Here is a 56,013-nt window from a genome sequence, read left to right on the forward strand (position 1 = left end):
ATCGGCATGCAGGATCGACGCCTCGGCCCGCGCGTCCATGCTCATGACCGCAGTATCGCGCCCGGGTCCGACAAGTGACCGTGGCGACATTGCGCAGAACTGACTTCTGAGTAAGGTTACTTCAAAGTCAGTTGCTGAGAGCCTCCCCGAGGAGTCGCACATGAGTACCTACCTGATCACGGGCGCCACCGGTTTCCTGGGCCGCCGGATCGTCCCCCTGCTGCTGGAGCGCGAGCCCGAGGCGGAGGTGCACCTGCTCGTGCGCCCGTCCTCTGCGTCCAAGCTGGACGAATGGCGCGCCCGATGGGGCGAGGACCGCGTCCGCCCGCTGCTCGGCGACCTCGGCGCGCCCGGCCTGGGCCTCGCCGCGGAGCCCGAGGGTGTCGACGCCGTCCTGCACCTGGGTGCGGTCTACGACATGGGCGCGAGCGCGGAGGCGAACGACCGGGTCAACGTCGAAGGCACCCGCGCCGTCATCGATCTGGCGCGCCGCGCCGGCGCCGAGCTGCATCACGTCTCCTCCGTCGCCGTCGCGGGGGACTACCGGGGAAGCTTCGGCGAGAACGACTTCGACCTCGGGCAGGGCTTCCCCTCGCCGTACCACCGCACCAAGTTCGAGTCCGAGAAGCTGGTCCGCGAGGCCGAGGACCTGCGCTGGCGCGTCTACCGGCCCGCCATCGTGGTCGGGGACTCGCGCACCGGCGAGATGGACAAGATCGACGGGCCGTACTACTTCTTCCCGACCTTCGACGCCCTGCGGCGCGTCCCGTCGATGATCCCGATGGTGTTGCCGGACACCGGTGATACGAACGTCGTCCCGGTCGACTACGTCGCCGCGGCGCTGGTCGCGCTCCTGCTCCGGCCGGACGGAACGGGTCGGACGTACCACCTGGTGAACCCGGAACCGCAGAGCGTGCTGGAGCTGTACCGGGCCATCGCCCGGCCCGCGGGCGCGCCCCGCGCGGTGGGCAGGGTGCCGCGTCGCGTGGTGGACCCCGCCCTGCGCGCGAGCGGTGCGGGCAAGGTGGGCGTCCTGCGCGACACCGCCCTCAAGCAGGCCGGCATCCCGCCGAAGGCCTTCGAGAACCTCGGCTTCACGGCGACCTACACCTCGCAGCCCACGCAGCGGGCGCTGCAGGGCACCGGGATCGAGGTCCCGCCGCTGAAGGACTACGGGCCCCGGCTCTTCCAGTACTGGCGCGAGCAGCTCGACCCCGCGCGGCTCCGCCGCCGCGACCCGATCGCCGGGCGCCATGTGGTCATCACCGGCGCCTCGTCGGGCATCGGCCGGCAGACGGCGATCGAGCTCGGCGAGCGGGGCGCGCGCGTGATCCTGCTGGCGCGCAACGCCGCCGAACTCGAGGCCACGGCGGAGCAGGTGCGGGCGAGCGGCGGAGAGGCCGCCACGTACGTGTGCGACGTGACCGACGGCGACGTCGTCGACGCGACCGTGGCCCGGGTCCTCGCGGACCACGGCCACGTCGACTACCTGATCAACAACGCGGGCCGGTCGATCCGGCGGTCCGTCAAGGCCTCCACCGGCCGGATGCACGACTTCGAGCGCACCATGGACGTGAACTACTTCGGCGCCGTGCGGATGATCCTCGCGCTGCTCCCGCACATGCGGGAGCGGGGCTTCGGCCACGTCGTGAACATCTCCAGCATCGGCGTTCTCGCGCGGGGGCCGCGGTTCTCGGCGTACGTCGCGAGCAAGGCGGCCCTCGACGCGTTCACCGACATCGCGGCCACCGAGACCCTGTCGGATCACGTCACCTTCACCAACGTCCACATGCCGCTGGTCCGGACCGAGATGATCGCGCCGACCGAGGCCTACGACGATGCGCACGTCATCAGCCCGGAGAAGGCGGCCCGGATCATCATCCGCGCCATGCGCGAGCGGCCCACACGGGTGAACACGCCGCTCGGCGTCGTCGGCGCGCTGGGCCGCACCTTCACCCCGCGGATCACCCGGCGGATGCTCCACCAGGACTACCTCACGACGCGCGACTCGGCCGCGGCGAAGGGCGCGTCTGCGTAGGTGCGGAGCGGGCGTTGCGCTCAGCTCGACTCGAACGCTCGCGCCCGACACGGCTCCGGTGTTCACTGGAGCGGTGGGATGGGTGGCGGTGGTGCGGCGTGTCGGTATCGGGGTACTGACCCTGCTGTTGGCGTCCATCGTCATTTTCTCGGTGCTGCACGCGGTTCCGGGTGATCCCGCGGTGGCACTCGCCGGTGCGGACGCGTCGCCGGCGACCCTGGAGGCGCTCCGCCACGAGCTGGGCCTCGACCGGCCGCTGGTCGTGCAGTACCTGCAGTGGCTCGGCGGGGCGCTCACGGGTGACCTCGGTCGGTCCTACGTCATCGGGGGCAGGATCGACGCGCTCCTCGCCGACGGCCTGCGCAACACCGCTGCCCTGGGGCTCACGGCCCTGGTGATCGCGGTCGTGGCCGCCGCAGCGCTGTCGTTCGTCGCCGTCGCCTCGCGCAGGACGTGGGTGCGGTCGGCGATCGCCGGGTTCGAGGTGATCGGGATCGCGGTACCGCCCTTCGTGACCGGCGTCCTCCTCGTCGAGTTCTTCGCCGTCGTATGGCCGGTGCTGCCCGCGGGCGGCACGCCGCCGCGCGGCTACACCGACGACGTGGGGATCACGCTCCAGTACCTGCTGCTGCCCGCCGTCTGCCTCGCGATCCCGGTGGCCTCGACCCTCACCCGGTTCTTCTCCGAGGCGCTCCGCACCGAGTGGGCACGGCCCTACGTGCTGACCGCGCGCGCCGCGGGCGTCCCGGCGGGCCGGATCCTGGTGCGGGGAGCGGCCCGCAACGCGCTGCCCTCGGTGGTCACGGTGTTCGGCATCCAGGCCGGCCAGCTGCTCGGTTCGGCGGTGTTGGTCGAGGCGATCTTCGCGTGGCCCGGTCTGGGGCAACTCCTCGGGCAGGGCATCGCGGCGCGCGACTATCCGGTGGTGCAGGCGGTGCTTCTGCTCGCGGTCACCGTGTTCGTCGTCATCGCGCTGCTCACCGACGCCGCGTACCGCCTCCTCGACCCCACCCGGAGGCCGGCATGACGCGCTCGCGCACCCTGCTCGCCGGGGCCGCACTGCTCCTTCTCCTCGGGCTTCTCGGCGTCGCCGCACCGCTGCTGGCGCCCGAGGATCCCCTCCGGCAGATCCCCGGAGCGAACCTGCTGCCTCCCGGAGCCGGCCACCCGCTGGGCACCGACGATCTGAACCGGGACGTCCTCAGTCGCGTGCTGTACGGGATCCGGACCAGTCTGCTCGTGATCTTCACCGCGGTTCCGATCGCCGCGCTGATCGGCGTCGGGCTGGGCGTCGCGAGCACCGCCCATCGGGCGATCGACACCGTCCTCGCCCGCGCCTCCGACGTCGTCCTGGCCTTCCCCGCGCTGATCCTCGCGATCCTGCTCACTGCGCTGCGGGGCCCGGGCATCGTCACCGTCGTGCTCGCGATCGCCGTCGCCGAGGCACCGGTCTTCCTCCGGCTGACCCGCGCCGAGATCCTGCGTCTGCGGGGAACCGCCTACGTCGAGGCGGCCCGGGTCGCCGGCGCGTCGCCGGGCACCGTCCTCGCCAAACACGTGCTGCCCAACGCGCTCGAGCCGCTCGCAGTCCAGGTGGCGCTCGCCCTCTCCCTCGGCGTCTTCGTCGAGTCCGGGCTGAGCTTCGTGGGGGTCGGGGTGCGCCCGCCGACGCCGTCCCTGGGTTCGGTGCTGGCGGGAGCGGTGAACAACTGGGACGCCAACGCCGCGTACGCCTGGGGGCCGCTGGTCGCGATCGTCGCCCTCTCTCTCGCCCTGTTGCTCATCGCCCGAGGATTCGCGGGGGCCCGCCGATGACCGCGCCGCTGACCATCTCCGGTCTCACGGTCACCGGCCCCGACGGTCGGGTACTCGTCGACGGCCTCGACCTGACCGTCTCGGCGGCCTCCGTCACGGCCCTGGTCGGCGAGTCCGGTTCAGGCAAGACGCTCACGGGCCTCGCGATCCTCGGCCTCCTGCCCGCGGGGCTCTCCGCCACGGGCAGCATCGAGCTCAGTGGGGAGCAGGTGATCGGGCGCAGCGAGCGCGAACTGCGACCACTGCGTGGGACGCGCGCGGCACTGGTCTTCCAGGAACCGCAGTCGGCACTCAATCCGTCGCAGCGGATCTGGCGGCAGATCCTCCAGGTCCTGCGCGCCCATAGGCGGGTGGGGCGCGCCGACGGTCGGCGCCGGGCGATCGAATTGCTCACCGACGTCGGCATCCCCGATCCGGAAGTCCGCGCTGACTGGTACCCGCACCAGCTCTCCGGCGGGCAGAAGCAGCGCGTGGTCATCGCCCTCGCCCTCGCCGCCGAGCCCGCGCTCCTCATCGCCGACGAGCCGACGACCGCGCTCGACGTCACCGTCCAGGCGCAGATCCTTGCGCTGCTCCGCGACCTGCGCGACCGGAAGGGCCTTGCGGTCCTGCTCATCTCGCACAACCTGGGAGTCGTCGCCGACCTCGCCGACGCCGTGACCGTCGTCCGCGCGGGCGAGACCGTCGAGGCCGCGCCGGTCGACGAGATCTTCGCGCACCCGCGGGCCGCGTACACCCGGGAGTTGCTCGCCGCCGTCCCGCGTCTCCCCACCGCGTCCGGGCCCGCGCGGGAAGCCCCGTCGCCGGAGCCGGTCGTGCGTGTCGAGGGACTTCGCGTGGTGTTCGACGGTGCGCCCGCGCTCGACGGCGTCGATCTCACGGTGGGTCGCGGTGAAGTGGTGGGGCTCGTCGGCGAATCGGGCTCGGGGAAGACGACGCTGGGGCGCGTCCTCGTCGGCCTTCAGGGCGCCGATGCGGGCCTCGTCGACGTGCGCGCGACGAAACTCGGGCTCGTCCATCAGGACCCGTACGCCGCGCTCGACCCGCGCTGGGACGTCGGCCGGATCGTGGTGGAGCCGCTGCACATCGCCGGTCAGCGCGACAACCGGATCCTGCGGGAACGCGCCGCCGACCTGATCGACGCCGTCCGGCTCCCGGCGGACGTGCTGCGTCGGCGACCCGCCGAACTGAGCGGAGGTCAGCGGCAGCGCATGGCCCTCGCGCGCGCCCTGGCGGGTTCGCCCGACCTCGTAGTGGCGGACGAGCCGACCAGTGCACTGGACGTGTCCGTGCAGGCGGGCGTCCTGGACCTGTTCCGGGAACTGCACGCGGAGTTCGGTTTCGCCGCGGTGTTCATCACCCATGATCTCGCCGTGGTGGGCGAGGTCGCGGATCGGGCGGTGGTGCTGCGACACGGCCGCGTCGTCGAGGAGGGACCGGCGAGGTCCCTGCTGGCGGCGCCTCGATCGGAGTACGCGCAGCAACTCGTGGCCGCGGTGCCGGTGCCCGACCCGGAGGTCCAACGGGCGCGGCGGGAGGAGCGGCGATGAACGGCGTCACGCGGCGATCGGTTCTGCTGGGGGCGTTGGGGATCGGCGCGGCGGGCGCGCTGTCGGGGTGCACGTCCGCCGTCCAGCAGGCGCGGGACGCGAACGCCGCGCCCGGCGACGCCGGCGGCACACTGGTGCTCGGCTCGTTGGCCGACATCGACCCGAAGTCGATCTACAGCCAGTCGGTCACGACGATGGCGATCGGCCTCCTGGTGTGGGACACCCTGATCCGGTACGACCGGAGCACGCGCACACCCCGCCCCGCGGTGGCCCGGTCATGGAACGCCGCACCCGACGGCCGGAGCCTGACCCTGCGCCTGCGGGACGACGTCCGCTTCCACACCGGTCGCCCGCTCACGTCGAAGGACGTCGCGTACGCCGTGTCGGTCTACGCATCCGACGCCGCGGGTTCCCAATTGCAGTCGGCGGCGAAAGCGGTGACTGCGGTCGACACCCCGGATCCGTTCACCGCCGTCCTGCGGTTCGCCGCCCCCGTGCCGAACGTCTTCGACCTGCTGGAGTTCATGCTGCTCGTCGATTCCGAATCGGCCGCGGAGCTGCGTGCGGGGACGAGCTTGGTGGGCACCGGGCCGTTCCGGTTCGACGGCCGCGAGGTGGCGGCGAGCGCCCGCTTCCGCCGCTTCGACGGGTACTGGCGAGGGCCCGCTCGCCTCGACGGCGTGACGCTGCGCGTGGTCCGCGACGCCGGTGCGCTCCTCACGTCGATCCGGGCGGGACAGTCCGATCTCGTTCTCGACGCCGCGCCGCGGGCGCTGCGGCAGTTCCGGGACCAGTCACTGTACCGGATCACGACCGGTGACGTCCACGACGCCGCGTACTACGTGGGCGCCAACGTCGCCGCGCCCGCCCTGGCGGACAAGCAGGTGCGGCAGGCGATCTCGTACGCCGTCGACCGGGACCGGATCGCCGCGGAGGTGTTCGCGGGCGCGGCCCTGCCGAGCTCGGCGCCGTGGGCCGCGAGCTCGCCCGGGTACGACGGTGCGGCCGCGTCCCACTACCGGAAGGATCATGAGCGGGCCCGCGTGCTGCTCGCTGCGGCCGGCGGTCCCCGACGCCTGGCCCTGAGCTACCCGACCGGATTGGCCGCGGCACCGGCGATCGCGGCGATCGTGCAGAACGACCTGGCGGAGGTCGGGGTCACCGTCGACCTGGATCCCCGGGAGCAGGCCGCCTTCTCGCCCTTCCTCAAGTCCGGGAAGCACGAATTGTGGGTGGGCCCGCACGGCTTCGGCCAGTCCGACCCGCTGACCCTGGCGAGCGGCGCCGCCCCCTTCAAGCCGAAGGGCAACCTGTCGGGGTTCTCCGCGCCCGAGTACACGGGCCTCGTCGCGCGGCTGGCGGAGGAGGGGCCGAGCCGGCCGGCGGTGCTGCGGGAGTACACGGACTACCTGCTCGATCAGCAGTTCGTCATCGACCTCGTGGTCTCGCCCGCCACCTACGTCTCACCCGCACGGGTCAAGGGCCTGGACTGGAACCTCTACAAGTACATCGACCTGCACGGCGTCACGATCCGCTGATCACAGCCAGCGGTAGCGCACCTCGGGGCGTCCGCGGCCGCCGTACTCCGTGACCCGCTCGCACAACCGGTCGTCCGCGAGGCGCTCGAGGTAGCGCCAGGCGGTCACGCGCGACATCCCCGTGCGGGCGGCCACGTCGGCGGCGCCGAGCGGTTCGTCGGCGTGGCGCAGCGCGCCCGTCACGGCCTCCAGGGTCGACGGTGCCAGCCCCTTCGGGGCCGTCGTCGCCGCGGGCGCCTCGCGCAGCGCGGCGAAGGCGGCGTCCACCTCCCGCTGGCCCACGTCGCCGCCGCCCAGTGCGTCGCGGAAAGACAGGTAGCGGCGCAGCCGGTCCGCGAAGGCGGCGAAGGTGAAGGGCTTGATGAGGTACAGAATCGCGCCGCTCGCCATCGCGCCGCGCACGGTCTCCATGTCACGGGCCGAGGTGATCACCATGACGTCGGGCCGCGGCCGGACGGAGGCGAGGTCCGCCGCGAGGTCGAGGCCGCTGCGATCGGGAAGCCCCACGTCGGCGAGGACCAGGTCCACGGGCGGGCCGGCGACGGCGGACCGTCGGACCTCGCCGAGTGCGGCGGCGGCCGTGCCGGCGACCCCGGCGACCTCGAAACCGTCCATGCGCCGGACGTATTCGGCGTGCGCGCGGGCGATCTGAGGCTCGTCGTCGACCACCAGCACTCGGATCGTCATCGCTCTCCCTCCGGTAGGCGCACCGTCACCGTCGACGGCGCGCGCTCCGCCTCGATCGTGCCACCCGCCTGCCGCACCACCTGATCGACCAGGGCGAGGCCGAGCCCGCCGCCGTGCAGGCGGCCGCTGCGGTCCTTGGTCGAGTAGCCGCGTGTCCGGGCGAGGGCGAACTCGTCGGCGGACATGCCGGGGCCGCTGTCGGCGACCCGCAGCTCCCACGCACCGCCGGGGCTCGCCGCCGAGAGTTCCACCCAGCCACCCGGTCCGGCGGCGTCGACCGCGTTGTCCACGAGGTTGCCGAGGAGGGTGAGCAGCTGCGCGTCGGGGAGCGGCGCGCGGGCGAGGTCGGTGCCCTCCGCCACGGTGAGCTCGACGTCGAGCGCCGACGCCGCGGCCGTCTTCGCCACGAGCAGCGCGACCGCCGACGGGGCCGGATCGCCCGCGAGCCGGTCGATGAGCTCCTGGGAGGCGGACCGATCGGCCACGGCCAGGTCCGCCGCCGCCTCGTCCTCGCCGAGCTCGATCATGGTCACCACGGAGTGCAGCCGGTTGGCGTGCTCGTGCGCCTGGGCGCTCAGCGCGTCGGCGAGGGAGCGGGCCGTGTCGAGTTCGCCGAGGACCGTTTGCAGTTCGGTGCGGTCGCGGACCGTGAGGACGGTGCCGATCGGGCCGGTCGGGCCGGTGACGGGTCGGCGATTCACCAGGAGCACGCGGTTGCCGGTCACGTGCAGCTCGTCGTCGAGGTCGGCGGCGCCGCGCAGCGACGCCGGCAGGTCGGCCTGCCCGACGTCGCCGTCCGGCAGCTCGAGGAGGCGGCGCGCCTCGTCGTTGACCACCCGCGCGGGGCCGTCGGGCGCGTCGGCGTCGAAGACGAGCAGGCCCTCGGAGAGCGTGTGCAGCACCGCGTCGTGGTGCTCGTACAGGCCGCGCAGGTCGTGCGCGGAGAGGCCGAGGGTCTGGCGGCGCAGCCGCCGCTGCGCGACCGCGGAGAGCGCGACCAACACGAACAGCGCGCCAACGACGACCGCGAGGATGCGGGGCAGCGCGTCGCGCACCTGGTCCCCGAGCCGGGCCCGGGTCACCCCGGCGGAGACCAGTCCGACCAGCGCGCCGGAGGCGTCGTGGACGGGCGTGACGGTGCGGATCGACGGGCCGAGGCTGCCCGCGTAGGTCTCCGTGAAGGTCTCGCCCGCGAGCGCCCGGTCGATGGTGCCGGTGAACTTCCCGCCGATCAGCTCGGGATCGGCGTGGCTCAGGCGCGTGCGGTCGGGCCGCATCACCACGACGAAATCGAGGCCGCCGAGCGCCCCGACGTTCTCCGCCACGGGTTGCATCATCGCCGCCCCATCGGGTGCGGCGAGCGCCGCCACCGTCGACGGGGAGGCCGCGAGCGCGACCGCGGCGGCCCGGGTCTGGGCCCGGGCGGTGCGGTCACCGTCGTCCCGCGCCTGGGTCACGACCAGCCACGACGCGCCCGCGGCGATCGTCAGCAGGATCGCCACCTGCGCCAGGAAGGACTGGGCGGCGACGCTGCGGGTTCTGTTCCTCACGATGAAGACGTTTACACAATGAACACAAGCTGTGCTGCAAGTCACACTTCTCGCAGTATCGATTCAGGCCGATTCAGGCCCATCGATCAAGGAGGACGCCGTGGCGGCTCAAGGAAAACGCGACCGGACGCACTGGCTCTACATCGCGGTGATCATCGCCGTGGTGGCCGGCGTGATCGTGGGCCTGGTGGCCCCCGAGTTCGGCAAGGGGCTCAAACCCCTCGGCGACCTCTTCGTCAGCCTGATCAAGATGATGATCAGCCCGGTGATCTTCTGCACCATCGTGCTCGGCATCGGTTCCGTGCGGGCCGCGGCCAGCGTCGGCAAGATCGGCGGCCTCGCGCTCGGCTACTTCATCGGCATGTCGACCTTCGCGCTCGGCATCGGCATCGTCGTCGGCAATCTGCTCAAGCCGGGCACCGGCCTCGGCATCCACGCCGACCCGGCCGTCGGCGCGAAGTACGCGGACCAGGCGCACGCCGCCGGCGGCACCTGGGGCTTCATCCAGGGCATCGTGCCCGAGACGCTGTTCTCGGCGCTCACCGCCGGCAGCGTGCTGCAGGCGCTCTTCGTGGCGCTTCTGGTGGGCTTCGCGCTGCAGGCCATGGGCCCCGCGGGCGAGCCAGTGGTGCGCGCGATCGGCGTGCTGCAGAAGCTGGTCTTCCGCGTGCTCGTGATGGTGCTGTGGCTCGCTCCCGTGGGCGCCTTCGGGGCGATGGCGGCCGTGGTCGGGGCGACGGGCTTCGACGCCGTCATCCAGCTCGGCTGGCTGATGCTCGCCTTCTACATCACCTGCGCGCTGTTCGTCTTCGTGGTGCTCGGGACGCTGCTGCGCCTCGTGACGGGCCTCTCGGTGTTCAAGCTCGCCCGCTACCTGGGCCGCGAGTACCTGCTCATCGTCGCGACGTCGTCGAGCGAGTCGGCCCTGCCCCGGCTCATCGCCAAGATGGAGCACGCGGGCGTCGAGAAGACCACCGTCGGCATCGTGGTGCCCACCGGCTACTCGTTCAACCTCGACGGCACCGCGATCTACCTGACCATGGCCTCGCTGTTCATCGCCGACGCGATGGGCTCGCCGCTGAGCTACGCGGAGCAGTTCTCGCTGCTGCTGTTCATGATGATCGCCTCGAAGGGCGCCGCCGGCGTCACCGGCGCCGGCCTCGCGACCCTGGCCGGCGGCCTGCAGAGCCACCGCCCGGAGCTGCTCGGCGGCGTCAGCGTCATCGTCGGCATCGACCGGTTCATGTCGGAGGCCCGCGCGCTCACCAACTTCTCCGGCAATGCGATCGCCACGCTGCTGATCGGCAAGTGGACGTCCACCGTCGACCTGGCGCAGACCCAGCGTGTGCTCGACAAGCAGGACCCGTTCGACGAGGCGACGATGGTCGACGACCACGGCACCGAGGCCCCGCCCGCCCCGGACGCGAAGGTGGCCGCCGCGCACTGACACAACGCCTGAATTGAACGACGTATTGGAGAGTCCGACCTGCGGGTTCGCTCTCCAAAACGTCGTTCAATTGCGTCAGCGGGCGAAGCGCGCGCGGACCGCATCCTCCGTGAGCCCGTAGTCTTCGAGGGAGTAGGTGTGGTTGGGGCGGCGGGCGCCGGAGCGGCTGGCGTCGTGCATCGCCGACATCGCCTGCCGCGCATCGTCGGTCAGCCCCAGCCCGAACCCGTCGTAGATGTTCCCGACGGTGCCGAGCGGGTCGGCGACCAGGTCGCGGTAGTCCACGTCCACGAATTGATCGCCGCGGCCGGCGGCGGTGTGCCGGGCGCGGGCCTCGTCGAAGGCGTCGAGCCCGCGCGCCCAGGTGTCGAGCTGGTCGGCGCCGATGGTCGCGCCGGTGAAGGCCGTCGACCAGCCCTCGGTCGCGTGCTGCGCCAGCGAGCAGACGGAGGCGATGATCGTCTCGGCCGGGCGGTGGCACTGCACGATCAGCGCGTCGGGGTACACCTCGAGGACCGCGTCCAGCGCGAACAGGTGGCTCGGGTTCTTGAGCACCCACCGCTTGCCGGGGTCGTTCATCCCGATCAGCTGCAGGTTCCGCTTGTGCCGGCGGTACGCGGGCGTCCAGTCCTGCTCCGCCAGCCAGGCCGCATACGATGGCACGTGGGCGAGGCACTCGTAGGAGACGGAGTGCACGGACTGGCGCAGCAGCTGCCAGCACTCCTCGACCTCCGACGCCGACATGTAGTGCAGCCCCATGAATTCGGGGTGCTCGGTGTGGTGCTGTGCGTACTGCTCGTCGAGGAGCTTGTAGACGGGGTTCTCCGCCCAGGTCGCGCGCGGGGGCCGCGGCTGCGGGACCTCCGCCAGCCACATCTGCAGGCCCTGATTGCCGGGGTCCGCGTCGAGCAGGCGGTGCAGGGCCGTCGTGCCGGAGCGGGGGAGGCCGGTGACGAACATCGGCCGCTCGACGGCGACGTCGGCGTGGCCGGGGTTCGCCGCGAACGCCGCCTCGCTGATGAGGCGCGCGGACAGCGCGCCCCGGAGGAAGACGCGCGAGAGCTTCGAGCCGAGCTCGGTGAGCGCCGCCTCGTCGCGGTAGGAGTCCAGTAGGACCTGCAGGGCCTCGCGATAGCCGTCCGACGGGGCGCCGAAGTCGCTCAGCCCGGTGCGGCGCATCGCGGACTCGTGCAGATCGTCGACCGTGCCGACGGAGGTGGTGATCTCAGACATGGAACTCTCCGCAGTTGACGTCGAGCGTCTGGCCGGTGATGCCGGACGCACGGGGTGAGGCGAGGAACAGGACGGCCGAGGCCACCTCGTCCTCGGTGGGCAGGCGCCGCAGGTCGGAGTTCTTCGCCGCGTCGGCGTAGTCCTCCTCGACCGTGACGCCCTTGGTGCTGGCGCGGTACTCGAAGTAGGCCTTGAGCGTGTCGCCCCAGATCCAGCCCGGCACCACGGAATTGATCCGGATGCCCTCGGGGCCGAGCTCGGTGGCGAGCGACTGCGCGAGCGCGAGCTGCGCCGTCTTCCCGGCCTTGTAGCCGCCGTAGCGCAGGTCGGAGTGGCGGACCACCATCGAGTTCACGTTGACCACGGCGCCGCCGCCGTCCGCGGCGGCCAGGGCCTCGCGGAAGGCGAGCACGGTGCGCAGCGCGCCGAGCGCCATGAGGTCGACGCTCTGCAGGATGTGCGCGGGATCGGTCTTCACCAGACGCTGCATCGACGGGTACGTGAACGCGTTGTTGACCACCGCGTCGACCCGGCCGAAGCGCTCCTGGACCTGCGTCGCCAGCGCGGCGAGCGAGTCCTCGTCGGTGATGTCGGCGGGGATCGCGACGGCACCGTCGATCTCGGCGGCCATCGCTTCGAGGCGTTCCGCTGTCCGCGCGACGAGCACGACCTGCGCGGCCTCGTCCGCGAACCGTCGGGCGAGCACGGCGCCGAGGGCCGGCCCCGCCCCCGCGATGACGACGACCCTGCCGTCCAGTCCCAGTCCGGCCATCAGCCGACCATCCTTTCGCCGATGAGCCGCGCGCGCTCCGCGATGCGGGCGCGCCACGCGGCGCCCTCGATGCGGTTGGCCGCGTGGTGGGGGAGGTGCTGCGCGACCTCCGCGAGCGGGACCACCTGTGCGGTGGGGCCGTCGGCGGCGGTGAGCGGGGAAGCGGTGCGCTGCCAGCGGAACTGGAGGTAGCCCCGACGGTGCCCGAGCGTCTCGATCCAGTTGGTAACGCCGGGATCGTTGTTCGACACCACGATCCGGATCATGCCGTCCGGGTCGACCTGTGCCTGAGACCCGTTGAGCGAGGTCTGGTGGTGGATGTAGTCGAGGGAGATGTACCAGAGGCTGCCGAGTTGGAAGCCCAGGTACGGCGCGTCGCCGCGGGGGACCGTGATGATCAGCGCCTGGTCGTCGGCGAGGTCGTAGTGCCCGACCGAGGAGAACTGGGTGGCGAGGCCGCCGGGCGTGAGCCGCGGCGCCGTCAGTGTGTTCACCGGGAGCGGGTCGTAGAACCACTTGGGGAACTGCAGCCAGGTCTTCACGCGGTTCACCAGCTGCTTGCCCGCGGCGGCGTAGCGCTTGGCCATGAGCTCGGGGGTGATCGGGGGCGGGGCGGTACCCGCGGTATCGGCGCGCGCGATGGCGAAGGTGCTGCGCTCCGCCGACCAGTCGTCGAAGACCTCGCGGATCACCAACTGCGCCTTGCCGGCCGGGAGCCGGTAGTAGGAGCCGGGGACGGGCTCGCCCGGGCCGAAGCGGACCTCGAACCGGCCTTCGGCGTCGACGGTCAGCTCGCGGTCGTCGAAGGCGACGGTGCTGGCCGGCACGTTGTCGTCGGTGTACTCGCCGCCGCCCAGCACCTGGAAGCTGACGTCGCACGGGGTGCCGCGGCGGCCGGTGACCACGTACTCGTGCGCGCCGTCGACCCGCGCGCCGAAGTACAGCGTGTCCGGGTTGTCGAGGCCCATCTTCGTGAACGGCCCCGTGCCGCTGAGCAGGAACGGGTGGTCCTTGTCGAAGTGGAAGGCGCCGTGCATGCAGGCCGCCACGCCCTGCGCGAGGTACTGCAGCCCCTCCAGCAGGTCGGCCTCGGTCTCGATGTGCGGTGCCGCGGCGACGAGGCCCTCGGCCTCGGTGATCGCCGCGACGAGCGGATCGCTGTACATCCCACCTCCGATAGTGGTACAAATGTGGACCAATGCGGTAGAACCTGTTCCAGACCGTAGGCGCAGGTGTCGGCGAGTGTCAAGGAGTGGCGATGACGGACTCGGTGGAATCGGCGGAGCGGGCCGTGGCGGCGGGGCGGACCTCGCCGCCCACCGAGCGCGTGGTGGCGGTGCTCGACTTCCTCTCGCGGCACGAGCGGGAGCGGTTCGGCATCTCGGAGCTCGCGCGGCGGGTGGGCCTGAGCAAGCCGACCTGCCTCGGGATCGCCGCCACGCTGGTCGAATCGGGATATCTGATCCGGGACGACCGGGACAAGACCTACCGTCTCGGGCCGGCGCTGATTCCCCTCGGGCGGGCCGCCCGCACCTCGTTGCGGGCCGACCCCGCGGGCGGCGACGTGCTCGCCGGGCTGTGGGAGGCCTTCGGGCACCCGGTCTCGCTGTCGGGCGTCGTCGGCGACCGGGTGACGGTGCTCGACGTGGCCGTCGACCCGGGGCGCCCGGCGATGGTCAAGGTCGGCGACAGCTACCCGTTCACTCCGCCGATCGGGCTCATGTACGTGCTCTGGGACCGCACCGGCCGGCTCGAGCGGTGGCTCGCGCGTGATCACGTCCGCGCCGACGGCGACCGGCTCGCCCGCGTCATCGAGACCTGCCGCGCCGACGGCTACCTCGTCGAGCTGCTCACCCCCGCGGGGCAGCAGCTGTACCGGCTCATGGCCGGCGTACCCGGCGACATCCCCGCGGAGCTGCGGGCTCTGATCGGGGAGGTGGTCGCGGGTATCGGCGACCGTGTTCACCTGCGGGGCGAGTCGGAAGGCGGTGGCGCGGCGCAGAACGTCAGTGTGATCTCGGCGCCGGTCTTCGACGGCGACGGCGCGCAGGCGATGGTCGCGAGCATCTATGTGAGCGCCGAGCTCGACGAACGGGGGATCGCGGAGCGGGCGGCCGCGCTCGTCGCCGCCGCCGACCGGATCACCGTCCGGATCGGGGGCAGCAAGCCGCGGCGCTGAGGTGTTGACAGTCGGCGAGAACAGGTTCTAATCTTCGGAACAAGAATGAACCGCAATGGTCCAAATATGAACCGGAGGTTGGAGTGGTGGAGACGACGGTCGCCGCGGATCATCTGCGGCTCCTCGAGGCGGAGGCGGTGTACGTCTTCCGTGAGGTGGCGGCCACCTTCGAGCGGCCCGTGCTGCTGTTCTCGGGTGGCAAGGATTCGGTGGTCATGGTGCACCTCGCCGCCAAGGCCTTCTGGCCCGCGGCGATCCCGTTCCCGGTGCTGCACATCGATACCGGGCACAACTTCGACGAGGTCCTCGCCTTCCGCGACGAACTCGCCGCCGAGCGCGGCCTCCGGCTGGTCGTCGGCAGCGTGCAGGACGACATCGACTCCGGCGCCGTCGTCGAGCCCACCGGCCCGGGCGCCACCCGCAACCGGCTGCAGACCGCGACGCTGCTGCGCACCCTCGGCGAGCACCGCTTCGACGCCGCCTTCGGCGGGGCGCGCCGCGACGAGGACAAGGCCCGCGCCAAGGAGCGGATTTTCAGCTTCCGAGACCGCTTCGGCCAGTGGGACCCCCGCGCGCAGCGCCCCGAGCTGTGGAACATCTTCAACGGCCTGCACCAGAAGGGTGAGCACATCCGCGTGTTCCCGCTCTCGAACTGGACCGAGCTCGACATCTGGCAGTACATCGCCGCCGAGGCGATCGCCCTGCCGGCGCTGTACTACGCGCACGAGCGCGAGGTGATCGAGCGCGACGGGATGCTGCTGTCCACCGGGCCGCTCGTCGCGCCCCTGCCCGGCGAGACGCCCGAGCGCCGGACCGTGCGGTTCCGCACCGTCGGCGACGCGACCTGCACCGGCGCGGTGGAATCGGACGCCACCACCCCCGAGGCCGTCGTGGCCGAGGTCGCCACCACTCGGATCACCGAGCGCGGCGCGACCCGCGCCGACGACCGGATCTCGGAGGCGGGCATGGAGGACAGGAAGAAGGAGGGGTACTTCTGATGGAGATCCTGCGCATCGCGACGGCCGGCAGCGTGGACGACGGCAAGTCGACGCTCATCGGACGGCTGCTCTTCGAATCCAAATCCGTGCTGGAGGACCAGCTCAGCGCGGTCGCCGCCACCACCGCCGCCCGGGGAGACGAGGGCGTCGACCTGGCGCTGCTCACCGACGGCCTGCGGGCCGAGCGGGAACAGGGCATCACGATCGACGTCGCCCACCGCTACTTCGCCACCGCCACGCGGAAGTTCATCCTCGCCGACACCCCCGGGCACGAGCAGTACACCCGCAACATGGTCACCGGGGCGTCGACGGCCGACGTCGCGCTGATCCTCGTCGACGCCCGGCACGGCCTCACCCGGCAGTCCCGCCGGCACACCTTCCTCACCTCGCTCCTCGGCGTCGAGCACATCGTGCTGTGCGTCAACAAGATGGACCTGGTCGACTTCGATCGCGCCCGGTTCGACGCCATCCGCGCCGAGTTCGCCGAGTTCGCGGCCAAGCTCGAGGTGCACGACGTGGAGGCCATCCCGGTCTCCGCGCTGCTCGGCGACAACATCACCGAGCGCTCGGCGAACACCCCCTGGTACGACGGCCCGTCGCTGCTCTACCACCTGGAGAACGTGCACGTGGTGAGCGACCGCAACCTCATCGACGCGCGCCTGCCCGTCCAGTACGTGATCCGGCCCCGCGACAGCGACTTCCGGGGCGTAGCCGGCACCGTCGCCTCCGGGGCGTTCGCGGTCGGCGACGAGGTGGTCGCGCTCCCGTCGGGCTTCACCACGACGGTGGCCGAGCTCTACCGGCCCGGCGGCGCGAAGGCCGACCGGCTGGAGACGGGGGAGGCCGCGTGCGTCCGGCTCGCGGACCACCTGGACGTGGGCCGCGGCGACGTGCTGTGCCGGCCCGCGAACCGCCCGCAGTCCGCCACGGACCTCGACACGACGCTCTGCTGGTTCTCCGACACCGCGAAGCTCACCGTCGGCGCCGAGTACCGGATGCTGCACGCCCACACCGCCGAGCCCGTGCGGGTGGAGGCGCTGGACTACCGGCTGGACACCAGCACCCTGCACCGCGATCAGGACGCCGCCGAGCTCGGGCTCAACGACATCGGCCGGGTGCAGCTCACCGCGCGCCGCCCCGTCCTTTTCGACCCGTACCGGCGCAACCGGACCACCGGCAGCTTCGTGCTGGTGCATCCGCAGACCAACGAGACCGTCGCCGCGGGGATGATCACCGGCCCCACCCTCAAGTCGACCGCTGTCGTCTGGCACGGCGCGGCCGTGCGGCGCGAGGACCGCGCGACGCGGGGCGGCACCGTCTGGCTGACGGGGCTCTCCGCGTCGGGCAAGTCGACGGTGGCGTGCGAGCTCGAGCGCCTGCTGGTGGCGCGCGGCGTGCCCGCGTACCGGCTCGACGGCGACAACCTGCGGCACGGCCTCAACGCCGACCTCGGCTTCTCCGCCGCCGACCGGGCCGAGAACGTGCGGCGCGTGGGCGCCGTCGCGCAGCTGCTCGCCGACGCCGGGACGGTGGCGATCGCCTCCCTGATCAGCCCGTACCGCGAGGATCGGGACCGGATCCGCGCGCAGCACGAGGAGGCGGGCCTGCCCTTCGTGGAGGTGTTCGTGGACACCCCCGTCGAGCTGTGCGAACAGCGCGACCCCAAGGGCATGTACGCCAAGGCGAGGGCCGGCGAGATCCCCGAGTTCACCGGGATCAGCGCGCCCTACGAGGCGCCGGAACGGCCCGAGCTGGTGCTGCGGCCCGAGGACGGGGAGCCCGCGGAACAGGCGCTGGTGGTGCTGGATCGCTGGCTGAAACTCCGGCCGTGAATCACCCGTCTAAACTGGGCTGGTGCACGTAGACACGGTCTCCCACGCCGCCTCCACGCCCGATGTCGACCAGCCGTACCGCGAGCTCGGACTCAAGGACGACGAGTACCAGCGGATCCGCGAGATCCTGGGCCGCCGACCCACCGACGCCGAGCTCGCCATGTACTCGGTGATGTGGTCCGAGCACTGCTCCTACAAGAGCTCCAAGGTGCACCTGCGGTACTTCGGCGAGACCACCACCGACGAGATGCGGTCGACGATGCTCGCGGGCATCGGCGAGAACGCGGGCGTCGTGGACATCGGCGACGGCTGGGCGGTGACCTTCAAGGTCGAGTCGCACAACCACCCGTCCTACGTGGAGCCCTACCAGGGCGCGGCCACCGGCGTGGGCGGCATCGTCCGCGACATCATGGCGATGGGCGCCCGCCCGATCGCCGTGATGGACCAGCTGCGCTTCGGCCCGGCCGACGCCCCCGACACCCGGCGCGTGCTCGACGGCGTCGTGCGCGGCGTCGGCGGCTACGGCAACTCCCTGGGCCTGCCGAACGTGGGCGGCGAGACCGTCTTCGACGCCTCCTACGCGGGTAACCCGCTGGTGAACGCGCTGTGCGCCGGCGTGCTGCGCACCGAGGACCTGCACCTGGCCTTCGCCTCGGGCAAGGGCAACAAGATCATCCTGTTCGGCGCCCGCACCGGCCTCGACGGCATCGGCGGCGTCTCCGTGCTCGCCTCCGAGAGCTTCGACGCCGACGAGAAGCCCAAGAAGCTGCCGTCGGTGCAGGTGGGCGACCCGTTCATGGAGAAGGTGCTCATCGAGTGCTGCCTGGACCTGTACCGCGAGAAGCTGGTGGTCGGCATCCAGGACCTCGGCGGCGCCGGCCTGTCCTGCGCCACCTCCGAGCTGGCGGCCGCCGGCGACGGCGGCATGTACGTCGACCTCGACCAGGTGGCCTGCCGCGCCCAGGGCATGAGCGCCGCGGAGATCCTCTCCTCCGAGTCGCAGGAGCGCATGTGCGCCGTGGTGACCCCGGAGAACGTCGACGCCTTCATGGCCGTCTGCGCCAAGTGGGACGTGCTCGCCACCGTCATCGGCGAGGTCACCGACGGCGAGCACCTCGTCATCGACTGGCACGGCGAGACCGTCGTCGACGCCCCCGCGCGCACGATCGCCCACGACGGCCCCGTCTACACCCGGCCCGTCGAGCGGCCCGCGTTCATGGACGCGCTCATCGCCGACACCACGTCGGGCCTGCGCCGCCCCGCCTCCGACGACGAGCTGCGCGCCACCGCGCTCAAGCTGCTGGCCTCGCCCGCGCTGTGCTCGCGCAAGTTCATCACCGAGCAGTACGACCGGTACGTCCGCGGCAACACCGTGCTCGCCGAGCACGCCGACGGCGGCGTCATCCGGATCGACGAGAGCACCCAGCGCGGCATCGCACTGTCGACCGACGCCTCGGGCCGCTACACCTACCTCGACCCGTACGAGGGCGGCCGGCTCGCGCTCGCCGAGGCCTACCGCAACGTCGCGGTCACCGGCGCCACCCCGAAGGCCGTCACCGACTGCCTGAACTTCGGCTCGCCGGAGGACCCGGGCGTGATGTGGCAGTTCCAGCAGGCGGTGCACGGCATCGCCGACGGCTGCGTCGAGCTCGGCATCCCCGTGACCGGCGGCAACGTCAGCTTCTACAACCAGACCGGCAGCACCGCGATCCTCCCGACCCCGGTGATCGGCGTGCTGGGCGTGATCGACGACGTGCGGCGCCGCATCCCGACCGGCCTCGGCACCGAGCCCGGCGAGACCCTCTACCTCCTGGGCGACACCCACGACGAGTTCGACGGCTCCATCTGGGCGCAGGTCGAGCACGATCACCTCGGCGGCGTGCCGCCGCGCGTGGACCTGGGCCGCGAGAAGCTGCTCGCCGACGTGCTCACCGCCGCGTCCCGCGACGGCCTCGTGTCCGCCGCGCACGACCTGTCCGAGGGCGGCCTGTGGCAGGCCGTCGCCGAGGCCGCGCTGGCCGGCGAGACGGGCTGCCGCCTGCTGCTGCCCGAGGGCTCCGACGCGTTCGTGCAGCTGTTCTCGGAGTCGACGGGCCGCGTCCTCGTCGCCGTCCCGCGCACCGAGGAGACCCGGTTCGCCGCGATGTGCGCGGCCCGCGAGCTCCCGGCCGTCCGCATCGGCGTGGTCGACCAGGGCAGCGACTCCGTCGAGGTCCAGGGCCGGTTCAGCGTGACGCTGGCCGACCTGCGCGCCGCGCACGAGGGCACGCTGCCCGCGCTGTTCGCCTGATGGCGGCACCGTCGGACGAGAACACCGCCGCGCCCGCCGAGGAGGGGCTGCACGCAGGGCTCCGCGCCCGGCACCTGATCATGATGAGCCTCGGCTCCGCGATCGGCGCCGGGCTCTTCGTCGGCGCTGGCAAGGGGATCGCGCTGGCCGGACCGGCGGTGCTCATCGCCTACGCCGTGGCGGGGCTCGTCGTCATCGCCGTGATGCGGATGCTCGGCGAGATGGTCGCCGCCGACCCGAACCCCGGCGCCTTCTCCTACTACGCCGGGCGTGCCCTCGGGCCCGGCGCCGGCTTCGCCGTGGGCTGGCTGTGGTGGGTGCAGCTGTGCCTGGTGGTGGCCGCGGAGGCCGTCGCCGCGGCGGCCATCCTCAACGGACTGCTGCCCGGCGGGCCGCCGGTGTGGGTGTGGGCGCTGGTCTTCATGGTCGCGCTGACCGCGCTGAACCTGGCCGGGGTCCGCGGCTTCGGCGAGTTCGAGTTCTGGTTCTCGCTGATCAAGGTCGTCTTCGTCGCGCTCTTCCTGGTCATCGGCGTCGGCTACCTGCTCGGCTGGACGTCGGCGCCCTCGCCCGGGCTGGGCAACCTCACCGATTTCGCGCCGCACGGCATCAGCGGCGTCGTCGCCGCCCTGCTGGTGGTGGCCTTCGCCTTCGGCGGGATCGAGATCGTCGCCGTCGCCGCGGCCGAGACCCGGGACCCGGAGCGCACCGTCGGGCGGGCCATCCGCGCCACGGTCTGGCGGATCCTGGTCTTCTACGTCGGCAGCGTCGCCGTGATCCTGCTCGCGCTGCCCTGGGACGACCCGGCCGTCGCGAAGGAGCCCTTCGTCGCCGTGCTCCAGGCCGCGGGGCTGCCCGCGGTGGGCACCACGCTCGGCGTGGTCATCGTGGTGGCGCTGCTCAGCTCGCTCAACGCGAACCTGTACGGCAGCTCGCGGATGCTCTACTCGCTCGCCGAGCGGAGGATGGCGCCCGCCGGCTTCGGGCGCGCGAACCCGTCGGGCGTGCCCGTCCTCGCGGTGCTCGCGAGCTCGGTCATCGGCTTCCTCGCCGTGCCCGCGACGTACATCTGGGGCTCCGAGGTGCTGGACCGGCTGCTCGCCGTCGTCGGGTCGACGCTCATCGTCACCTGGCTCGCCACCATCGCCTCGCAGATCGTGCTGCGCCGCCGCGCCGAGCGCGACGGGACGCGGCTGCCACTGAGGATGTGGGGCTACCCGTACCTCTCGTGGGCCGTCCTCGTGGTGCTGCTGGGCATCGTGGTCCTCGCGATCGCCAACGACGACGTGCGGTACCAGGTGCTCTCGACCTCACTGGTCGTCGCGCTGCTGTGGATCGCCGGCACCGTGCACGCGCGAGCTCAGGCCCGCCGGGCGTCCTTGGAGCGGTAGAGACCCGCGTCCGCACCGACGATCAGCGACTCCACCGAGGAGCCGGCCTCCGCGGTCGTGGTGGTGCCGATGCTCGCGCCGATCCGTACCGCGTGCGCCTCGGCGCCGCCCGCCGCGGGCAACTCGATGGGCGTGGCCAGCGCGCGGTGCACCAGCTGCGCGGCGTCGTCGGGCCGGAAGGGCGGGGAGACGAGCACCGCGAACTCGTCGCCGCCGACGCGGTACAGGGTGCCGACGCCGGCGAGCGCGGTCCGGATCCGCGTGGCCGTCGCGACGAGGAGCCGATCGCCCACCGCGTGCCCCAATCGGTCGTTGATCGCCTTGAAGCCGTCGAGGTCGATGAGGCAGAAGCCGACCCTGCCGGCGGGCGCGTCGGAGAGGTCCTCGCGCAGCCTGCGCCGGTTCGGTAGCCCCGTCAGCGCATCGTGATGGGCGAGATGGCTGAGCTCCGCGTGGGTCGCCCGCAGCTCCGTCACGTCGTGCCCCACGCCCACGAGTAGGGCCGGCCGGTCGCCCTGCGCCGGAACGCGGCTCAGGGCCCAGCGCCCGACGCTGGTGTCGCCCAGGAAGCGCAGCCGCCGGTGCTCGAGGAAGCGGGTGACCCCCTCGTCGTTCGCGTCCGCCAGCTCCCGCAGGACCCGCTCGACGTCGGCCGGGTCGTCGGCGAGGAGCGGCCGCACGTCGTCGCCCGACGCCCCGAGGAGCTTCGGATTGGACTCCATCATGCGGGTCATCGCGGAGCTCGCCTCGAGGAGCCGGCCCCGCTCGTCGGCGACGAAGACGGGGGAGCGGGCGTGCTCGAACATCACCCGCAGCCGGGCCTGCGCCTGCCGCTCGCCCTCCTCGGCGGACCGTCGGGCCAGCTGCGCCGCCCGGTGCACCACGGCCTGCCCGTCGATGATGCGGCGCGTCAGGGCCTCGGCGTAGCCGGCGGTGTACTCCGCGAGGATGAGGGCGGTCCGGCGCCGCACCTCCGCGGTCGGCTCCCGGACCAGCGCGTCGGGCAGGGTCGCGATCGCCCGTCCGCCGGCGGCGGCGCCCGCGGGCACCGTGATCTGCAGGGCGACGAGGAGGCGGCCCACGTCGCGACCCACCGCCGGGTCGAAGTCGTCGGCGCCGAGCGCGGCGATCACCGACTGGAACGCGGTGAGCAGCTCCGCCCGCACGACGGCGGCGGGCAGCGGGAGGTAGACGTCGTCCGCGATCGACATGAGGAACTCGTCCACCAGCAGCGCGACGACGGACTCACCGCGCGCGAGGAAGCCCAGCGGTGACGAGGATTCCCCCACTGCCCCTCCTCGATCCCGGTTCTGTCCGAGCACTCTACGCGGGGCGCCGAGTTCGGTTAGATTCGACGTTGCAATGACGAATCTCGAACCGCCAGACGCACCGTCGACGATCCCGCTGGACATGGACCGCCCCAACGGATCGCGGCTCTACGACTACTTCCTGGGCGGCACCAGCTACCTCCCGGTCGACCGGGATGCCGGCGAGGAGATCGCCCGGGAGGCCCCGCACTGGGCGCTCGGCGCTCGGCTCACCCGGACCTTCGCCCGCCGCGCGGTGCAGACGATGGCGAACGCGGGCATAGACCAGTTCCTCGACCTCGGCTCGGGCATCACGGCCGGCGGCACCGTCCACGAGCTGGCGCGGCTGGTCAACCCCGAGGCGCGGACCGTCTTCGTCCACCGCGAGCCGATCGCCTTCGAGCTCGGGCGCCAACTCGTCGGCGACGATCCGCACGCGGGGGTGCTCAAGGTCGACATCCGCGACCCCGACGCCGTTCTGAACCACCCCGTGACCCGCGGGCTCATCGACTTCGCCAGGCCCATCGGTCTGCTCGCCGTCGGCACCTTCGTCTTCGTCGGCGACGGGGACGACCCGGCCGGGCTGCTCCGCCGGTACCGGGAGCCCGCCGTCCCGGGCAGCATGATCGCCCTGTCGCACGTCTCCGACGATTCCGCCCACCCGGAGATCGCGGCCGAGCTGCGGTGGGTGCGGCGGCGCTACGAGCACACCAGTACGCCGCTGAACGTCCGTCCGCGCGCGGAGATCCTCTCCTGGCTCGAGGGCACGGAGATCCTCGAGCCGGGACTGGTGCGCTACGGCCGGTGGCGTCCCGAGTACCCCCTCACCGAGGCGCAGCTGCGCTGCGACTACGGCTACGTCGGCGTGGGCCGGATCGTGTGACGGGCGGCAGTGCCATCATGGGCCGATGAGGATCAAGCCCGGCCGTCCGAGGTTGTCGGACTACGCGGCCCTGGTCGACGACTCCACGGCGTCGCCGGCGGCGCCCGTCACCGTGACGTGGGCCGGCGTGACCACCCTGCTGATCAGCGACGGCGCGTCGGCCATCATGACGGACGGCTTCTTCTCGCGGCCGTCGCTCGTGTCGGTGGGGGTGCGCCGCCTGGAGCCGTCCGTTCCGCGGATCGACGCGGGGCTGGGGAGGCTGGGCGTCGAGCGCCTCGACGCGGTGGTGCCGGTGCACACGCACTTCGACCACGCGATGGATTCCGCCGTGATCGCGGAGCGGACCGGGGCGGTCCTGGTCGGTGGCGCATCCGTCGTGCACCTGGGTCACGCGCTGCCCGCCGCACAGGTGCGGGTGGTGCGCGACACCGCGCCGCGCGGCTTCGGCGGCTTCGACCTCACGTTGATCGAGGGCCGGCACTGCCCGCCCGACCGGTACCCGGGGCAGATCACCCGCCCGGTCGTCCCGCCGGTGCGCGCGTCGGCCTACCGCTGCGGGGAGGCGTGGTCGATGCTGGTGCGCCACCGCGCGTCGGAGCGCACGGCCCTCGTCGTCGGGAGCGCGGGCTTCGTGCCCGGGGCGCTGACGGGGCGCAGCGCGGAGGTCGTGTACCTGGGCATCGGCCAGCTGGGCCTGCAGTCCGGCGCCTACATCGAGCAGTACTGGACCGAGACGGTCCGGACCGTCGGCGCCCGGCGGGTGGTCCTGACGCACTGGGACGACTTCTTCCGGCCGCTGGACCGCGGGCTGCGCGCCCTGCCCTACGCGGGCGACGACCTCGACGTATCGATGGCGGCGCTCAGTCGGCTGGCGGCCGAGGACGGTGTGTCCCTGCACCTTCCGACGCCGTGGCGACGTACCGATCCCTGGAGGTCCTAGGTCTCCGGGGGATCGGGCCCCGCCGGCCGGCGCCGATCAGCGCGGCGCGATCGGCAGGGTCGTCACGATCCGGTCCGACGGAGTGGCCGCGCCGCCCGGGCGCTCGATCGAGATGCCGAACGTCACCGCGCCGTCGATCGACGTGACCGCCGCCGTCGTCGTGGGGCGCACGTCGGCCTGCGTCATCGTGCCGCGGGAGCGGGCGCCGCCGCCCGGGTCCATCAGCCACATCTGGTAGACGGTGCCGTCCTGCGGCGGCGGGACGTCGTTCATCAGCACCACGCCGGCGTTGCGCTCGCGGGAGTAGATGAACGAGATGGTCGCGTCGCCGACCCGCGCCTGCGTGGTCCGGGCGTCGGGCGCCGTGAGCACGATCTCGGTCTCCGACGGTGCCCGCCCGTCCTGTCCGGCGAGGACGGAGCGGCCGAGGACGACGCCGGCCGCGACGGCGACCACCACGACGGCCGCCGCGGCGACCGCGCGCAGCGCCGTGCGCGACGGCCGGCGGTTCCGGCGGATCGGCGTGACCCCGGGATCGTCGACCACCTGGGCCAGGACGCGCTCGAAGACCTCCGCGGGCGGCTCGACCCCGTACTGGGCGGCCTGCGCCGCCATCGTCTCGCGCACCGCATCGACCCGGGCGTCGAACTCCTCGCGCACGTCGGCGGCCGCGGCCTCGCGCGCCGCCTCGACGCCCGACCGCTCGTCGGCGTCGAGGGCGTGCAGGGCGTAGACCTCCGCATCGTCGAGGAGCGCGTCCCCGCTCCCGGTCCCTGCCGGCACGTCGCTCATGACAGCACTCCGAGGGGCTCGAGGCAGCGGCGCAGGCGCGCGATGCCGTCGCGGATGCGGCTCTTCACCGTGGCGAGCGGGGCGTCCAGCCGCTCCGAGACCTCGCGGTAGGTGTGGCCGCCGTAGTAGGCCATGGTCAGGGCGTCGCGCTGCGGTTCGCTGAGCGTGTCGAGGCAGTCGACCACCGCACCGGAGTCCTCCCGCTGCTCGCTGGTCTCGGCCACCACGTCGTGCGGGCGCTGGTAACTCGCATGGGCGAAGCTGTTCTCGCGCTCCCCGCGGGAGCGTTCGGCGCGGACCCGGTCGACGGACCGACGGTGCGCGATCGTCACGAGCCAGGACTCGGCGGATCCGCGGGCGGCGTCGAAATCGGCGGCCTTGCGCCACGCCTCGAGGTAGACCTCCTGCGCGACCTCCTCGCCGTAGCCGCGGTCGCCGATCACCCGCAGCGCCGTGCCGAAGACGAGGCGACCGGTACGCTCGTACAGTTCGCGGAAGGCCCCGACGTCGCCGGCGGCGGTGCGTTCGAGCAGGTCGTCGGCCTCGGTTCGCGCACGGGTCATCCGGGTGCCTCCTTCGTCCCGCGGTACGTTACCGGTTCCCGGCACACCGGACCGGATTCCGCCCCCGACCGCGGGGCGCGACACCGTCAGGGGAGCGCACACAGCGGCGCTATCCGCTCGAGTCCCCCGGTGGTCGGCGTGCTGAGGATCGTGCACGCGTTGTAGCCGAGCCGCTCCGCGGTGGCGCGCACCTGCGCCCACCGGGCGGGCGGCACGGCCGCCGTCCGCGACAGGACGAAGGCGCTGCGGCGCGCCGGATCGCCGACGAACGCCCAGGAGTAGTCGGGCGCCAAAGCCGCGACCACGTAGTTGGGCGGGCCGTCGAGGGCCTCCTGGGTCGGTACGCCGGGGAAGGAGACGTGGAGCTGCGCCGTGGTGCGGGGATCGGTGACGCGGGCGTTGCCCCGGATCGAGGAGGTCGACCCGGTCCACGTGGTGCACGTGTTGTGGACCGAGACGTTCGTCGCGTCGATGATCCGGTAGGTCGCCGTGGTGTCGCGCGCGCACTGCGCGCTGAACGGCGCGGGGATCGTGGCCAGCTGGTGCCAGGTGCCGGCGTAGCGGGCCACGTCGACCTTCGCGACGGGGCCGAGGGGCGCCGCGGCGGCCGGACCCGCGACGGCTGTCGCGACGGCGAGGGCGGCGGTGCAGGCGAGGGCGGCGGAGCGGGCGGTGCGGATCATCGGTTCTCTCCTCGGGGAGGTCGGGGGACGAAGAAGGACGTGCGGTCGGCGTACGCGGCCCAGCCGGGGCGCTCGCTCATGAAGCGCTCCAGGAGCCGGGCGCCCGTGGCGTACACCAGGAAGTAGGTCATGAGGACGGGGGAGAGAACGGTCAGCACACCCGGCCACGCGCTGGCCGCGATGAGCCAGATCCCCCACCAGGTGCAGGCGTCGCCGAAGTAGTTGGGGTGCCGGGTCCAGGCCCACAGGCCGCGGTCCATGATCAGCCCGCGGTGCGCCGGATCGGCCTTGAAGGCGCGCAACTGGTGGTCGCCGACGGCCTCGAAGCCGATCCCCGTCAGGGCGAGGAGGAGCCCCGCCGCCAGGACGACGGTCCACGGGCCGGTGGTGGGCCCGGCGGTGGTCGAGACCTGGACGGGGAGCGAGACGAACCACTGGGCGGCGCCCTGCACGACGAAGACCTTGCGGATCACGGTCGCGGTGCCGCCACCCGCTCGATTCAGCATGTCGGTGTAGCGCGGGTCCTCGCCCTTGCCCGCGGATTTCACCCACATGTGCCAGGACAGGCGCACGCCCCAGACCGTGATGAGCGCGGCGAGGAGGAGGGCGCGCGTCGCGTCGCCGTCGCCCAGCGCGGCCGCGATCCACGCGACGGCCACGATGCCCGCGCCCCAGGCGACGTCCACCACGTTGTACCGGCCGATGCGGTGACCCACGAGGAAGGTGATCGCCTGGACCGCGGCGAGGGCCGCGAGCGAGGCGGCGGTGACCAGGAGGAAGTCGCTCATCGCGCCGCCTCCGGTGCGAGCACGATCTGCTGCACGTCGAGGTAGCCCGACCGGAAGCCGGCCTCGCTGTAGGCGAGGTAGAACTCCCACAGCCGCCGGAACTCGGGTGCGTCCGCCGGTGGCGGCAGGCCGTCGGGATCCGCGAGGAAGCGCTCGCGCCACAGGCGCAGCGTCTGCGCATAGTGCGGGCCGAAGCGGTGCCGAGCGCGGACGGCGAGGCCGGCGGTTCCGGCGGCGGCCGCGACGGCCTCGGTGGAGGGCAGCATCCCGCCCGGGAAGACGTACTTCTGGATCCACGTGTACGTGCGCAGCGTGGCGAGCATCCGGTCGTGCGGCATCGTGATCGCCTGCAACGCGATCCGGCCGTGCGGTTCCACGAGCCGGGCCAGCGTCGCGAAGTACTCGTCCCAGTGCGCGGCGCCGACGGCCTCGATCATCTCCACGGAGACGACCGCGTCGTACTTCCCGTCGACGCGGCGGTAGTCGAGCAGGTCCACGCGCACCCGGTCGGACAGTCCGGCCGCGGCGATCCGCTCCAGCGCGAGGGAGCGCTGCTCCGTCGACAGCGTCACCGAGCGGACCGTCGCGCCCCGCGCCGCCGCGCGCAGGCAGAGCTCGCCCCAGCCGGTCCCGATCTCCAGCAGGCGCGTGCCGGGGCCGACGCCCGCGGCGTCGAGGAGGCGGTCGATCTTGGCGTGCTGCGCCTCCGTCAGTGCCGCCCAACGGGGTTCGCCCGCGTCCCCGGCGCGGGTCGTGCCGGGGTCGCCGTCGGGGATCTCCACCGCGGAGAACAGCGCGCTCGAGTAGGTGAGGGTCTCGTCGAGGAACGTCGCGAACAACTCGTTGGAGAGGTCGTAGTGGTGGGAGACGTTGTCCCGCACATGCTCGGGCGTGCCGATCTCCGTGCGGGGCCGAGCGGTGGCCGCGAGGCGGCGCAGCGACTGCAGCCACCGCGGCACCAGCTCGGGCATCCGCTCCGCCAGGGCCGTGAGCGCCGCGACCAGGTCCGGGGAGTCCCACTCGCCGGCCACATAGGCCTCGCCGAAGCCGATGAGCCGGGAGGTCCCGATCCTGCGGTGCACGGCGTCGGGGGAGCGGAGGACGATCGCCGGGCCCCCGGGCGCGGGATCGCCGGCGGTCGTGAGGGCGACGCCGCTCCGCTCGGCGGCGCGCGCGAGCAGGGTGCGGGCCGCGCGGCCGAGGACACGGGCGCGGAGCCCGGTGGGGACGGGGACACCGCGGTGGCCGGCGTGGGAGCTGCGGGGTGCGAGTTCGACGGTCACGGATGCGCTTTCTGGTCGGTGGTGTCGGGGCGGGGGACGAGCGGCAGGCCGGAGGCCCACAACCGGATGCCGTGCCGGCGGATCCGGACGGCGACGAGCAGTGGCACGAGTGGGGCGCGCAGCTGCGACAACAGGATCCGTCCCGGCGTCGCGGCTCGGCGGGTTCCCCGCCACTGGGCGGTGAACGGGGCCCGTCCGGGCCGTTCGAGCACCACGTCGATGGACAGTTCCCCGTCGGGTTCGGGCATCCGGAGGCGGTACACGCCGTCGACCGGGTGGAACGGGGAGACGTAGAACTCCTTGGCGACCGACGCGCCGTCCCGCGCCCCGGGGCCCAGCACGTAGGCGTGCCGCCCGCTGTAGGTGTTGTGCACCTCGGCGACGATCGCCCGGACCTCCCCGGCGGCGTCGTGGCACCAGAAGACCGTCAGCGGGTCGAAGACGTAGCCCAGGCAGCGCGCGTTGAGGAGGGCGGTGATCGGGCCGCCGGGAACGTCGGCGCCGTTGGCGCGCAGTGTCTCCTCGACCCGGCGGCGGAGGGTGTCGGCCCCGTCGGCGACGGGGGACAGGTGGTCGGCGGCCCGGAAGGAGACCAGCGGGCGCAGCCACCGCGGCACGGTCGGCGGAGCGTCGACGTCGATGAACCAGCTCGCGCTCCGGTGCCGGAAGCCGTGCTCGACGGGGGAGCGCCGCAGGTGGCCGATCTCGGTGTCGTACATCGCGGGCGGGCGGGTCACGGCGCGACCCCGGCCACGCGGCGGGCGGCGCGCAGGCCCGACGCCGCGCCGTCCTCGTGGAAGCCCCAGCCGTGGTAGGCCCCCGCGAAAGCGAGCCCCGGGCCGGAGATCTCGTCCAGGCGCCGGGCCGCCGCCACCGACTCGGTGGTGAACGACGGATGCTCGTACGGCAGCTCGGCGAGCACCCGCGCGGGGTCGACGAGGTCCTCGCCCCCGAGCGTCACCAGCGCGGTCTCGCGGCCGCGGGGCAGGCCCATGAGGCGGGTCAGGTCGTAGGTCACCGAGACCGGCCGTCCGTCGCCGGTGGCGAGGTAGTTCCACGAACCGCGGGCGTTCTGGGTTCGCGGCAGCAGCGAGGTGTCCGTGTGCAGCAGAGCGGGATTCGGGGTGTACCGGATCGCGCCCAGCAGCTCGCGCTCGAGGGCGGTCGGCGGGTCGAGGAGCGCCAGTGCCTGGTGCGGGTGGACCGCGACCACGGCACCGTCGAACTCCTCCGCGGTCCCGGCGTCGTCGACGATCCGCACGCCCCGGTCCGTGCGTGCCAGACTGCGGACCCCGGTGCCGGTCCGCACGTCGGCGACGCCCGCAGCGACCTTCTCGACGTACCGGGCGGACCCACCGACGACGGTGCGCCACTGCAGCGACCGCCCGACGGTGAGCATGCCGTGGTTGTCGAGGAACCGGAACAGGTGGCGGGCAGGGTAGGCGTCGACGTCGTCGGGCGGGCACGACCACACGGCCGCCACCAGCGGGCGGAGGAAGCCCTCCACGAGGCGCTCGCTGAAGTCCTCGCGCAGGACGAACGCGCCGAGCGGCAGGTCCGCCGCGTCGCCGTGGAGGTGGTCGCGCGCGCGGCGGTGGAACCGCGGCACCTCCGCGAGCAGCCGCAGGTGGTCGGCGTCGATCAGGTGGCGCGGCGTGGGCAGGAGGCCGCGGATCCCCTTGCCGCCCGCGAACTCGACGCCGCGCGCGTCGTCGCGGATCGACATGCTCATCTCGGCGTCCCGCGTGGCGATGCCGAGCTCCTCGAACAGGCCGCACAGCACGGGGTAGGTGCGGTCGTTGTGCACGAGGAACCCGGAGTCCACCTGCACCGGATCGGCGAACCCGAGGTCGACCGCATGGGTGTGGGCGTGCCCACCCAGACGGATGTCCCGCTCGTAGAGCGTGACCCGGGCCGACCGGCTCAGCTCGTGCGCCGCGACGAGTCCACCGACCCCGCTGCCGATCACCGCGAAGCGCTTGTTCGCATCGTTCATGCCCGTCATTCGGAGCCGCGGCGCCGCCGGATGGGAACGGGCGCGGAGAGATTTTTCACCGTGTGCGCCCGGTGCGGCGCGGTTAGCGTGGAGCCATGGGAATTCACGGATCCGCAGTCGTCGACGCCCCCGTCGACGAGGTCTTCGACTGGTTCTCCCGCCCCGGGGCGTTCGCCCGCCTCCAGGCGCCCTGGCTGCCGATGCGGCTCCGGTCGCAGGCGACGTCGCTCGCCGACGGGGTGACGGTGATCGACCTCCCCGGCGGCCTGCAGTGGCGCGCGGTGCACGACCCGTCGGAGTACGTGGCCGGGCGGCGCTTCGTCGACGAGGTCTCCGCGGGCGGCGCCCGGTCCCTGCCCGCGGGCCTGTTCCCGTGGCGGCACGTCCACGGCTTCGAGCCCGTCGACGCGACCCGCACCCGGGTGACCGATGAGGTGCACACCCCGGTCCCCGAACGCCTGCTGTCCGAGGTCATCGCCTTCCGCTACCGGCGCCTCGCCGGGGACCTCGCCGCGCACCGTCGGGCGGCCGACGCGGGCCTTAGGCCGTCCACGATCGCCGTGACGGGCGCGTCCGGCCTCGTGGGCACCGACCTCGCGGCGTTCCTCAGCACCGGCGGGCACCGGGTGCTGCGGCTGGTCCGCGGCGAGCCGCGGTCCGACGACGAACGCCGCTGGGATCCCGCCGCGCCGGACCCCGCCGCCCTGGACGGGGTGGACGCCGTCGTGCACCTCGCGGGCGCGAGCATCGCCGGACGGTTCACGCCGGCGCACAAGGAATGGATCGCGGCGAGCCGGATCGAGCCGACCCGGCTCCTGGCCCGCGCCGCAGCTCGGGCCGGCGTGCCCGTCTTCGTCAGTGCGTCCGCCGTCGGCTGGTATGGGCGCGACCGCGGCGACGAGATCCTCACCGAGGAGTCGGCGGCGCCCGCGGAGCCCGACTTCCTCGCCGATGTGGTGCGCCGCTGGGAGGCCGCCGCGCACGACGGGGCCGGCGACGGGACCCGCGTGGTCACCGTGCGCACCGGGATCGTCCAGGCGCCGCAGGGCGGCACGCTCAAGCTGCTGCTGCCGCTGTTCCGCGCGGGACTCGGCGGCCGGCTCGGCGACGGCCGCCAGTGGCAGCCGTGGGTCGGCATCGACGACCTCGTCGACGTCTACCACCGCGCGCTGTGGGACACCGGCCTGTCGGGGCCCGTCAACGCCGTCGCGCCCGGCGTCGTTCGCAATGCCGCGTACACCCGCGCCCTCGGCCGGGCCGTGCACCGGCCGACCCTGCTCCCGGTCCCGGCGTTCGGTCCGGCGCTCCTCCTGGGGCGCGAGGGCGCGGACGACCTGGCGTTCGCCTCCCAGCGGGTGCGGCCCGCCGTGCTGGAGGAACGCGGCCACTCCTTCCGGTACCCCGCGGTCGACGACGCACTCTCGCACCTGCTCGGCGGCTGAGCGCGTACCGTCGGGTCGACGGCGCCGACGAGGAGGACCGATGACCACGACACCCGGAGCACCGGCGGCGGAACTGGCCCGCCTGCAGGCCGCGGGCACCGCGACCGAGGCCTTCGCGCTCTACGACGCGCTGCCCGCGGTGCAGGTGGCGGACATCCTCGGCGACTGGCGGGGTGAGGGCCTCGACACCGGCCACCCCATGGACGGGCTGCTCGAGCTGTACGGCTGGCACGGCAAGCGTTTCGCCTCCGCGAACGACGTCCAGCCGCTCGTCTTCGACGGTCCGCGCGGCCCCTACCCGGTGAACCCCGCCGCGATGCCGCTGGGCGCGTCGATGCGGCTGCCGCGGGCGCTGCTCACCGCGACGGCGCCCCTGGCCCGCCGCGGACTGCGGCTCGTGCGCACGTCGAAACCCCGTGCGCGGCTGCGGATGATGGAGCACCGCGGCGTCGTCACCGCGACGATGAGCTACGACGCGCTGCCCATCAACGACCACTTCCGCCGCGTCGACGACGCGACCCTGCTGGGCATCATGGACCTGCGCGACGTGCCGCCGTTCTTCTTCGTGCTGCGCCGCTGAGCGTGAGCGCGGCCGCGCCGCTCAGGAGTACCGGACGGCGATCCCCGGATAGTCGAGGACGAGTCCCGCGGTGTCGTAGCGCAGCTCGCACGCGAAGTCGAACGTCGATGACGCGTAGTCGAAGCGGGGCCCGTCGGTGGTGTCGATCAGGGTGTAACTCTGCTCGAGCCGGTGCACGGTGAGGTCGGCGCGGACGAACGCCGCGGGGACCTCGACCGCCGTCCCGGGCTCGAAGTCGATCCGGTGGACGGGCAGCGTGTTCGTGACGGCAGAGGACTCGAAGTCCACGTCGACGCAGCCGTCGAGCTCGGGCCGGTGGCGGCCGTCGACGGTCCACCGGCCGTCCGGGCCGCGTCGCAGTTCCGTCGTGCGGTCGGTCCCGTCGATCAGTCCCGTGGCGCGGACCGTGCGCGTCGCCCACGCCTCGTCGACCTCGATCGTGTAGCCGACCGACCAGAGCGTCCCGGCCTCGTCGGCGGTGGTGCGGCCGGTGAGCAGTGTGCCGGCGGAAGCGGTTCGGAAGAAGACGATCTCGAACCCCGCGCGGGCCTCCCGATGCGTCCACGAGGCGCTCGGAGGTGCCGGAGCGAGGTACACGGGTCACACCTCCCAGGTGTGCACCGGGTTCCCCTCGTGCATGAGCTGCACGTAGTCGGCGAGCATGCCGCGCAGCGCCCGCTCGCGGGACTCGCCCGCGGCCTCGCGGTTCGCGACGGCCTGCCGCTGCCACGACGAGCCGGTCTGGCGCTGGATGCAGCGGCCCTCGAGCACCTGCATGTACCGCTCGCGCGACTTCGAACCGACGCCGTAGGACTTGAGGCCGGCGTCCATGAGCGGCAGCAGGCGGCGCAGCACCAGCTCATCGGGCCGGATCCAGCCGACGTTGGGCCAGTAGAGCCCGGCGTCGAAGGCGTCGCGGGCGCCGGAGTGCAGGTTCTCGGTGGCGGCGTCGAAGCTCATCTGGGTCCAGATGGGGCGGTCGGCCTCCACCAGCGCGCGGACCACGCCGTAGTAGAAGGCGGCGTTCGCCATGGTGTCCACCACCGTCGGGCCCGCGGGGAGCACCCGGTTCTCCACCCGCAGGTGGGCGTGCCCGTCGACCACGTCGTAGACGGGGCGGTTCCAGCGGTAGACGGTGCCGTTGTGCATCCGCAGCTCGGGCAGCTCCGGCGACTCGCCGCGGGAGACCACCTCGAGCGGGTCCACGTCGCTGCACACCGGCAACAGCGCGGGGAAGTAGCGGGTGTTCTCCTCGAACAGGTCGAAGGTGGACGTGATCCACCGCTCGCCGAACCAGACCCGCGGCCGCACACCCTGATTGCGCAGCTCGATGGGCCGGGTGTCGGTGGCCTGCTCGAACAGCGGGATGCGGGTCTCGTGCCACAGCGCCTTCCCCGCGAGGAAGGGGGAGTTCGCGGCGATCGCCACCTGCACGCCCGCGATGGCCTGCGCGGCGTTCCAGTGCGCCGCGAAGTCCTCGGGCGCCACCCGCAGGTGCAGCTGCAGCGACGTGCACGCCGCCTCGGGCAGGATGGTGTCCGAGGTGATGTCGAGCCGCTCGCCGACCACCGCGCCGGGCAGCGGGGCGCCCTCGATGTCGATCTCGATGTCCTCGCCGCGGGCGGCGAAGACCTGTTCGTTGAGCAGGTCGTACCGCGGGTTCGCGGAGAACCACTGCTTGCCGAAGTGCTCCTCCTCGAGGGTCGGGAGCATGCCGATCATGACCAGGTTGGAGCCCGCCGCCCGGGCCCGCTCGTCGGCCCGGTTCAGCGAGTCCCGCAGCGAGTCCTCGAGGTTCTCGGTGCTCTGGTCGACGAACGGCCTTGGCGCGACATTGATCTCGATGTTGAACTGACCGAGCTCGGTCTGGAAGTCCGGGTCGGCGATGGCGTCCAGCGCCTCGGCGTTCGCCATGGCCGGCTCCATCTCGTCGTCGACGAGGTTGAGCTCGACCTCCATGCCGAGCAGCGGCTCCGGCGGCGCACCGTCGTCCGTGAACAGGCCCTCGGCCAGCATGCGCGCGATGGCGTCCGTTCCGCGCTGGACCTGACGGCGGAACCGCATGCGGTCCTCGCGTGTGAACACCCTGGCATCGACATCGGCACCCATGGCTCGCAGCTTTGCAGAAGCGGCGCGGAGCGCGGGGGCGAATGGAGTCATCGGGCCCGCCCGCGGTGTCGGGTCTTCACCGGCGCGGATGGGGGATGAACTATCCTCGACATCGTTGACGTCGAACCGATAGGGGATCTTCATGCGCGCCGTCCGTCGTTCCGCCCTGGCCGTCACGGCCCTCGCCCTCGCCGCCCCCGCGGCTCTGGCCCCGTCGGGCATCGCGTCCGCCGCGCCCGCGAAGCCGACCACGCCCGCGGCGCAGCTCCTGCTGACCCAGGGCGAGTTCCCCGCCGGCTACCAGGTGCAGAAGGTGAGCCCGAAGGAGCTGTCCGAGATCACCGACTCCGTCGGCACCGGCATCTCCGGCGCCCGCGTGACCCCGGCGCACTGTGCGCCGACGATCGACCGGGCGGCCCTCGGCCGTGCCGCGGGCATGCCGATCGTCGTGGCGGTCAACGAGGCGAAGCGGACCGCTCTGTCGGAGACGCTCTCCTCCGCCGGCTCGCTGGACAACGCGCTCCGCATCCCCGCCGGCTGCGAGAACATCCGCATCGAGATGAACCCGAAGCCCGGATCGGCCGACCGAGTCGTCATGAACGCCACTTCCGCGCCCGTCGCGCTGCCGGGCGCTCCGAAGGGCGCGCGTGCCGTGTTCACCCGGGCCACGGGCACCGTCACCGTCGACGGCAAGGACACCCGCTTCGTGCAGGAGCAGCTCATCGGCGGCGAGCAGGTCCGCGGCTACGCCGTGCTCCTGGTCTCGACCACGGTGAGCGACACCGGCCGCGCCGACCGCGCGGGCTTCACGCAGGCGCTCACCGCGGCGACGAACAAGGTCCGCACCGCGAAGTAGACGGCCCGCCGGGGCTCAGCGCCCGGCCACCGTCCGGCCGCCCACGACGGTCCGCGCGACCTTCGCCGTGAGCAGGGCGGCCTCGCCCGCGACGAACGGATCGGCGTCGAGCACGACGAAGTCCGCGGCCAGGCCGGCCCGGAGCGTCCCGGCGACGTCCTCCCATCGGCACGAGTACGCCGCGTCGCGGGTGCCGTGCCCGAGGGCTTCCGCGAGCGGCAGCGCCAGCTCAGGGAGGTTCGCCGGCAGCGCCGGGTCGATCGCCGACCGCCGGGTGGACGCGACGAACATGTTCGGTAGGGGCGGGTGCGGCGCCGTGGGGGCGTCGGAGCCGAAGGCCAGCACGGCGCCCGCGGCGGTGAACTCGGGCCACGGGTAGCCCCGCTCCACCCGGTGATCGCCCAGGTTGGCGCGCCAGGTCGCCTGGATCGCCGGATCGGCGTGCACGGGCTGCATCGACGCGACCGCGCCCAGCCGGGCGAGCCGCGGGACGTTCTCCTCCGCCACCGTCTCCAGGTGCTCGAGCCGGTGCCGCCGATCGAGCGGGCCGTTGGCCTCGATCGCCCGCTCGAGCGCGGTGAGCGCGATGTCGGAGGCCTCGTCGCCGATGGCGTGCATCGCCACCTGCAGGCCCGCGGCGTCGGCGGCCCGGACCACCGGCTCCAGGGCGTCCAGCGGCCAGATGGGGCCGGGCCGGCTGCCGTCGGCGAAGGGCGCCCGCATCGCAGCGGTGCAGCTGTCGATGACCCCGTCGACCATGATCTTGACGCCCGCGATCCGGATCGGCCCGCCCGCCAGCCGCTCGGCGTGCGCGCGGGCCTCGCCGACCTGTGCCAAGTCCGCCGCGGGGTCGCCCGTCGGCGCGATGAGCCAGTGCGCGGCGACCCGGATCCCCAGCCGGCCGTCGGCCGCGGCGCGCTCGAGGGCGGCGAGGTCGTCGCCGCGCATCCCCATGTCGACGGCGCCCGTCACGCCCGCCTCCAGGTAGGCGGCCACCGCGGCGTCGAGGGCGCGGTCCCGATCGGCGTCGGTGACCAGGCTCGCGAGGAAGTCCTCCGCCAGGCCCAGCGCCGCGGTCTCGTAGAGCATGCCCGTCGCCGCGCCGGCCGCGTCGCGACCGATGGTGCCGCCGACGGGATCCGGGGTGGCGTCGTCGATCCCGAGCTCCGCCAGAGCCGCGGTGTTCACCCAGATCGAGTGCATGTCGTTCGAGTGCAGGTAGACGGGACGGTCGGCGACCGCCTCGTCGAGCAGGTGCCGGTCGGGGGCGCGCCCGGCGAGCGGCTCGAACAGCCATTGCCCGCCGATCAGGCGCGGCGCGTCGGGGTGCTGCGCGGCGTAGGCGCGCAGCCGGTCCTGCAGGTCCGCCGCGTCGCGCGCGCCGAGCAGGTCGAGGTGTCCCAGCGAGGCACCGAGGTGGACGAGGTGCGTGTGCGCGTCGACGAAGCCGGGCAGGACGACGGCACCGTCGAGCTCGACGATCCGGAGGTCGGCGACGCCGCGGGAGTGCTCGTTGGCGGCGGCGTCGGCGCCGACGAAGGTCAGGGCGCCCGCGGACTCGACGAGGGCCTCGGCCCACGGCTGATCCGGGTCGGCGGTGAAGATCCGGCCGCCGCGGTAGAGGGTGGTGGACATGGTCTACTCCGTTGCAGGGGTGGGGAATCCGTAGAGGACTCGGGTGAGCAGGGCGTACAGGCCCGCGGCGACGAGGACGCCGACCGGGAGCGAGAGGTCGATCCCGCCGAGGGCGACGGCGATCGGCCCGCGGAATTCGACGGTGTGCGCGCACAGCAGGGCCAGGCCCGCCGCGGCGAGGACCGAGACGGCGCCGGCCACGTTCACGCCGCCCGTGAACCAGAACCGGGAGGCGGGCGTGACGTCGCTGAGCGCCACGCCGTCGTAGCGGCCGCGGCGCAGCACGATGTCGGTGACGTACACCGCCATGATCGGGCCGACCAGCACGACGAGCATCGACAGGGCGCTACTGATGGCGCCGAGGAAGTCGGACACGAACAGCGCGTACAGGGTCAGCAGTGCGCCGAGGAGGCCGGTCAGCGCGACCGCCCGCGCCCGGCTCAGGCGCAGCCCCACGGATTGCAGGGCCAGGCCGGCGCTGTACGAGGTGAGCGCGTTGTTGCAGACGGTGCTCACGATCACGGCGACGAGGAAGATCGGCACGAACCACGACGGGATCAGCGAGATCAGGCCCGCCTGCGGGTCGGACATGTCGATCGCGGTCGCGGCCAGCGCGCCCACCGCGACGAGCACGACGCCGGGGATCGCGCCGCCCAGGGCCGTCGCGGCGGCGACGGAGACGGGGCTGGTGTCCGCGGGCAGGTAGCGGGCGAAGTCCGAGCTGATCGTGTACGACAGCGGGGCGGCGGCCACCAGGGTGAGACCGCCGAGGACGGCGACCCACAGGTCGAAGCCGTGCAGCGGGGCGGGTTGCGCGAAGCCGAGGTCGGCCCGGGCCGCCACGAAACCCGACATGACCAGGAAGACGACCCCGAGGAGCAGCGACAGCAGCGGGTACAGCCGACTGATCACGCCCTGCCCGAAGACGGCGACGGTCACCGTCGCCGTGGCGATCGCCGCGATGACGACGAGCTCGGCCGGCGTGCCGAGCGGTACCCCGAAGTACTGCAGCAGGGTGTAGCCGACGGCGGCCGCCGCGGCCCAGTTGATGGCGATGTAGCAGACCGAGACGAACCAGCCGTTGACCGCGATCGCGACCCGGTTGCCGCGCACGCCGTACATCGCGCGGGTGGTGACCTGGCTCGGCGTGCCCGACACCGGCCCGGGGATCGCGACGATCCCCGTGACCACGGAGAACAGGCAGCCGACGACCGCGACGGCGATGGCCTGCCACAGCTCGAGGCCCATGAGCACGAGCGCCGCGCCGACCACGACGGACAGGTAGTTGATGCTGGGCGCGCACCACAGTGTGAACAGGTCGCGGGCGCGGCCGTGTCGCTCGGCGGCGGGGATGACGTCGATGCCGCGCGCCTCGACCCGGGGCCGGGACGGGGCCGCGCCGGGTGCGGGCGGCGCGGCGGGCACGGGCGTCCCCGACGGGGCGGGCTTCGGGATCGGCGTCATCGGGCCTCCACGGGATCGGTCGCGCCGCGCGGGGCGGCGGCGCTGTGTGGCGCGGATCACGCTAGGTAGCCAAATCGATTTGTACAAGGGAGCGGGCGAGAATTCTTCGCGGGGCTAGCGTGGGGGTCATGAGCAGCCGCCCGCGGATCGCCGACGTCGCCCGTCGCGCGGGCGTCTCGGTCACCACGGTCTCGCACACCTTCAGCGGCAACGGCGTCGTCGCCGCGGAGACGCAGAACCGGGTGCGCGCCGCGGCGCACGAGCTCGGCTACCGGCCCGACGTGCTGGCCCAGGGGCTGCGCCGCAACCGGCTCAGCGTGCTCGCGCTCGTCGTCCGCCCGCTGGACCGGATCGACCCCGGCGACCTCCACGGCGTCGACTACTTCCTCCGGCTCGCCGGCGCCGCCGCGATGGCCGCGCTCGACGCGGGCTACTGCCTCATGCTGGTCGGCGACCCCGCGCGGGACGACGCCCCGTCGGCCGCCCTCGCCGCCGAGGGGATCCTGCTGACCGAACCGACCCGCGACGACCCGCTGATCGACCTGTGCGAGCGCATCGGGACGCCGTGCGTGACCGTCGGACTGCCGCCGCGCGCCGACGGGACCTGGGACGACGGTGCGCCCGGGCACGTGGGGATCGAGACCGAGCGGATCACGCGCGACGTGCTCGAGCACCTCGCGGCCGCCGGCAGCCGGGCGATCGCCTTCCTCGCGGCCGACGAGCAGGACGAGTGGTCCTTGCGCTCGATCGAGGTGTACCGCGCCTGGTGCGCGGACCGGGGGATGCCCGCCACCGTGATCGTGCACGCCGACGCGCTCGGCGCTCTGGCGGGCGTCGACGCGGTCGACCGCTGGTTCCCGGAGGGCTCCGTGCCGGGCGTCGACGGTGTGCCCGACGCGGTGTACTGCCTCGCCGCCGCGCCCGCCGTCGGGGCGGCCGACCGGCTGCGCGCACTCGGCCACGCGGTGCCGGGCGCGGTGCGGATCGCGGCGGGCTCCGACGCCGAGGAGGCACGCGCCGCGGACATCACCGCCGTCGACCTGCAGCCCGAGGAGCTTGCACGGCGGGCGGTCACGACGCTGGTCGCGGCGCTGCGCGGCACGGACGCCCCCGGTCCGTCCGGCGGCGTCGGGCGACTCGTGCCCCGCGGCTCGACGGCGCGCTGAGGCGCTACCGCCGCGGGATCCACAGCCTCGGGATCTACAGGCGCAGGATCGGCAGGTAGCGGGCGATCTCGCCCGCGCGGGAGCCGCTGGCGGCCAGGTCGGCGGCCTCCGTCGCCTCGTCGACGGTGACCAGGCCCGTCGCGAGCCGCAGCCAGACGCGGGGCGCGCACTCCACGACGTTCGGGGGCGTCCCGCGGGTGTGCCGCAGGCCCTCGATGCACTGCACGGCGACGAAGGGCGGCACCCGTACCTCGACGGATCCGCCCGGCGCGTCCTGCGCCAGGGTGCGGGCCGTCGACCGGACCGCGGCGGCGATCGCGGCGCGCGGGGGAGCGGGCGCGTCCTCGTCGACGATCCAGTCCCGGACGGCCAGTACGGCGGCCCGCATCTCCGCCGGATCGATCGCCTTCGCCACGCGAACCCCCTGTCTCCGGGAAGAAACCTACTCGGCGATTCGTTTCCGCTGGCGGATCGGTCCTACAATCGGATCAGGCCACGCCCCCAGCCCCAGGAGTCAGCCGTGCAGCAGCTTCCGCTCAGCGTCGTCAACAACGCCCCGCTCGATGACGGTGAGGAGCAGGAGCCCCGGGAGGAGTGCGGCGTCTTCGGCGTCTGGGCCACCGGGGAGGATGTGGCGAAGCTCTCCTACTACGGCCTCTACGCCCTGCAGCACCGCGGCCAGGAGGCCGCCGGCATCGCCGTCGGCGACGGCCAGCAGGTCCTGGTCTTCAAGGACCTCGGTCTGGTCAGCCAGGTCTTCGACGAGCAGACGCTGAGCTCGATGCCCGGCCACGTGGCCATCGGCCACTGCCGCTACTCGACCACCGGCTCCACCACCTGGGAGAACAGCCAGCCGATCTTCCGCACCACCAGCGCGGGCAACGGCGTGGCGCTGGGCCACAACGGCAACCTGGTGAACACCGCGGAGCTCGCGGAGCGCGCCGTCGAGCTCGGCGTCGCCGGCGGGCGCCCGCGCAGCGCGGCCACGTCCGACTCCGACATCCTCACGGCGCTGCTCGCGCACGCCGCGGCCGACCGCACCCTGGAGCAGGCCGCGATGGAGCTGCTGCCCACGGTGAAGGGCGCGTTCTGCCTGACCTTCATGGACGAGCACACGCTGTACGCGGCGCGCGACCCGCACGGCGTGCGCCCGCTGTCGCTGGGCCGCCTCGACCGCGGCTGGGTCGTCGCGTCCGAGACCGCGGCGTTCGACATCGTCGGCGCCTCCTTCGTGCGCGACATCGAGCCGGGCGAGCTGCTCGCCATCGACGAGGACGGCGTGCGCTCCACCCGGTTCGCCGAGCCCACTCCGAAGACCTGCATCTTCGAGTACGTCTACCTGGCACGCCCCGACTCGGTGATCCACGGCCGGTCCGTGCACTCGACCCGCGTCGACATCGGCCGCCGCCTGGCCCGCGAGCACCCCGCCGACGGCGACCTGGTGATCCCGGTGCCGGAGTCGGGCACCCCCGCGGCCGTCGGCTACGCGCAGGCGTCGGGCATCCCGTACGGCCAGGGCCTGATGAAGAACGCCTACGTGGGCCGCACCTTCATCCAGCCCAGCCAGACCATCCGCCAGCTGGGCATCCGGCTCAAGCTCAACCCGCTGCGCGAGGTGATCCGCGGCAAGCGGCTCGTCGTGGTCGACGACTCGATCGTCCGCGGCAACACCCAGCGCGCGCTGATCCGGATGCTCCGCGAGGCCGGCGCCGCCGAGATCCACGTGCGCATCGCCTCGTCGCCGGTGAAGTGGCCCTGCTTCTACGGCATCGACTTCGCGTCCCCGGCCGAGCTCATCGCCAACGGCGGCGGTGCCGACTCCATGGAGGCGATGGTCGAGTCGGTGCGCGCCGCGATCGGCGCCGACTCGCTGGGCTACATCTCCCTCGACGAGATGACGGCCGCGACCGAGCACGCCGGCGAATCGATGTGCCGCGCCTGCTTCGACGGGGTCTACCCGATCCCGCTGCCCGAGTCGACCTCGATGGGCAAGGCGGTCCTGGAGAACATGCTCAAGGCGGGCACGCAGGGCGACCCGCTGCAGGCCGACAACGACAACGCCTCGGCGCTGCGTCGCCCCTGAGCACGCTCGTCCCGGCGGGGTCGTCGACTCCGCCGGGCGCCCGAGGGCTCCCGGTCCGGTAGCCTATGGATCCGTGACGGATTCCAACACCCACCCGCCTCAGGGTGCCTCGTACGCCGCTGCCGGAGTCGACATCGAGGCCGGTGACCGGGCCGTCGAGCTCTTCAAGCCGCACGCCAAGCGCGCGACCCGCCCCGAGGTCCTCGGCGGCCTCGGCGGATTCGCCGGCCTGTTCGCGCTCAAGAAGTACCGCGAGCCCGTGCTCGCCGCGTCGACCGACGGCGTCGGCACCAAGATCGCGGTGGCCCAGGCCATGGACAAGCACGACACCGTCGGCATCGACCTCGTCGCCATGGTGGTCGACGACCTCGTCGTGACGGGCGCCGAGCCGCTGTTCCTGCAGGACTACATCGCCGTCGGCAAGGTGGTCCCCGAGACCGTCGCCGAGCTGGTCGGCGGCATCGCCGAGGGCTGCGTCCGCGCCGGCTGCGCCCTGCTGGGCGGCGAGACCGCCGAGCACCCGGGCCTCATGGCGGAGGGCGAGTACGACCTCTCCGCGACCGGCGTCGGCGTCGTCGAGGCCGACGAGGTGCTCGGCCCGGACAACGTGCGCGCCGGCGACGTGGTGATCGCCATGAAGAGCTCCGGCCTGCACAGCAACGGCTACAGCCTGGCGCGCAAGGTGCTGCTCGACTGGGGCCACATGGACCTCGGCGGCTACGTCGAGGAGTTCGGCCGCACGCTGGGCGAGGAGCTGCTCGAGCCCACCGCCATTTACGCCCTCGACTGCCTGCGGCTCGCGCAGGAGACGCAGGTGCGCACCTTCTGCCACGTCACCGGAGGCGGGCTCGCCGCCAACCTCGGCCGCGTGATCCCCGAGGGCCTCGTCGCCGAGCTGGACCGCAACACGTGGAGCCCGTCGGCCGTCTTCGCGCTCATCGCCCAGCGCGGTCGCGTGGAGCAGGCCGAGATGGAGAAGACCTTCAACATGGGCGTCGGCATGGTCGCCATCGTCGCGCCCGAGGACGTGGACCGCGCGCTGGCCGTGCTCACGGCACGCCACATCGACAGCTGGGTCCTGGGGACGATCAAGAAGTCCGACGGTGCGGGAGATCGGGCCGTACTGAGCGGCTCGCACCCGAAGTTCTAGGAACGCCGTAGGCACCGTGACCCATGGTCACGGTGCCCAACGGCTCCGGTACGGAACGAGAAGGCGCGACGCGTCAGGCGCGGCGCCACTCCTCTTCGCGATACGGCTCCCCCGCGACGTCGCTCCACTCGGGGTGCGAGGCGATCACGTCCGCCTCGTCGCTCTCACCCGTCGTCAGCTCGTCCTGCAGCCTTTTCAGGTCAGTGCTGGGCGAGCTGTACTTGAGCTCGCGTGCAACCTTCGTCTGCTTCGCCTTTGCCCGGCCGCGGCCCATGGGGGACCCCCTTGCGCAATGAAGGGGCGGCCAGCTACCGGATTGCCCGGCGGGTGGCGGCCCCTTTCTCCGTTTAGTAATTCTTCCTGACGCCCAGTTTAGCGTGCTCGCGCCGATGGTGCTGCCGCCTGGGTGTCAGTCGGCGCGTTTGAGGGCCTTCGCGGCGTCCCGTTCGACCTTCGGGGGCAGGTCACCGGCCATGAGGAGGGCCCGCAGCCGGTCCGGCCGCGTCGCGCGGAACAGGTCCCGCACGGTCGCTCCGTGCTCCGGGACCTCCGCGACGACGATCGGGTCGCCCGCCGCCACGGGGCCGGGCGTGACGACGCGGAAGTAGGCGCCCGAATCGCCGCGGGCCATGAACCGCGCCAGCCAGTCGTCCTCGCCGGACCACAGCGCGAACGTGCGGCACGGGGTCCGGGGGATCGTCACCTCGAGCTCGAGCGTCGCCCCGACCCGCAGCCGGGTGCCGACCACGAGGTCGGTGGTGTCGCCGTCGAGGCGCAGGTTCTCCCCGAACCAGCCGGGCGGGAGGTCGCGGTCGAGCTCGTCGGCCCAGCGCCGCGCCTCGTGCTCGGAGTAGGCGTAGACGGCCTGCTCCTCGCCGCCGTGGTGCCGGGTGTCGCAGACGTGGTCGGTGACCGGGCCCAGCGGGCCCACGTCGACGGGGCCGTCGGCCGGCCGTTTGTCGATGGCGGTGCGCTGCTCCGGCTTGCGCGGGTCGAGCCGTCGTTCCTCGCCGACGACGCAGACCGCGACGACCCTGGTCGGCGTCACCGGCCGCGCAGCCGGTCGACCGCGGACCGTCCGGCCTGCTGCCCGGCGTCCGCGGAGGGCGTGACGTCGGTGTCGATCGCGGCGGCGGCGCCGCCGGCGTCGAGCTTCGCGTCGTCGGGGATCGAGCGCTTGATCAGGGCGAGGGCGATGGGCCCGTAGTCGGCGTGCTCGACGACGGTGCCGAGTCGCCCGACGGTGCGCCCGTCCAGCGTCACGGGGTCGCCCGTCGCGGGCCGCGCGTCGGCGGAGCCGTCGAGGTGCAGCAGCACGAGGCGGCGCGGGGGCCGGCCCAGGTTGTGCACCCGCGCGACGGTCTCCTGCCCGCGGTAGCAGCCCTTGTCGAGGTGCACGGCGGTGCCGATCCAGTCCACCTCGTGCGGGATGGTCTTCTCGTCGGTGTCGACGCCCTGCCGGGCGCGGGCGGCGGCGACCCGTCGGGCCTCGTAGGCCCAGGTGCCGGACGGGCGCGCCCCGGCGGCGACGAGGGCGGCGAAGTCCGCGCCCAGTCGCTCGCGCGGCACGATGAGGTTCACCTCGCCGGGCTCGGTGCGGCGGACGCCCTCCACCTGCGCGGCGACGGTCTCGGCCTCGGGCCCGATCACGGTGAGCACTGCGAGGTCGTCCCGCGCCTGCACCTGCACGTCGGCCCGGAAGACCATGCGCTGCAGGTACGTCGCGAGGTCCGGGCTGAGCGGAGCCTCCTTCGGCGCGAGCGCAGCGGGCTCGGTGTCGAGGTAGGTCGTGCCGTCGACGTCGATGAGGTGGAAGTGGTCGAGCACGCGACCGCTGCCGTCCAGGTTGAGGTTCTGAGTCGCGGTGCGATCCGGCAGGTGCGTCAGGTGCTGGCTGGTGATCGAGTGCAGCCAGGACAGGCGCTCGGGGCCGGTCAGGGTGATCACGCGGCGGTGCGAGCGGTCGATCACCGCTGCGCCGCGTTCGGCCGCGCGCTGCTCCCCGAACGGATCCCCGAAATGCCAGGTCACGCCGGTGTCCGGCGTGTCCTCGGGGTTCATGATGCCGGACGTGGAATGTTCTTCAGTCGACACTCCTCAAGCCTACCCCGCTGGCCGCGCGGCGCTTCGGGGCGTCGAATACTGTTGCCGCCATGGCATCCGTGGTGGTCACCCTGGACGGTTCCGTGCGCGCTCCCGACGCGCCCCTGCTGTACGCCGACGACCTCGGCGCGGTCCGCGGCGACGGCTGCTTCGAGACGGTCCTGGTCCGTGACGGCGCCCCGCTCAAGGGCCGCGCCCATCTCGACCGGCTGGGCCGTTCGGCCGCCGCGCTCGGCCTCCCGGCGCCCAACGACGGCGCCTGGTGGGCTGCGATGCAGCGCGCCGCGATGCTCTACGGCGAGGAGGCGGGGAGCGCCGAGGGCGCGCTGCGGCTCGTCTACACGCGGGGCCGCGAGTCCGCGCCCGGCACGCCCACCGCCTACGTCTCGGTCTCGCCGCTGCCCGACCGGGCGCGGCGCGCGCGGACCGAGGGGATCTCGGCCATCACGCTCGGCCGGGGCTATTCGACGGGGCTCGGCACCGACGCGCCGTGGCTCCTACTCGGCGCGAAGACGCTCTCCTACGCCGTGAACATGGCCGCCGCGCGGTACGCGGAGGAGCAGGGCGCCGACGACGTGATCTTCACCTCCAGTGAGGGCCGCGTCCTCGAGGCGCCCCGCGCCACCGTCGTGGTCGCCCGCGGCCGCACCCTCGTCACCCCGCCCGCCGAGCAGGGCATCCTGCCCGGCACCACCGCCCGCGCCCTGTTCGACGCCGCGGAGGACAAGGGCGTCGCCACCGCGGTGGAGCCGCTCTTCCCCGTGGACCTGGTCATGAACGACGGGGTGTGGCTGGTCTCGTCGATCACGCTGTGCGCGCGCGTGCACACGCTGGACGGCCGCGCCCTGCCCGACGCGCCCATGGACGCGACGGTCCGCTCCCTCATCGAGGCGGGAATCGCGAACACCCCCTAGCGCTTCCGGACAATCCGGGCACGGCCTGCGGCGGCGCCGCGACGGGCATAGCGTCGCGGGATGAGTACGCGCGAGGACACCGGCACCGAGGGCGATCAGCTCGGCACCAGTCTCAAACCCCGGCACATCACGATGATCTCGATCGCCGGCGTCATCGGCGCGGGCCTGTTCGTGGGTTCGGCGAACGCGATCAAGCTGGCGGGTCCGGCGGTGCTGATCTCCTACAGCCTCGCCGGGCTGCTCGTGATCCTGGTGATGCGGATGCTCGGCGAGATGGCGACCGCGCACCCGGACACGGGCTCCTTCTCGACCTACGCCGAGCGGGCGCTGGGCCGCTGGGCGGGCTGCAGCATCGGGTGGCTGTACTGGCTGTTCTGGGTGCTGGTGATCCCCGTCGAGGCGACCGCCGCCGCGGTGATCCTGTCGAAGACGGTCGGCGGCCCGCAGTGGTCGTGGGCACTGCTGGTGGTGGTGCTCCTCACCGTGACGAACCTGTTCTCCGTCGGCAACTACGGCGAGTTCGAGTTCTGGTTCGCGCTGATCAAGGTTCTCGCGATCGCGGCCTTCCTGGTGCTGGGCACGCTCGCGATCTTCGGGCTGCTGCCGGGCTCGGGGGTCTCCGGCGTGAGCCATCTCTGGGACACCGGCGGGTTCATGCCGAACGGGGCCGGGGCGGTGATCGCGGCGATGCTCACGACCATGTTCACGTTCATGGGCTCGGAGATCGTGACGATCGCCGCCGCCGAATCGCCCGAGCCGGCCAAGGGCATCACCAAGGCCGTGAACTCGGTGGTCTGGCGGATCTGCCTGTTCTACATCGGCTCGATCTTCGTGGTGGTGGCGCTCGTCCCGTGGAACACGCTCGACTCGGCGACGGGGTCGTACCAGGCGGTCCTGCAGGCCATGAACATCCCGGCCGCCGCGGGGATCATGGACGTCGTGGTCCTCGTAGCCGTCGCGTCGTGCCTCAACAGCGCGCTCTACACCGCCTCGCGGATGCTGTACTCGCTCGCGAGCCGCGGCGACGCTCCCCGGGCCGCGGGCCGGACCACCAAGCGGGGCGTCCCCGCCGTCGCGGTCCTGGCGTCGATGATCCTCGGCTTCCTCGCGGTGATCGGCAACTACGTGCTGCCCGAGAAGCTGTTCGGCTACCTCCTGGCCACGACGGGCGCGGTGGCCCTGTTCGTCTACCTGGTCATCGCGATCAGCCAGATCGCCCTGCGCCGCCGGGAGAGCACCCCGTCGCCGCTGCGCATGTGGTTCTTCCCGTGGGCGACGTACGCGGTGATCGCGTTCATCGTCTTCGTCATCGTCGCAATGATCGTCGACCCGGACCAGCGCAGCGCGGTCGGCCTGTCGACGGCGCTGGCCGTGATCGTGGTCGCCGCCAGCGTCGCGCATCAGAAGCGCATGGAACGACGGTCCGCCGTCACCTCGCGCTGAGCGCGGAGGGGCGTCGGCGAATCCGCCGTGCGCCCCGCGGGCGGGGCGCGGCGGGCCTACGGTGGACACAACGGGTTGGCCACCGTGCGCGGACGTGTGCTGTGTCTCAACACTTGGGATCGGAGGCGATCTCTACTACCATCGGTAGTAATTACTACTGAACGTAGTAGAAGGGTCGGCGACGACGCCGGCCCGACCCCTCGGCCCAGGGAGTACGCATGACCGCGTTGGACATCGCCCGCTGGCAGTTCGGCATGACCACGGTGATGCATTTCATCCTGGTGCCGCTCACGATCGGCCTCGCGCCGATGGTCGCCACCATGCAGACCCTCTGGCTGGTGACGGGGAAGCAGGCGTGGCTCAAGGCCACGAACTTCTTCGGCAAGCTCTTCCTCATCAACTTCGCCCTGGGCGTGGCCACAGGCATCGTGCAGGAGTTCCAGTTCGGCATGGCCTGGAGCGAGTACAGCAAGTTCGTCGGCGACGTCTTCGGCGCACCGCTCGCGCTCGAGGGGCTCGTCGCCTTCTTCATGGAGTCGACCTTCCTCGGCCTGTGGATCTTCGGCTGGACGCGGCTGCCGAAACTCGTGCACCTGGGCTGCATCTGGATGGTCGCGCTCGGCGTGAACGCCTCCGCCTTCTTCATCATCGCCGCGAACTCCTGGATGCAGCACCCCGTGGGCGCCACCTTCAACCCGGAGAAGAACCGCGCCGAGCTCACGAGCATCTGGGAGGTGCTCACCAACTCGACGACCCTCGCGGCGTTCCCGCACACCGTCTTCGGCGCGTGGCTCACCGCCGGCACCTTCGTCGCCGCGATCGGCGGCTGGTGGATGGTGCGGGGCATGCGCAAGGGAGATCCGGACGCGATCGAGCTGGCGCAGTCGATGCGTCCCGTCACCCGCTTCGGTCTCGGCGTCATGATCGTCTCGGCCGTGGGCCTGGGCATCACCGGCGACGCGCAGGCCAAGCTCATGTTCGAGCAGCAACCCATGAAGATGGCCTCGGCGGAATCGCTCTGCCACACCGAGACCGGCGCCAGCTTCTCCCTGCTCACCATCGGCACGCACAACAACTGCGAGTCGGTGACGCACGTGCTGCAGGTGCCGTACGTGACCTCCTTCCTCGCCAACGGCGACCCCAACTCGACGCTCAAGGGCGTCACCGAGTTGCAGGCCGAGGCCGTCGAGAAGTTCGGCCCGGGCGACTACCGCCCCAACCTCTTCGTCTCGTACTGGGCCTTCCGCGCGATGATGGGCTGGTCGATCGGCTCGGGCGTGCTGGCGCTCGCCGGCCTGTGGGTCACTCGCCGCGGCCGCGTCCCGAACCAGAAGTGGTTCAGCCGGATCTGCCTCATCGCGCTGCCCACGCCGTTCCTCGCCAACACCTCCGGCTGGGTGTTCACCGAGATGGGCCGCCAGCCCTGGGTGGTGGTGCCCAACCCGAACGGCGACCCGACGATCCGGCTCACCGTGGGGCAGGCCGTCTCCGGCCACTCCGTGACGATGATGGCCTTCTCGCTCGTCACCTTCGCCGCCGTCTACGGCACGCTCTACCTGCTGTGGTTCTTCCTGCTCCGGCGGTACGTGATCAAGGGCCCGAACCTGCACAGTCCGCTCGACCCGCCGCACGACGACGATGATCCGCCCGCCGACACCGACGCCCCCGAGGGCGCGGAGCCGGGCCGGAAGGCATCGTCGGACCACCTCTCCTTCGCGTACTAGGAGGCCGCCATGACTCTCCCCGACTACTGGTTCCTCGCCATCGGCTTCCTGTTCACCGGCTACTTCGTGCTGGAGGGCTTCGACTTCGGTGTCGGCATGCTCATGCCGATCCTGGGCCGCAAGCGCTCCCACGCCGACGCCGAGCAGCGCCGCCGCGTACTGCTCAACACCATCGGCCCCGTCTGGGACGGCAACGAGGTGTGGCTCATCACCGCGGGCGCGGCGATGTTCGCCGCCTTCCCCGTCTGGTACGCCGAGGTCTTCTCCGGCTTCTACCTCGTGTTGCTCGCGATCCTGGTGGGGCTCATCACCCGGGTCTGCGCGATCGAGTGGCGCGGCAAGATCGACGAGCCGCGGTGGCGCGGCTGGGCGGACGTCGGCATCGGCCTCGGCTCCTGGATCCCCGCCTTCGCGTGGGGCCTGGTCTTCGCCAATATCGTGCACGGCGTCGACCTCGACGAGCGCGGCGGCATGACCAGCGAGGTCTGGGACCTGCTCAACCCGTACGGGCTGCTCGGCGGGATCGCGACCCTCGGCCTGTTCCTCCTGCACGGCGCGATCTTCGTCGCGCTCAAGTCCGACGGTGACGTCCGGGTGGACGCCCGGAGCCTCGCCGTGCGGATGTGGCTGCCCGTCACCGCGATCGGCGCCGTCTTCGCGGTGTGGACGCAGCTCGAGCACGGCAAGCCGTGGACCTGGGCGATGGTGGTCCTGGCCGCCGCCGGCCTGCTGGCCGCGGGGCCGCTCGTCCGCGCCGGGCGGGAGCTCGCGGCGTTCCTCGCGACCTCGCTGACCGTCATCGGCGTGAGCGTGCTGCTCTTCGGCTCGCTGTTCCCCAACGTCCTCAACGCGACCGACCCCGCCCGCACGATCACCATCGAGGCCGCCGCGTCCTCGCACTACACGCTGGTCGTGATGTCCTGGTGCACCGTCGTGCTGCTGCCGCTAGTGATGATCTACCAGGCGTGGACCTACTGGGTCTTCCGCCAGCGGATCTCCGTCGCGCAGATCCCGCCGTCGATCGGCCTGCGCCCCCGTGCCTGACGCCCGGGCCCCCGTCGACCCGCGGCTGCTCCGGTACGCGCGCAGCTCGCGCGTGTTGATGGTCACCGTGATCGCCTGCGGCGTCGTGGAGACCGCCGCGTTGATCGCGCTGGCCTTCGCGCTCGCGACGGCGCTGGCGCGCCTGGTGACCGGCAACGCGGACGTGACGCAGCCCGTCGTGCTGGCGGTGGCCGCCGTGACGGTACGGGTCGCGGTGAGCCACCTGCGATCCCGCATCGAGCGACGCGCCGCCGACCGGGTGGTCTCCGAACTGCGTTCCGCCGCACTGGACGCCGTCGGTCCGGGCCGGACCCCCGTCGACCGGGAGGAGCTGCGCACCGCGCTCACCCGCGGCCTCGACGACCTTCCGCCCTACCTCACCGGCTACGTCCCCGCCCTCGCGCTGAGCGCCATCGCGACGCCGGTCCTCATCCTCGCGATGTTCCTCGCGGACTGGGTCTCCGGCGCCATCGCGCTCGGCACCCTCCCGCTGCTGCCGATCTTCATGGTGCTCATCGGCCTGCTCACCCGCGACCGCACGCGGCGCCGCCTGGAGGCGATGTCGCGGCTCTCCGCGCGGCTGCTCGACCTCGTCGCCGGCCTGCCGACGCTGCGGGCCCTGGGCCGCGAGCGCGGACCCGAGCGCACGGTCCGCGACCTCGGCGCGCGCAACGAGACCGAGACGATGGGCGCGCTGCGGATCGCGTTCCTCTCGTCCTTCGCGCTCGAACTGCTCGCCACCCTGTGCGTCGCCCTCGTCGCGGTGAGCATCGGCCTGCGGCTCGTCTACGGCGAGATGACCCTGTTCGCCGGTGTTTTCGCGCTGATCCTCGCGCCCGAGGTGTACCGGCCGCTGCGCGCTGTCGGCGCCGGCTTCCACGCCGCCGAGCAGGGGCTCGAGGCCACCGGCCGGGTCTTCGCCCTGCTCGACGCCCCCGCGCCCGCCGCGGTGCGCGGCACCGCGCGCCCGAGCGTGCTCGTCGCCCGCGGCGTCACGGTCGACGGGCGGGACGGGGCGGCACCGTCGGGCTTCGACGGTGCCTTCGCCCCCGGCCGGCTCACCGTGCTCACCGGGCCCAACGGCTCGGGCAAGTCCACGCTGCTCACCGTCCTGGCGGGCCTCGCGGCGCCGGACGCGGGCGAGGTCACCGTCGACGGTGCGCCGCTCGCCGGGGGCCCGGAGTGGTGGGCGCACGTGGCGTGGTGCCCGCAGCACCCGTACCTGGAGCCCGGCACCCTGGAACACAACTTCACGCTGCTGGGCGCCCCCGCAACGGATTCCGTGCCCGAGGTGCTCGCCGCGACGGGCCTCGACGAGGTGGTCGCGGAGCGCGGCTGGGAGCGGCCCGTCGGCACCGGCGGGGCCGGGTTGTCCGCCGGGCAGCGGCAGCGGCTCGCGCTGGCCCGCACCCTCGCGCTCGGCCGGGACGTGCTGCTCTTCGACGAGCCCACCGCGCACCTCGACGAGGAGCTCGCCGCGCGCGTCCTCGCCGAGCTGCGCTCCCGCGCGGACGCCGGCGCGACCGTCGTGGTCGCGGCGCACGACCCTCAGGTGCTCGCCGCCGCCGACGAGGTGCTGGAGGTGACGCGTGCGTGACCTGCTGATCTGCCTGCGGGCCACGCGGACCCGTCCGCTCGCCGTGCTCGGCGCGGTGGGCGCGGGCGTGCTCACGGCCGCCAGCGCCCTCGCGCTGGCGGGGCTCTCCGCGTGGCTCATCACCAAGGCGTGGACGATGCCGCCCGTGCTGGCGCTCTCGCTCGCCGTGACCTCCGTGCGCGGGCTCGGCATCACCCGCGGGCTGATGCGTTACGTCGAGCGGCTCGCGTCGCACCGGCTCGCGTTGCGCGGGCTCACCGAGTTGCGGGCCGCGCTGTACCTGCGGCTCGCCGGGGCCGCGCCGGCGGAGTCCGTGCGGCTCTCCGGCGGCGAGCTGCTCGCCCGCACCGGCGCCGACGTCGACGCGGTCGGCGATGCGCTGGTGCGCACCGTGATCCCCGCCGCGGTCGCGGCGACGGTCTCGGTCGCGGCCACCGCCTGGATGTGGTTCCTCGATCCCCGCGCCGGGATCGCGCTCGCGGTCTGCCTGCTGGCGGCGGGGCTCGTCGCGCCGTGGCTGACCGCGCGCGCCACCCGCGACCGCGCGGCCGCGGAGGCCGCGGGCAGCGAGGCCTTCGGCGCCGCGGCCTCGGCCGTGCTCGACCACGCGGGGGAGCTCGCCGTCGCGGGCCGGCTGGACGAGGTGCGGGCCCGCGCCGCCCGCGCCGAGGACGCCCGACGGTCCGCCGTCGACCGCGCGGCCCGCACCGGCGCGCTGGCGGACGCGGCGATCCCGCTCGCCGTCGGCGTCGCCGTGGTCGCCGCGCTGCTCGTCGCCGTCGCGCGGATCGACTCGGCGGCCGCGACCACCCTCGGCATCCTCATCCTGCTGCCGCTCAGCGCCTTCGAGGCTGTCTCCGTGCTGCCCGACGCGGCGCGGCAGTACGTGCGCTCCGCCGACGCCGCGGGCCGGCTCGCGCCCCTGCTGATCCTGCCCTCGGTGCCGGCCGGCACCGTCCCGGTCGCCCCGCACCCGCGGCTGGAGCTGGGCGCGCTGACGCTCGACCCCGGCGACCGGCTGGCGGTGCGCGGCGCCTCCGGGGCGGGCAAGACGACCCTGCTGCTCGCCCTCGCGGGTCTCGACGACCGCGGCGGCGAGGTCCTCGTCGACGGGACGCCCGCGCGCGATTGCGCGGACCTGCCCGCGTCGGTGGGCTTCTTCGGCGAGGCCGCCCACGTCTTCGCGACGACGGTGGCGGAGAACTGCCGCGTGGCGCGCGGCGACGCCACCGACGCCGAGATCGACGCGGCCCTGCGCCGGGTCGGGTTGGGGGAGTGGATCGACGGCCTGCCGGACGGCGTGCGGACCCCGCTGGAGGACGGCGCCGACTCGCTCTCCGGCGGCCAGCGCCGCCGGCTGCTCCTGGCGCGGGCGCTGCTCAGCCCCGCGGGTGTCGTCCTGCTGGACGAGCCGACCGAGCATCTGGACGCCGCCGACGCGGAGCGGCTGCTGGCCGAGATCCTCGACCCCGCCGGGCTGTTCCCCGGGCGCACCGTCGTCGTGGCGGGGCACGCGGAGCCGCCCGCGGGCGTGCGTCAGTGGGAGATGGACCGGCTCAGGTCCGCGTAGCGCTCGGCCTCCGCGTGCTGGGCCTCCGTCGCGCGCAGGATCGCGTGCAGCGCGTCCTTCCCGAGGTGGAGCCGGGTCGGCGGGTCGGGCATCGCCGCGACAGCGACGAGCGCCCGCGCCAGGAGCGCGGGGTCGCCGCCCTGGTTGTGGTTGAGCCGGTCGAGCGCGGCGAGGGTGCCGGCGACGACGGCGTAGTCGTCGATGGCGGTCGCGGGGCGGCGGCTCGACGAGGCGTCGAGGAAGTCGGTGCGCACCCCGCCCGGGCAGATCGCGACGGCGTGCAGCCCGAGCGGCGCGACCTCGGCGTCGAGGGCCTCGGTGAGCAGAAGGACCGCGGCCTTGGTCGCGCTGTAGATCCCCTGCGCGGGGCCGGTGACGCTCGCGGAGATCGACGCCAGGTTGAGGATCCGTCCCGACCGGCGCGCCCGCATGCCCGGGAGCACCGCCTGCGTGACCGCGAGGACGCCGAAGACGTTGACGTCGAAGTTCGCCCGCACGTCGTCGAGCGCGACCTCCTCGACCGCGCCGAGCAGCGAGTAGCCGGCGTTGTTGACCAGCACGTCGATGCGGCCGCTCCTGCTCGATCCGCGCGACGGCGCGGCGCACGTCCGCCTCGTCGGTGATCCGCATCGGCAGGGCCAGGAGGTTCGGGTCGTCGATCTCGGCCGCGAGCCTTTCGGGGCTGCGGGTGGTGGCGGCGACGCGGGCGCCGCTCGCGAGCGCTGCCTTCACCACCTCGAGGCCGATGCCCTTGGACGCTCCGGTCACCAGCCACACGGGGGAGTCGCTCATGACCCCATGGTGCTCCGCCGCGCTCAGTCGCGCAGGATTCCCGCGATCGCCGCGTCGACCGCGGCCTCGGCGAGCGGCCACTGCTGATCGCCCGGCAGGTGGTGCAGCGGCCCGCGCAGGGCCATCTCGGCGAAGCCGTGGACCATCGACCAGCAGGACCAGGTGGCGGACCGTCGGGCCTCCGGGCGCAGCAGGTCCGCGTGCACCAGGAGGTCCAGGGCCTCCGACAGCGCGACGTACGGCGGGATCCCGTTGAGCGACTCCGGGTCCGGTGCCTCGTCGCCGAAGAAGCACACCGAGAACCAGCCCGGCTCGGCGAGCGCGAAGGCGATGTAGCCGAGGCCGACGGCCCGCAGGCGCTCGACGGGGCCCTGGCCGGGGCTCACTGGCATCGCGTCGGCCATCCGCTGCTCGATCGCGGCGCTCACGGCCCGCAGGAGCGCGAGGCGGTCGGGGAAGTGGCGGTACGCGGCGTTGGGGCTGACCCCGACCCGGCGGGTGACCTCACGGATGGTCAGCGCCGACGGTCCGCCGGCGCGCGTGACCTCGAGGCCCGCGTCGACCAGCGCCTGCGCCAGGTCACCGTGGTGGTACGCCATGCCCTTGTGTCCCCCGCCCCTCAAGTGTACGGTGTGAACATAACAGATGTGTACGCTGTGAACATGCCAGGAGGCGCGATGACCACCAGCACGACGCCCGAGCCGGTCCTGCACCCGGAGTTCAGCAGCCCCGGGGCCGTCGCCACGTCGTGGGCGGAGGTCGCCGCGGCGCTCGACGGTGCCGAGATGTTCCGGCTCAGTACCGTCCGCGCCGACGGGAGGCCGCACGTGTGCCCGCTGCCCGCGATGTGGCTCGACGGCGCGCTGTACTTCGTGACCGGCTGGGAGGAGCAGAAGGCGCGGAACCTCGTGCACGATCCGCGCTGCGTCCTCACCACCGGGACCGACGCGTACCGCCACGGGCTCGACGTCGTCGTCGAGGGCCGCGCCGAGCGCTGCACCGATCGCGCCGTGCTCGAGACCCTCGCGCGGATGTGGCGCGACCGGCTGGACTGGCCCTACGACGTCGACGACGACGGCTTCCGGCACCACGTCGACGGGCTCGCGCCCAACCCGGACGCCGCCTCGCTCCCCGTCTTCGGCGTGCGCCCCGACAAGGTCCTGTCGTTCTCCCGCGGCGAGCACTTCGCGCAGACCCGCTTCCGGCCCTGAGCACCGTCACGTCCGTCCCGAGACTCCCACCCCGAGAGAGGAAACCGTCATGAACGCCATTCCCACCGTCGTCGACCGCGAGACCTGGCAGAAGGAGCTCGACGCACTCCGTATCCGCGAGAAGGCCGCCACCCGCGAGCTCGACGCCATCGCCGCGCAGCGGCGCGCCCTGCCCGCCGTGGAGCTGCCCGAGTACCGGCTGACCGCCGAGGACGGCTCGTCGGTGACCCTCGCCGAGGTCTTCGACGGCCACTCGCAGCTCCTCACGTACCACCACATGTGGACCGACGGGAACGAGTGGCAGTGCCCCGGTTGCACGGGCGTGACCTCGCAGTACACCCGGACCGACTTCCTGGGCAACTGGGACGCGCGGATGGTCGTGATCACCAACGGACCGATGGATGAGGTGCTGGCGTACAAGAAGCGCGTCGGGAACCGGATGACCTGGTACTCGTCGGCCGGCTCGGACTTCGGGGCCGACGTGGGCGCGCCTCCCGGAGGCGGCTTCGCCTACAACACCTTCGTCCGCGACGGCGAGAAGGTCTACCACGTGTGGCAGACCTTCAGCCGCG

At 73.0% G+C, this 56,013-nt stretch carries 50 protein-coding genes and 1 pseudogene (2 of these 51 only partly in view); 27 read left to right on the forward strand and 24 right to left on the reverse strand.

All coding sequences use genetic code 11. The annotated features are described in order from the left end of the window. Positions 1 to 45 carry the start of a DNA polymerase IV gene (dinB, locus tag ACLQ3K_RS08790; protein ID WP_425998601.1) on the reverse strand. 1,167 nt of this gene lie to the left of the window's left edge, so only the first 45 of its 1,212 coding nucleotides appear in the window; it begins with the start codon at positions 43 to 45; the stop codon falls past the left edge of the window. A 115-nt stretch (positions 46 to 160) separates the two neighbouring features. On the opposite strand from dinB, the gene ACLQ3K_RS08795 reads away from it, so the two are divergent. From ACLQ3K_RS08795 to ACLQ3K_RS08815, 5 genes are all read left to right on the forward strand, one after another. Continuing rightward, on the forward strand, positions 161 to 2,038 hold the full coding sequence (locus ACLQ3K_RS08795) for an SDR family oxidoreductase (protein ID WP_425998603.1): 1,878 nt from the start codon (positions 161 to 163) through the stop codon (positions 2,036 to 2,038). Positions 2,039 to 2,111: 73 nt separating this feature from the next. After that, entirely contained in the window at positions 2,112 to 3,065 is a 954-nt protein-coding gene (locus ACLQ3K_RS08800; RefSeq protein ID WP_425998605.1) for an ABC transporter permease, read from the forward strand. Beyond that, positions 3,062 to 3,853: an ABC transporter permease gene (locus ACLQ3K_RS08805; protein WP_425998607.1), complete on the forward strand. Its 792-nt coding sequence runs from the start codon at positions 3,062 to 3,064 to the stop codon at positions 3,851 to 3,853. The genes ACLQ3K_RS08800 and ACLQ3K_RS08805 overlap by 4 nt, the downstream gene beginning before the upstream one ends. Next, positions 3,850 to 5,403 carry an ATP-binding cassette domain-containing protein gene (locus ACLQ3K_RS08810; RefSeq protein WP_425998609.1) on the forward strand — a complete coding sequence of 518 codons (1,554 nt, stop codon included), beginning with the start codon at positions 3,850 to 3,852 and terminating at the stop codon, positions 5,401 to 5,403. Before ACLQ3K_RS08805 ends, ACLQ3K_RS08810 begins: the two co-directional genes overlap by 4 nt. Then, positions 5,400 to 6,941, forward strand: a complete 1,542-nt coding sequence (locus ACLQ3K_RS08815; RefSeq protein ID WP_425998611.1) for an ABC transporter substrate-binding protein — start codon at positions 5,400 to 5,402, stop codon at positions 6,939 to 6,941. The genes ACLQ3K_RS08810 and ACLQ3K_RS08815 overlap by 4 nt, the downstream gene beginning before the upstream one ends. On the opposite strand, the gene ACLQ3K_RS08820 is transcribed toward ACLQ3K_RS08815, so the two are convergent. Continuing rightward, positions 6,942 to 7,628, reverse strand: a complete 687-nt coding sequence (locus ACLQ3K_RS08820) for a response regulator (RefSeq protein WP_224649208.1) — start codon at positions 7,626 to 7,628, stop codon at positions 6,942 to 6,944. Continuing rightward, positions 7,625 to 9,178 carry an ATP-binding protein gene (locus tag ACLQ3K_RS08825; protein WP_425998614.1) on the reverse strand — a complete coding sequence of 518 codons (1,554 nt, stop codon included), beginning with the start codon at positions 9,176 to 9,178 and terminating at the stop codon, positions 7,625 to 7,627. The genes ACLQ3K_RS08820 and ACLQ3K_RS08825 overlap by 4 nt, the downstream gene beginning before the upstream one ends. Positions 9,179 to 9,278: 100 nt before the next feature. Here ACLQ3K_RS08825 and ACLQ3K_RS08830 point away from each other — a divergent pair, with 100 nt between their 5' ends. Next, complete coding sequence (locus tag ACLQ3K_RS08830; protein ID WP_224649203.1) at positions 9,279 to 10,625, forward strand: cation:dicarboxylate symporter family transporter; 1,347 nt, start codon at positions 9,279 to 9,281, stop codon at positions 10,623 to 10,625. A gap of 75 nt (positions 10,626 to 10,700) precedes the next feature. On the opposite strand, the gene ACLQ3K_RS08835 is transcribed toward ACLQ3K_RS08830, so the two are convergent. Genes ACLQ3K_RS08835 through ACLQ3K_RS08845 form a run of 3 tightly spaced genes read right to left on the reverse strand, consistent with a single transcriptional unit; the run spans position 10,701 to position 13,796 of the window. Beyond that, positions 10,701 to 11,858 carry a sulfotransferase family protein gene (locus ACLQ3K_RS08835; protein WP_425998616.1) on the reverse strand — a complete coding sequence of 386 codons (1,158 nt, stop codon included), beginning with the start codon at positions 11,856 to 11,858 and terminating at the stop codon, positions 10,701 to 10,703. Next, positions 11,851 to 12,630, reverse strand: coding sequence for an SDR family oxidoreductase (locus ACLQ3K_RS08840; RefSeq protein WP_425998618.1), 780 nt, complete (start codon positions 12,628 to 12,630; stop codon positions 11,851 to 11,853). The genes ACLQ3K_RS08835 and ACLQ3K_RS08840 overlap by 8 nt, the downstream gene beginning before the upstream one ends. Then, positions 12,630 to 13,796: a hypothetical protein gene (locus tag ACLQ3K_RS08845; protein ID WP_425998620.1), complete on the reverse strand. Its 1,167-nt coding sequence runs from the start codon at positions 13,794 to 13,796 to the stop codon at positions 12,630 to 12,632. Before ACLQ3K_RS08845 ends, ACLQ3K_RS08840 begins: the two co-directional genes overlap by 1 nt. Positions 13,797 to 13,888: 92 nt before the next feature. Here ACLQ3K_RS08845 and ACLQ3K_RS08850 point away from each other — a divergent pair, with 92 nt between their 5' ends. From ACLQ3K_RS08850 to ACLQ3K_RS08870, 5 genes are all read left to right on the forward strand, one after another. After that, a complete protein-coding gene (locus tag ACLQ3K_RS08850; RefSeq protein ID WP_425998622.1) occupies positions 13,889 to 14,809 on the forward strand; it encodes an IclR family transcriptional regulator in 921 nt (306 codons plus the stop codon). Positions 14,810 to 14,892: 83 nt separating this feature from the next. Beyond that, positions 14,893 to 15,807: a sulfate adenylyltransferase subunit CysD gene (gene cysD / locus ACLQ3K_RS08855; protein ID WP_425998624.1), complete on the forward strand. Its 915-nt coding sequence runs from the start codon at positions 14,893 to 14,895 to the stop codon at positions 15,805 to 15,807. Then, positions 15,807 to 17,639, forward strand: a complete 1,833-nt coding sequence (gene cysC / locus ACLQ3K_RS08860; RefSeq protein ID WP_425998626.1) for an adenylyl-sulfate kinase — start codon at positions 15,807 to 15,809, stop codon at positions 17,637 to 17,639. The genes cysD and cysC overlap by 1 nt, the downstream gene beginning before the upstream one ends. Positions 17,640 to 17,661: 22 nt before the next feature. Further along, positions 17,662 to 19,929 carry a phosphoribosylformylglycinamidine synthase subunit PurL gene (gene purL / locus ACLQ3K_RS08865; RefSeq protein WP_224649189.1) on the forward strand — a complete coding sequence of 756 codons (2,268 nt, stop codon included), beginning with the start codon at positions 17,662 to 17,664 and terminating at the stop codon, positions 19,927 to 19,929. Beyond that, a complete protein-coding gene (locus ACLQ3K_RS08870) occupies positions 19,929 to 21,320 on the forward strand; it encodes an amino acid permease (protein WP_425998629.1) in 1,392 nt (463 codons plus the stop codon). The genes purL and ACLQ3K_RS08870 overlap by 1 nt, the downstream gene beginning before the upstream one ends. Here ACLQ3K_RS08870 and ACLQ3K_RS08875 read toward each other — a convergent pair. After that, positions 21,290 to 22,609 carry a sensor domain-containing diguanylate cyclase gene (locus ACLQ3K_RS08875; protein WP_224649175.1) on the reverse strand — a complete coding sequence of 440 codons (1,320 nt, stop codon included), beginning with the start codon at positions 22,607 to 22,609 and terminating at the stop codon, positions 21,290 to 21,292. The two genes, ACLQ3K_RS08870 and ACLQ3K_RS08875, sit on opposite strands and share 31 nt — an antisense overlap. Positions 22,610 to 22,682: 73 nt before the next feature. Between ACLQ3K_RS08875 and ACLQ3K_RS08880 the strand changes: the two genes are divergently transcribed. Together ACLQ3K_RS08880 and ACLQ3K_RS08885 are read left to right on the forward strand one after the other, a co-directional pair. Next, positions 22,683 to 23,510: an SAM-dependent methyltransferase gene (locus ACLQ3K_RS08880; protein ID WP_425998631.1), complete on the forward strand. Its 828-nt coding sequence runs from the start codon at positions 22,683 to 22,685 to the stop codon at positions 23,508 to 23,510. Positions 23,511 to 23,535: 25 nt separating this feature from the next. Further along, positions 23,536 to 24,453: an MBL fold metallo-hydrolase gene (locus ACLQ3K_RS08885; protein ID WP_425998633.1), complete on the forward strand. Its 918-nt coding sequence runs from the start codon at positions 23,536 to 23,538 to the stop codon at positions 24,451 to 24,453. A gap of 36 nt (positions 24,454 to 24,489) precedes the next feature. Here the strand turns inward: ACLQ3K_RS08885 and ACLQ3K_RS08890 are convergent, their stop codons facing one another. The 7 genes from ACLQ3K_RS08890 to ACLQ3K_RS08920 all read right to left on the reverse strand — a co-directional run bounded on the left by ACLQ3K_RS08890 (position 24,490) and on the right by ACLQ3K_RS08920 (position 30,558). Then, on the reverse strand, positions 24,490 to 25,245 hold the full coding sequence (locus ACLQ3K_RS08890) for an anti-sigma factor (protein WP_425998635.1): 756 nt from the start codon (positions 25,243 to 25,245) through the stop codon (positions 24,490 to 24,492). Further along, entirely contained in the window at positions 25,242 to 25,808 is a 567-nt protein-coding gene (gene sigK / locus ACLQ3K_RS08895) for an ECF RNA polymerase sigma factor SigK (protein WP_224649166.1), read from the reverse strand. Before sigK ends, ACLQ3K_RS08890 begins: the two co-directional genes overlap by 4 nt. Positions 25,809 to 25,894: 86 nt before the next feature. Then, positions 25,895 to 26,491 (reverse strand): lipocalin family protein, encoded by a 597-nt coding sequence (locus ACLQ3K_RS08900; RefSeq protein WP_425998638.1) that lies wholly within the window; start codon positions 26,489 to 26,491, stop codon positions 25,895 to 25,897. Further along, positions 26,488 to 27,279: a DUF1295 domain-containing protein gene (locus ACLQ3K_RS08905; RefSeq protein ID WP_425998640.1), complete on the reverse strand. Its 792-nt coding sequence runs from the start codon at positions 27,277 to 27,279 to the stop codon at positions 26,488 to 26,490. The genes ACLQ3K_RS08900 and ACLQ3K_RS08905 overlap by 4 nt, the downstream gene beginning before the upstream one ends. Continuing rightward, positions 27,276 to 28,562 (reverse strand): class I SAM-dependent methyltransferase, encoded by a 1,287-nt coding sequence (locus ACLQ3K_RS08910; protein ID WP_425998642.1) that lies wholly within the window; start codon positions 28,560 to 28,562, stop codon positions 27,276 to 27,278. The genes ACLQ3K_RS08905 and ACLQ3K_RS08910 overlap by 4 nt, the downstream gene beginning before the upstream one ends. After that, positions 28,559 to 29,281, reverse strand: a complete 723-nt coding sequence (locus ACLQ3K_RS08915) for a DUF1365 domain-containing protein (protein WP_425998984.1) — start codon at positions 29,279 to 29,281, stop codon at positions 28,559 to 28,561. The genes ACLQ3K_RS08910 and ACLQ3K_RS08915 overlap by 4 nt, the downstream gene beginning before the upstream one ends. A 14-nt stretch (positions 29,282 to 29,295) precedes the next feature. Beyond that, a complete protein-coding gene (locus ACLQ3K_RS08920) occupies positions 29,296 to 30,558 on the reverse strand; it encodes an NAD(P)/FAD-dependent oxidoreductase (protein ID WP_425998644.1) in 1,263 nt (420 codons plus the stop codon). 95 nt (positions 30,559 to 30,653) lie between these two features. Between ACLQ3K_RS08920 and ACLQ3K_RS08925 the strand changes: the two genes are divergently transcribed. Beyond that, a complete protein-coding gene (locus ACLQ3K_RS08925) occupies positions 30,654 to 32,000 on the forward strand; it encodes a TIGR01777 family oxidoreductase (protein WP_425998646.1) in 1,347 nt (448 codons plus the stop codon). A gap of 40 nt (positions 32,001 to 32,040) precedes the next feature. Continuing rightward, on the forward strand, positions 32,041 to 32,580 hold the full coding sequence (locus ACLQ3K_RS08930; RefSeq protein WP_425998648.1) for a DUF4334 domain-containing protein: 540 nt from the start codon (positions 32,041 to 32,043) through the stop codon (positions 32,578 to 32,580). Positions 32,581 to 32,601: 21 nt separating this feature from the next. Here ACLQ3K_RS08930 and ACLQ3K_RS08935 read toward each other — a convergent pair whose 3' ends face one another. Both ACLQ3K_RS08935 and ACLQ3K_RS08940 read right to left on the reverse strand, forming a co-directional pair. Beyond that, complete coding sequence (locus tag ACLQ3K_RS08935) at positions 32,602 to 33,177, reverse strand: putative glycolipid-binding domain-containing protein (protein ID WP_425998650.1); 576 nt, start codon at positions 33,175 to 33,177, stop codon at positions 32,602 to 32,604. Between the two features lie 3 nt (positions 33,178 to 33,180). Further along, on the reverse strand, positions 33,181 to 34,689 hold the full coding sequence (locus ACLQ3K_RS08940) for a glutamate-cysteine ligase family protein (RefSeq protein ID WP_224649150.1): 1,509 nt from the start codon (positions 34,687 to 34,689) through the stop codon (positions 33,181 to 33,183). Between the two features lie 142 nt (positions 34,690 to 34,831). Between ACLQ3K_RS08940 and ACLQ3K_RS08945 the strand changes: the two genes are divergently transcribed. Beyond that, entirely contained in the window at positions 34,832 to 35,545 is a 714-nt protein-coding gene (locus ACLQ3K_RS08945) for a hypothetical protein (RefSeq protein ID WP_425998652.1), read from the forward strand. A gap of 15 nt (positions 35,546 to 35,560) precedes the next feature. Here the strand turns inward: ACLQ3K_RS08945 and ACLQ3K_RS08950 are convergent, their stop codons facing one another. Both ACLQ3K_RS08950 and ACLQ3K_RS08955 read right to left on the reverse strand, forming a co-directional pair. Then, positions 35,561 to 37,180 carry an amidohydrolase gene (locus ACLQ3K_RS08950; protein ID WP_425998654.1) on the reverse strand — a complete coding sequence of 540 codons (1,620 nt, stop codon included), beginning with the start codon at positions 37,178 to 37,180 and terminating at the stop codon, positions 35,561 to 35,563. 3 nt (positions 37,181 to 37,183) lie between these two features. Beyond that, positions 37,184 to 38,644 carry a purine-cytosine permease family protein gene (locus ACLQ3K_RS08955; RefSeq protein ID WP_425998656.1) on the reverse strand — a complete coding sequence of 487 codons (1,461 nt, stop codon included), beginning with the start codon at positions 38,642 to 38,644 and terminating at the stop codon, positions 37,184 to 37,186. Positions 38,645 to 38,772: 128 nt separating this feature from the next. Between ACLQ3K_RS08955 and ACLQ3K_RS08960 the strand changes: the two genes are divergently transcribed. Beyond that, positions 38,773 to 39,810, forward strand: coding sequence for a LacI family DNA-binding transcriptional regulator (locus ACLQ3K_RS08960; protein ID WP_425998658.1), 1,038 nt, complete (start codon positions 38,773 to 38,775; stop codon positions 39,808 to 39,810). Between the two features lie 34 nt (positions 39,811 to 39,844). On the opposite strand, the gene ACLQ3K_RS08965 is transcribed toward ACLQ3K_RS08960, so the two are convergent. Beyond that, positions 39,845 to 40,198 (reverse strand): sterol carrier family protein, encoded by a 354-nt coding sequence (locus tag ACLQ3K_RS08965; RefSeq protein ID WP_224649348.1) that lies wholly within the window; start codon positions 40,196 to 40,198, stop codon positions 39,845 to 39,847. Between the two features lie 132 nt (positions 40,199 to 40,330). Between ACLQ3K_RS08965 and purF the strand changes: the two genes are divergently transcribed. Continuing rightward, positions 40,331 to 41,893 carry an amidophosphoribosyltransferase gene (gene purF / locus ACLQ3K_RS08970; RefSeq protein ID WP_224649251.1) on the forward strand — a complete coding sequence of 521 codons (1,563 nt, stop codon included), beginning with the start codon at positions 40,331 to 40,333 and terminating at the stop codon, positions 41,891 to 41,893. 73 nt (positions 41,894 to 41,966) lie between these two features. Next, complete coding sequence (gene purM / locus ACLQ3K_RS08975; protein ID WP_425998660.1) at positions 41,967 to 43,043, forward strand: phosphoribosylformylglycinamidine cyclo-ligase; 1,077 nt, start codon at positions 41,967 to 41,969, stop codon at positions 43,041 to 43,043. A 73-nt stretch (positions 43,044 to 43,116) separates the two neighbouring features. Here purM and ACLQ3K_RS08980 read toward each other — a convergent pair whose 3' ends face one another. The 3 genes from ACLQ3K_RS08980 to ACLQ3K_RS08990 all read right to left on the reverse strand — a co-directional run bounded on the left by ACLQ3K_RS08980 (position 43,117) and on the right by ACLQ3K_RS08990 (position 45,104). Beyond that, on the reverse strand, positions 43,117 to 43,317 hold the full coding sequence (locus ACLQ3K_RS08980) for a DUF3073 domain-containing protein (protein ID WP_224649256.1): 201 nt from the start codon (positions 43,315 to 43,317) through the stop codon (positions 43,117 to 43,119). Positions 43,318 to 43,452: 135 nt separating this feature from the next. Continuing rightward, positions 43,453 to 44,091: an MOSC domain-containing protein gene (locus ACLQ3K_RS08985; protein WP_224649259.1), complete on the reverse strand. Its 639-nt coding sequence runs from the start codon at positions 44,089 to 44,091 to the stop codon at positions 43,453 to 43,455. Continuing rightward, positions 44,088 to 45,104 (reverse strand): YgfZ/GcvT domain-containing protein, encoded by a 1,017-nt coding sequence (locus tag ACLQ3K_RS08990; protein WP_425998987.1) that lies wholly within the window; start codon positions 45,102 to 45,104, stop codon positions 44,088 to 44,090. The genes ACLQ3K_RS08985 and ACLQ3K_RS08990 overlap by 4 nt, the downstream gene beginning before the upstream one ends. 92 nt (positions 45,105 to 45,196) lie before the next feature. Between ACLQ3K_RS08990 and ACLQ3K_RS08995 the strand changes: the two genes are divergently transcribed. From ACLQ3K_RS08995 to cydC, 6 genes are all read left to right on the forward strand, one after another. Continuing rightward, entirely contained in the window at positions 45,197 to 46,060 is an 864-nt protein-coding gene (locus tag ACLQ3K_RS08995) for an aminodeoxychorismate lyase (protein WP_336671033.1), read from the forward strand. Between the two features lie 60 nt (positions 46,061 to 46,120). Next, the gene (locus tag ACLQ3K_RS09000; RefSeq protein ID WP_425998663.1) at positions 46,121 to 47,503 is read left to right on the forward strand and encodes an amino acid permease; all 1,383 of its coding nucleotides are present in this window, start codon (positions 46,121 to 46,123) and stop codon (positions 47,501 to 47,503) included. Between the two features lie 218 nt (positions 47,504 to 47,721). Then, a complete protein-coding gene (locus ACLQ3K_RS09005) occupies positions 47,722 to 49,227 on the forward strand; it encodes a cytochrome ubiquinol oxidase subunit I (protein WP_224649265.1) in 1,506 nt (501 codons plus the stop codon). Positions 49,228 to 49,236: 9 nt separating this feature from the next. Further along, entirely contained in the window at positions 49,237 to 50,271 is a 1,035-nt protein-coding gene (gene cydB / locus ACLQ3K_RS09010) for a cytochrome d ubiquinol oxidase subunit II (RefSeq protein ID WP_425998666.1), read from the forward strand. Further along, positions 50,264 to 51,868, forward strand: a complete 1,605-nt coding sequence (cydD, locus tag ACLQ3K_RS09015; protein WP_425998668.1) for a thiol reductant ABC exporter subunit CydD — start codon at positions 50,264 to 50,266, stop codon at positions 51,866 to 51,868. The genes cydB and cydD overlap by 8 nt, the downstream gene beginning before the upstream one ends. Beyond that, positions 51,861 to 53,438 carry a thiol reductant ABC exporter subunit CydC gene (gene cydC / locus ACLQ3K_RS09020; protein ID WP_425998670.1) on the forward strand — a complete coding sequence of 526 codons (1,578 nt, stop codon included), beginning with the start codon at positions 51,861 to 51,863 and terminating at the stop codon, positions 53,436 to 53,438. Before cydD ends, cydC begins: the two co-directional genes overlap by 8 nt. On the opposite strand, the pseudogene ACLQ3K_RS09025 reads toward cydC, so the two are convergent. Then, positions 53,405 to 54,230: pseudogene (locus ACLQ3K_RS09025) on the reverse strand (SDR family NAD(P)-dependent oxidoreductase). The gene cydC and the pseudogene ACLQ3K_RS09025 sit on opposite strands and share 34 nt — an antisense overlap. Positions 54,231 to 54,253: 23 nt before the next feature. Beyond that, a complete protein-coding gene (locus tag ACLQ3K_RS09030; RefSeq protein WP_224649287.1) occupies positions 54,254 to 54,829 on the reverse strand; it encodes a TetR/AcrR family transcriptional regulator in 576 nt (191 codons plus the stop codon). A gap of 78 nt (positions 54,830 to 54,907) precedes the next feature. Between ACLQ3K_RS09030 and ACLQ3K_RS09035 the strand changes: the two genes are divergently transcribed. Next, positions 54,908 to 55,441 carry a pyridoxamine 5'-phosphate oxidase family protein gene (locus tag ACLQ3K_RS09035; protein WP_425998673.1) on the forward strand — a complete coding sequence of 178 codons (534 nt, stop codon included), beginning with the start codon at positions 54,908 to 54,910 and terminating at the stop codon, positions 55,439 to 55,441. Between the two features lie 49 nt (positions 55,442 to 55,490). Further along, a protein-coding gene (locus tag ACLQ3K_RS09040) for a DUF899 family protein (protein ID WP_425998675.1) crosses the window boundary here: on the forward strand, positions 55,491 to 56,013 show its 5' portion. 164 nt of this gene lie beyond the right edge of the window; the window shows 523 of its 687 coding nt (coding positions 1-523); it begins with the start codon at positions 55,491 to 55,493; its stop codon lies beyond the right edge, outside the window.

Source organism: Tsukamurella sp. DT100 (genome assembly GCF_049844855.1).
GTDB lineage: Bacteria > Actinomycetota > Actinomycetes > Mycobacteriales > Mycobacteriaceae > Tsukamurella.

Bases quoted from the DNA above. Each gene is read 5' to 3' on its own strand.
- ACLQ3K_RS08980 (WP_224649256.1), bottom strand. From the start codon at position 43,317: ATGGGCCGCGGCCGGGCAAAGGCGAAGCAGACGAAGGTTGCACGCGAG.
- ACLQ3K_RS08925 (WP_425998646.1), top strand. From the start codon at position 30,654: ATGGGAATTCACGGATCCGCAGTCGTCGACGCCCCCGTCGACGAGGTC.
- ACLQ3K_RS08990 (WP_425998987.1), bottom strand. From the start codon at position 45,104: ATGAACCCCGAGGACACGCCGGACACCGGCGTGACCTGGCATTTCGGG.
- sigK (WP_224649166.1), bottom strand. From the start codon at position 25,808: ATGACCCGTGCGCGAACCGAGGCCGACGACCTGCTCGAACGCACCGCC.
- ACLQ3K_RS08915 (WP_425998984.1), bottom strand. From the start codon at position 29,281: ATGTACGACACCGAGATCGGCCACCTGCGGCGCTCCCCCGTCGAGCAC.
- ACLQ3K_RS08880 (WP_425998631.1), top strand. From the start codon at position 22,683: ATGACGAATCTCGAACCGCCAGACGCACCGTCGACGATCCCGCTGGAC.
- ACLQ3K_RS09005 (WP_224649265.1), top strand. From the start codon at position 47,722: ATGACCGCGTTGGACATCGCCCGCTGGCAGTTCGGCATGACCACGGTG.
- ACLQ3K_RS08965 (WP_224649348.1), bottom strand. From the start codon at position 40,198: ATGCGGGCCGCCGTACTGGCCGTCCGGGACTGGATCGTCGACGAGGAC.
- ACLQ3K_RS08960 (WP_425998658.1), top strand. From the start codon at position 38,773: ATGAGCAGCCGCCCGCGGATCGCCGACGTCGCCCGTCGCGCGGGCGTC.
- ACLQ3K_RS08995 (WP_336671033.1), top strand. From the start codon at position 45,197: ATGGCATCCGTGGTGGTCACCCTGGACGGTTCCGTGCGCGCTCCCGAC.
- ACLQ3K_RS09035 (WP_425998673.1), top strand. From the start codon at position 54,908: ATGACCACCAGCACGACGCCCGAGCCGGTCCTGCACCCGGAGTTCAGC.
- ACLQ3K_RS09000 (WP_425998663.1), top strand. From the start codon at position 46,121: ATGAGTACGCGCGAGGACACCGGCACCGAGGGCGATCAGCTCGGCACC.
- ACLQ3K_RS08795 (WP_425998603.1), top strand. From the start codon at position 161: ATGAGTACCTACCTGATCACGGGCGCCACCGGTTTCCTGGGCCGCCGG.
- ACLQ3K_RS08955 (WP_425998656.1), bottom strand. From the start codon at position 38,644: ATGACGCCGATCCCGAAGCCCGCCCCGTCGGGGACGCCCGTGCCCGCC.
- ACLQ3K_RS08835 (WP_425998616.1), bottom strand. From the start codon at position 11,858: ATGTCTGAGATCACCACCTCCGTCGGCACGGTCGACGATCTGCACGAG.
- cysC (WP_425998626.1), top strand. From the start codon at position 15,807: ATGGAGATCCTGCGCATCGCGACGGCCGGCAGCGTGGACGACGGCAAG.
- ACLQ3K_RS08840 (WP_425998618.1), bottom strand. From the start codon at position 12,630: ATGGCCGGACTGGGACTGGACGGCAGGGTCGTCGTCATCGCGGGGGCG.
- ACLQ3K_RS08805 (WP_425998607.1), top strand. From the start codon at position 3,062: ATGACGCGCTCGCGCACCCTGCTCGCCGGGGCCGCACTGCTCCTTCTC.
- ACLQ3K_RS08885 (WP_425998633.1), top strand. From the start codon at position 23,536: ATGAGGATCAAGCCCGGCCGTCCGAGGTTGTCGGACTACGCGGCCCTG.
- ACLQ3K_RS08810 (WP_425998609.1), top strand. From the start codon at position 3,850: ATGACCGCGCCGCTGACCATCTCCGGTCTCACGGTCACCGGCCCCGAC.
- ACLQ3K_RS08820 (WP_224649208.1), bottom strand. From the start codon at position 7,628: ATGACGATCCGAGTGCTGGTGGTCGACGACGAGCCTCAGATCGCCCGC.
- cydB (WP_425998666.1), top strand. From the start codon at position 49,237: ATGACTCTCCCCGACTACTGGTTCCTCGCCATCGGCTTCCTGTTCACC.
- ACLQ3K_RS08845 (WP_425998620.1), bottom strand. From the start codon at position 13,796: ATGTACAGCGATCCGCTCGTCGCGGCGATCACCGAGGCCGAGGGCCTC.
- ACLQ3K_RS08950 (WP_425998654.1), bottom strand. From the start codon at position 37,180: ATGTCCACCACCCTCTACCGCGGCGGCCGGATCTTCACCGCCGACCCG.
- ACLQ3K_RS08920 (WP_425998644.1), bottom strand. From the start codon at position 30,558: ATGAACGATGCGAACAAGCGCTTCGCGGTGATCGGCAGCGGGGTCGGT.
- ACLQ3K_RS08940 (WP_224649150.1), bottom strand. From the start codon at position 34,689: ATGGGTGCCGATGTCGATGCCAGGGTGTTCACACGCGAGGACCGCATG.
- ACLQ3K_RS08905 (WP_425998640.1), bottom strand. From the start codon at position 27,279: ATGAGCGACTTCCTCCTGGTCACCGCCGCCTCGCTCGCGGCCCTCGCC.
- ACLQ3K_RS08900 (WP_425998638.1), bottom strand. From the start codon at position 26,491: ATGATCCGCACCGCCCGCTCCGCCGCCCTCGCCTGCACCGCCGCCCTC.
- ACLQ3K_RS08850 (WP_425998622.1), top strand. From the start codon at position 13,889: ATGACGGACTCGGTGGAATCGGCGGAGCGGGCCGTGGCGGCGGGGCGG.
- ACLQ3K_RS08890 (WP_425998635.1), bottom strand. From the start codon at position 25,245: ATGAGCGACGTGCCGGCAGGGACCGGGAGCGGGGACGCGCTCCTCGAC.
- ACLQ3K_RS08930 (WP_425998648.1), top strand. From the start codon at position 32,041: ATGACCACGACACCCGGAGCACCGGCGGCGGAACTGGCCCGCCTGCAG.
- ACLQ3K_RS08815 (WP_425998611.1), top strand. From the start codon at position 5,400: ATGAACGGCGTCACGCGGCGATCGGTTCTGCTGGGGGCGTTGGGGATC.
- ACLQ3K_RS08870 (WP_425998629.1), top strand. From the start codon at position 19,929: ATGGCGGCACCGTCGGACGAGAACACCGCCGCGCCCGCCGAGGAGGGG.
- ACLQ3K_RS09030 (WP_224649287.1), bottom strand. From the start codon at position 54,829: ATGGCGTACCACCACGGTGACCTGGCGCAGGCGCTGGTCGACGCGGGC.
- ACLQ3K_RS08945 (WP_425998652.1), top strand. From the start codon at position 34,832: ATGCGCGCCGTCCGTCGTTCCGCCCTGGCCGTCACGGCCCTCGCCCTC.